A 55,088-nucleotide genomic window follows, 5' to 3' on the forward strand; every position below is an offset into this window, starting at 1 on the left:
TTATTAGTGAATTAAAGCTGTCTACAAATTTGAGCGATCGCGGCCAGATGCGGAAGATACTGAACAAAAGAGATGTCTACATTCATGTGATCAATTTCCAGATGTTTAAACCAGATTCAGTGATGGCCTGTCTACACTTCGAAAAGCCGGCGATTGCAAGCGGCGACTGATCCAGCCGAGAGCTGCGCCGTGGCTGTCTACATGGGCATATCTGTCCCGTGCCACTTGTAACTGCCGTCTTAGGTTATCTTGGTCTTTCATTGATGTTGATTACAGTAATTCAAATTGATTGTGTGGTTGGCATATCCAATGCCGTCGCCAGTAACTCCAATAATGGGCCGATCAAAAGGATCGTCGCCAAGATCAGGCACATGCGGACTACGAACCTGTTCGCCTGGCGTGCGGCCAAAGCAAGAGCGAAGCCTAGCAAGCCGCTGCCTACGACTGTCCTACTATAAAAGAATACGTCATCGGTGAACAGGGACCGGTGTGTGACGCCCGAACCGATCATCAGGACAATGCCCACGCGGAGCACAAACGGAAACAGCGCAATGACGAGTAACCATGCTGCTGTATCTTCCTCGCCTGGCGTCAGCTCCTTCCCGCCGGTGGCGATGACCAGTATTCGGACAAGTGATCTTGAAATGCCGTTCATAGTCGTGATCCGTTAGTCCTGCATCTTGATATATTTGGACTGGCTATATTGCAAGGTATCGTTTCGAATGATCAAAGGCATTGCGCCCAATGCGGTTGCGCCTTCGTAATACTGGCCTTCCTGCTGAAACTTCAAGGGCATGATATCGCCCTGCCAGAACTTGGCAAAAAGCCCGCCGTGCTCTTCATAGATTTCGATACTGGCTTTTCCTCGGGGTGCTTTCCATAGCCCCAGGTACTTGCCCTTCGGATCAGCCTCATGCGTCGCCGGCGCAGCTCCGGTTCCCGTGTTGGCGTGTGTGCTTTGAAGGTAACCGGCCATCACCAGGAAGAATGCCGTAAAACCGCCAAGCACTCTAAAGAGGGTGACCCTGGCCTTGGTGAACGGCTGCCTGCTGGACCAGACCCTGTAAAAGGTCAGCATCAGTACCAAGCCGGTTACCCCACCGACCACAAAAAACAAATCAGCCCATTTCAATCCTGTCATCCTCGTACTTTTTTAAGTTGTATAGATATTTTGATTCCACTCTTGCGTCATGTTTTCGTCTTTAACATAAAATAGATTATTCGACCAATTTTTTAGCCTCCCCGAATAATCCTTTTTCAGTCACCGGTTTTTGGTAGGCAGGTCGTTGGATTTTCATTGTTGGGGCTACACTTTGCTACCCTCCGAAGAAACGCGGTCTTGGAGACCGCACCTTCGCAATCCCCCTAGCATGGACCAACTCGGCCGACTTTTTCCGCCTTCTTTTTAGATTATAGATCGCGTCTTCGTTGATGTCAATGCCAAGTTTATCTTTAACCCGTATAACCATGATCTGCGCGGGGATTTCAAAACGTGCTTCACCATAATATTTATGCAGCACATCAAAGCGACCTTTCAGTTTCAGCTCGAAAGCTTGAATGACATATTGTCTATTCATATATGTATCATCTTTGCAGGTACTCCCGGATCAAGAGTTTCACAACCGGCGCGCTCTCTTCGTGAATCCGGCAATACTTCCAGTCTTTCCCGATCACGATAAGCGGCCTTACAGTGTCTAAAATTTCTTTGAGCCTCGGGATATTCCCTTCAATCCCGGCAGTGTGTACGGTCGTGACTACCAACTGCTCCGACTCGGTCAAATCTTCCCACCGACGGGTTTCTTCTAGTCCTTGCTTTTTCATTTCATATGATTAATCATTAGAAAACGAATCGCCATTCATATAGTTTCAATCGCGTTAATAAAATTAACCACTTCATCAAAAGACTTCGTACCAAAATTACGGAATCTCAGCAAGCTATCGACTCCGTGCTTGTCCTTATATGCAAGTAGTTGCCGAACCGTCCTAATATCCGCGCTTCTCAGGCAAAGGAATGTCCTAGTAGAAAGTGGCGTTGCGCTTATTTCTCTATCAAGGTAATTTTCTACATTGCCGTCTGAAAAACCCTGTAAAGCCGTCCTTGTTTCATAAATAACTTTTCTTTGACTTTCAACAAATTCTGCAATCAATTCTATATCATTCTTAATATTCTTATCAGGTTCGTATGTAACAGCCTTTTGAATAGTCTTTTCCACCCTTCTTACAAAAAGCTCTACGCGATGTGATGCTTTCAAAATTTCATCTGTGATGTTTTTACTTTTACTCATAATAAACTTCAAGGGATGTAACCGCCTAAAAAAGATTGGCCAAAAAATAAAAAAATAAATGTTTGCACCCTAGACCGGAGCACAGGATGGCAGGAATAAAATTACGAACCGTAACTGAATATGTGGGCAGGATTTACGACTTTAAAATAAACGGATTCAGAAATATTAGCCCAGCATTTGAATGGATCAAATGGCATAAGATAGACGCCCCACACAGTTCGTTGAGCATCTTCGTCTATCATCAACCTTGGAAACTGATCTTCCTTCTCGTACCCCTCTGGATCATCGCGCGAATAGCGAAGAATCTTGATTTCACCTTCTGAAACCATTTCAAATTCCAACGTCCAAACACTGCTGATCAGCTTTATTGTAGCTTTCATGACTTCTGCTCATTAACGTATGGGCACCGATTGATTTTGTTCTATAAATATACCCGTTTTTAAAATACTAAGAAACTTTTTTTGGGTATTATTTTAATATTGTTTATTGGCGAAAGCAACCCGTAGAAGACAATTTTTAAGATGTGCGCAAAGCGACATAAGCCGTAACGCGCGTAGTCCTGACGTTAAAATTTTAGAAGCCCTAAAAACCACGCACTGCAAACGCTAAAATTGCTGTGAGAGTCCAAGCAAAAAAATGCAACATAATCGTGTTATTTACTAAGTTCTTCATATTACGCTCAAGTTGTGGCTTCTTTCCTTGAAGGTAGTGTTGTCAAGTTCCAAAAAGATCATCTGGCTACCCTCAATCGAATGTCTAACTCCTCGCACATATGTAAAATCCATATAACTGCCAAGTTCAATATACTCGCCGACGATCTTAGCTTCTTCCGCAGTTAGAAATACGTAAGGGTCGATATATTCTCCAATGCGTGGAATGATAGGGAGGTCAGCTTCTATGGACAAATTAAGTCCTTTGAAGTAACGATGATTTAGAAATATTTTATAAGTCATAGCCTCTCAGGTTTCTTAGTGTTCAAATCTAAAATCTACACCATGTGTCATTAGCTGCTCAAATTCATTTTCCCAACCGTCTGTTTTGTGTACCATTACTAGAAACAGTTCCACGTGCGTAATCGAATGATACCACTTCTGAAACCACTTCTGAAAGACAAAGAAGCAATAAGGGTCTTCTGGTTCGAAGAATGACAATATTGCTTCGCCAACGTGATTTCGAGGGTAAAAACATCTAGGGGAAATCATATCCCCTTTGTGCAAATTCTGAACAAAACTGTAATGCAGTAATGTACTCTGTTCAAAAGCGTTTTTGAGTAAACCCTCCCTATCTTCTCGGCCATTCAAATAATCTTCCAATATTGCAATACGCTTCGAGAATTGTAAATCATTTCTGTTTCCCTCGATTTCCCGATTTATCAGACCGCCAATATTTAGGTAATTTAGATCGATATGATCATTATTATTACACTCAAAAGTAACTGTCATAAGAACATTATTTTACTAGACTGTTATAAATACTTCGATCAACCTACCAGTATGGTTTATATCCAAGGAAATGACCACACAGCAACTGTTAAGAGTGACATCATCATCTGAGAATAAGATTGGTTTCTCCGTTTTGAATACCGTGTCCTGATCTGTTCCCACAGGCCAATATGCTTTTGCACTAACTGTTGCTACTAACGCTGCCAGACCAAAAGAATCGACAAAATCAACAAAGTGCTTAATGTGCTTGGGCTTCTCACTCTCCCACCAGTCCAAATATTCTTCCTCGGTCTCTCCTTTTGGGACATACACATAATTTACAAGCTGTGCTTCCCAGTGAACAGTCAATTTCCAGCCATTGGATAACGTTCCCGCAACAGAATCAATTTTTTGCATCCTGTCTTTGTCTTGGAAATAAATTTCTTCTAAAACTTCCATAGTGTTACCTTCTCTTGGTTTGTCAACAATATAGCAAAATCTTGATGCAGGTCTGCAAACGCATCATGCGTGATTTGACACACCTTTGATTTAAAAATTTCCTAAGATGCGAACACGGGGCGCTCTGTACCGTACCTGTATCCGTGGACGCATAACAGCAACAGGTGCATTATACACTGGCTGTACATTTCTCCTTTGCATCACGTAGATCATTCTGTTCACGATTTTTTCGGGAACTCCTTGGTTCGTCAGCTCGACAATATCCTCAGGTTCCAACCTGAAACAGCAAACCGATTTCTCTATTTTCGTCAGAATGATGCGCTCTGAAACAGCATTCGTATACATATAAACAATGTCAGCATTAACCAAACACGTCTGAGCAAACGCGATAGTAGTAAGCAGAAACAGAAAGGGAGTAAGAAGAATCTTTTTCATAAATGAAGGTTTTAGTTTGTTGTATGAATGTCTACATTCGACAGGTCGATATCATGTCGATAGCGGCTGATCCGCGCCTGAGCTGGGCGGGCTGTGTCTACATTTCAGCGTAGGATATCCAAAACTTTTGACCTGGTTGCTGTCAAGATTGTCTACAAAGAGATTGATCCGGCGACCATCAGTTTAACAGCAACAGCGACCGCCAGCCAGCCAGCAATCAGGTAGACTACCGGCATTAACGCGCGACCATATAATCCTTTATTGCCAGCCTGATAAATGACGATTGACAGATATAGCAGGTTTAAGGCGACCGCTAATTGAAGAATCTTGCCAGTTAAGACCCGATTGGGTAAAATACCCAAAACGCTGAAAATTAGCGTTAGGAGCACCAGCCCAAGGGCATATATTGAAACTTGATATACCCGTTTTGTTTGGCTTTTACTGTCGTTTTTCAACCGTTTGGAGTCCTGATCGTTCTTCATTAGTCGCGGCGGTTAGAAAATGACTTGGGCACTCGTGGGCTTCTTCCTCGTGAACTGGTTCGTTTATGTGATCCCATCTGTGCAATCATCTCATTAATCACTTCGTCGGGGACCTTATTTTTCGAAATCTCGATCAGGTCACTACTTGCCAGATTGAAACAGCATTCCGAGTATTTCATTTTTGTAATGATCACCGAACTACTAACCGAATCGCGGCACATCGCATAAATGTCTTCATTGCTAAGGCATTTTTGAGCATATGCCTTACTAAACAGGAAAAGGGTTAGAATTACGAAGATTGGCTTTTTCATCTGTTGTATGTGTATTAAGTTAAATAACTTGGCAGGTATCATTATTATAAAAAATCCATTGCTGGCCGCTTCCCGGATCAGTCCAGAAAATTGACCTTCCGTCTTTTATACCGATGTACTCACCGCCGATTTCAAACACGGAACCGAACTTTCTTGGCTCTTCAATCTTAGTTACTACAAATGAGACTTCATTTTGCGATTCCATGATATGCTGTATTTGTGATTCAATACACAAATGTACCCATTATTTAAATACAATACAACCTTTTTCGGGTATTGTATTTGACTATTTTGTCTACAATTTGAAATAATCCGGAAGCGCTCGAGCCAGGCCTGGCAAGAAAAAATGTCTACAAAAACTCGGCAGTACATTCAGTGTTGGCAGCCAGAGAGAAAACAGGATGAGAACTTACATCATTATCATGATCTATGATTCAGTAGATCAGTAAGCGAGTTCACAAATACACTATTTTTCGCAGGCGATGAGTGACCTATCAAATTATTAAAGGAACTGACAAATGCCTTATGCTTGGATTCATAAGCCTGATTTTCGTCGGTTAAATTTCTAATCCGGCCTCGCATTTCTCTTAACTGCTCATTGAGCTTGTCAATTTCGGTTTTTGTCCTGATTTCATTACGGTGAAATTCCCGTATCAATTGCTCGACGGCAGTAGAGCCGTTAGTTGTGCGCACGTAATCTCTGCTTAAATAGTCTTCGAGAATTTCCCGTATATCTGCTTTGTTTTCAGCATTCAGGTTCCTAAGCAATATTTCTTTCATTGTCTAAAAATTTAAGCGTGCTTAAATGCTCCAAATAATCACTAATCTTTTTGAGATTGGCTACTCCCCACAGTTCCCGCCCGTTCACCACGTTCATGATGATATTGTAGTTAATGTTACTGTACTTGCTTAATTCGGTGAAGGGTATACCCATACCTTTCAGGCGTTCCGTGGTCAAACGCTCGATCAGCTCGTACTTTTCGGTAAGAATATATTTCATCCTATCCGCTTTCTCTCTACCAATCTGCTCGGCATAAAAATCGACAATAACGGCCATGTCATTCGGCGAAATAGATTTACTCCCCATCCTTCGAACTAGCGTATCCCACTTTACACCAATCAGCTTTGCAACTTTGGTTCTTTCAAATATTGGATACATCAGATCATTAATTTGCTCGATCTCGTCCAAAAAGCTCTTGATAGTCAAGCGGCTATTAAAATCAACGATTAATTTTTTATTAACAGCATCAGCCCATTTTATCAGCGTTTTTAGACCTAATGACCTCTGCCCTTCTTCGATGGCAGAAACTACTTTTGGATTATAGCCGATGATTTCAGCCATTTCTTCCTGGCTAATGTCGGCCTGTTTTCTTAGGCGTTTAATCTTTGTCGCTATTTCCTGCTCTAATGCTTCGTTGTTCATAGATATTATAATAAAACCCCTCCAAAAAGGGGGGCCGTTAATGAATTTTACAAATTCCATATAGCCAGCCCATTAACGTATGAGCACCGATTGTTGCAGCATAAAACTACCCATTTTTTAAATACAAAACAACAAAAAAAGGGGATATTCCAAAGATTTTTAGAAATATCCCCCCACTATTTTGAGCTGTATTTAGCTTGAAATCGGCTCTTTCGAGTAGGTAAAGAACCCTTCAAAACTCAAATCTTCGTCCAGTTCCGGCCAGTGGACGCCGAAAGGCGACAATTCGAAATTATGCCGCTGTCCCTTGGTGGCTTTGTCGAGCCTGGGAAACCATTTTAAGGGATGGCTGCGCCTCTCGCCTTCGACCGTTTCAATGAATATTTCATCGTTCTGAAACCAAACTCTTTTTACCTCAATGTCCATGATATTCGTGCCATTTGGCAATTATGATTTCCTTGTTTTCTTCAATTATAGCTTCTGCTAGGCTAATATCCTTTTTTTTGATTCCCTTATTACTGGTCAGTTTTACCGGATCGACTTCAAAACTTGCTTCCCCGTCCGAATTTCTAACGTGAACATGGATCGGTAGATGTTCGTTTGAATAAAAGTGGAACCGCAGACCGAAAATAATAAATAACGTAGGCATTTGATTTCTCCTGATTAGCGTTAGTTGCCCATATAAATGTACCCGAAAATTAAACACATAGCAAATACTTTCAGGAATTAACTATAAAAGGCCAGTATTAATCCCCAAACTGTCAGTAGAATGAAAGAAACAAACAACACTTGTTTGCCAGTCTCCACATATTTGAAAATGCTTTCCTGATTGATGAATTTGTTAACCTTCATGTTTCCAGCCCATTAACGTATGAGCACCAATTGATTTTTCTATACGAATATACCCAATATTTAAACACAATACAACACAAATCGGGAATATATTTATATAATTATATAAACCGCAAAGCGGCCCGTAGAAGACAAATAAAATGTGCGCGTAGCGACATAAGCCGCAAACGCGCGAAAGGTGTCTACAAAATCGAGCGATCGCTTTGAGCTGCCGAAGATCCTGGACAAAAGAAATGTCTACATTTTTGGTGCGAAATTTCTGGAAATTCTGACTTGGTTTAACCTTGGATTGTCTACATTATGCAAAGCACGAGGCGGCCACCGGTGGCTGATCCAGGCGCGAGCTGAACCGGGACTGTCTACAATAATAATGACAGGATGGGCGGCAAAGCCGCCCCGAATTACGCGTATGAGGACCAGTAAACCGGCTTACCGTCCCATTTGGAAAGCGGGTTTCTCTGATCAACTTTCAAACCGTATTTCCCTATACGTAATACAATTTCCTCGCCTTTGAAACTGTCTTTAATGGCTGACGTGTAGCCGTGGTCGATAGCATTGTGCTGCTTATCTTGGTAAAGCTCCCTAATAATAACCTTTATGCCTTTAACCGCTATAATCTGGTAAAACTCGATGTTGGTTTGATCATGCCCCCATGAAGCGTAAAATATAGCTCCGGGCTGAATGTCTCGCGCATTTCGCTGCTGCTGGCGCTTCTGCCTTTCACTATTGATCTTGTTTGTTTCCATTGCCCTGTTTACCAGTGAGTGATAGCATTTATTGAGCTCGTCCAGGGTATCGAAGTAGCGTTTGACAACGGCCTTGGTAGATCGTCCACGGAAGGCTATAAAGAGCAGGGCTTTTTCATCGATAAAAAAGGTGTATCCGTGGTTTACTACCTTTCTCGCGGATGGGTAGAGCGTCTGAACCGACGCAATGAAGGTTTCAAATTTGGTCATTATAATTGCCCATTAACGTATGGGCACCGATTGGTAAAGACACCAGCGGGAAACCGAAATTTCCCGGCTGGTGGGGAATTAGCCTGCTGTGAAGTTCGATGTGGTCAATTACTCGTCATTCGACTGCTCACCTAAGATGTGAGCTGTTGCCTTTTGAGCGGCAGAAGCAGCTTTAAAAACGAACTTTTTATCGTTTTTGAGGGGTTTGAGCCATCCTTTGATGTAACTCGCAGAATTACTATCTAGCTCCGGCGAACTGATCCCAGAAACGGAATTAAGGTATGCCGCGCCCATTTCTGCGATCAATTCCTCCTGGGAATATCTTTTGGAGCCAAAACGGTCAAATTCTGCAACCCCTTCCCTGTTCAATCGCTTTGGATGGCCGGTTGAATGAATTATTTCATGAAACAGAATGCTATAATATGCCTCTGAACAATTAAAGCTGCTCATTGCGGGCATTTGCACTAAATCGCAATCCTTACGATAATATGCTTTGCTACCGCCATGTTTAAATGTTGGTGCGGACTGGTATCCCCTAAGAATGGATTCGCAAGCTTCAATTTTTTCACTTTTGTGCTCTACGCCAGCCGGTATAGCTACCGCAGGGACTTCTAATGTGGTTTGCTCGATGTTAAAAACATAATAGAGCTTATAGCAAAAGCCCTTTTTATCAACCTCCTTAGATTCTCCGTCTACCTCTTTAGTTTCCCGGAAAGTATATGTCTTGGCAAAAACTACAGGTGTCGCCTTTTCTCCCTTTATTACCTGTCCTCCCTTCTCGTTAACTTGCTTCATAGTCAAAAAGTAAGGGGATGAAAAGCCTGTACAACTAAGCATGAAAAAGTTAATTCCCCGATAGGGTTTCTTACTTACGTAGTTTTTAGGACCAGCAAAATCAGAATTTGGCTCGACAAGCCATGTTTTTCGCCACGGATTCACCCCATCTTCGAGCATTTTAATAATTCTGTCAGTTACAACCTGAAAGACATCGTTTGTAGTAGTGGGGACAAAATTCTTAGCTTTCATGATTTGAGCTCATTAACGTATGAGCACCGATTGATTTTGTTACATAAAGATACCCGTTTTTTAAATATATTACAACTCTTTTCGGGTATTTTTTTAACTTTTTTCGAACGCGAAAGCAACCCATAGAAGACAAATTTTAAAATGTGCGCGTAGCGACATAAGCCGAAAATGCGCGTTAGGTTTGTCTACATTTGATCGTGTGCAGCTCGTGCCGGCTTTGATCCTGGACGCAAATAATGTCTACATTTTACCGCGGGATCTCCGGAACTTATGACCTAGCCAATCGCTGGATTGTCTACAAGCGTACTCCCACTGACGCGGTTTAATCATCAGAGAAAAAGGGGAATAATTCTTTCCCCCAAAACCCAAATCTTAATGTCTTTATAAGGAAGCGGTAAGAATCTGTCAAGGTTTTCAAAAAAATACTCTTCTGACGCAGGAAGAAGGAAGATTTTTTTGAAACGCGCTGCGCTCGACCTTGACAGATACTGTGAGCGACTTATTTTTACATTTAGGTTTGTGTTGCAGGGAGCAGGTACCGTTGACTGCGGGCAAGCCGAAACAGGGATAGAAGCGGCATCCTTTTTGCGGAGAAAAAAGATATAGCGGATAGCCCGCCCCTGCGGGGTTTCCCTACATCAAAAAATAAAAAAAATGACCTGAAAACGATCAGGCCACTTTCAAGATTACTATACTCAACGTTTATACCGCTAATGCCGGTGCCTGTACCTTCGTCTGTTCTTTGGCCGCTTGCTTCTCGATCTGGCGCTCTGAAAACTGACTATTTGCGCTGGTTAGCAGTCCATTTTCTTTACCTTCCATGCTCACTGTTTTATCTTTTTGAACTGTGAATTTTGTATTCTGGTGGTCGCTATAATCCCCAACCAACAGCTTCAATTTATCCTGATTTGTCAGATTATTGCCTTGAATTTTATCTGGTACGGACTCCAACTGCTTGTCGAATTTTTTGAAAAGATTCGTCGCGTGCTTATTGTTTTCCAACTTCCCTTCCTGAAAAGCCTCTTTAACCTCCTTTTTTTCCCTGGCGTTTAAGGGCTCAACCACAATCGGCTTGATTTCGATTTTCTCCTTCTTCTCGAGATCCTTCCTCTCGTCCACAACTTTACTCTCTTCGGACAGCTTATTTTTCTCGGAGATGTAATCTTTATGCGGCTTGACGACTTTAACAGAGCCATCTTTGATGCTTTTTACGAGATCTGAAATCTCGGTTTCAAATTTGTTATCAGTACGCTTCCATGCGCCCGATTCCTTACTTAACTCTATGTAGGATAACTTATTACGGTCTTGCTTGTCGAAACCAAACGTCTTGTCCTCCTTTCCAATAATCGACGGAGCCTTAAAGTTTTCCTCAAACTGCCTACGAGAACTCTCCTGCATGAAAGACTTAGATGGCATAATGATCTTAACAGCCCCTTCTTTAACCCCCTTGGTCAGTTCAGCCGGAGTGGTTTCAAATTTGTTCTCCGTTCTCTTAAACTTATCGTTATCATCTTTTTGAAGCTCAACATAAGAAATCTTACTTTGCTCTTGCCTTTCTAAGCCATAAGTTTTTTGATCTTTGCCGATCATCTGAGGCGCGTCGAATTTATTGCTATTATTTTCCATAGGAAACTGTTAAAATGGTAAAAGGTATGGTACTTTATTAAAAAAATCATCCTTATATAAATGTGCTTCACTATCAGGAAAATGGTTGTAATACTCGCTTACCAACTCAATTGCTTCCGAAAAAGATTTAGGCGCTTCCTTGAATTCAAGAAAAGTCTGAGTAGCCTCTCTAACGTCCGCCATTAGTTCTTCATTAGGTAAAAAATCTGGCAAAAATTGATAAGAATTAAAATGATAGAATACATTTATTCCGTCAATATTCATAATGAAAATTACGTTCCCAACCGGAAACCCATTAAGACGAGCATTATTAATTACTCTGTGCCGGTTCTGCAATAACTCATCCTTATAGCAATCAATCTTTTTCAGAAATGTATCTGTTTCAATCTTCCAGTTTCTATATGAAATCCAAAATACATATGCCAGGATAGAGAGAAAAACAACCAATAAAATAACGTCGAATAGCTTCATAAATCAGGTGTCAAATACTGAAACTAGATGCTTAAATTATTATAAATTCGCTGCTTAAATTCGCGTGTACGCCGATTGTATATATTGGCGTAGTCCCAATAAATTTTGTTCGCCCTAAGCCACCGAATGGCCTTTTCAGTATCATGGACGTATTTTAAATACAAAACCTGTTTATCAACAGGTTTTGACCTAATATCGCTATCCTTTATAAAAAAAGTCATGGAAAAGTCATTCTTTGCCCCTTTCATATCCCTTCCTTTAAATACTTGGAAATGCCGAGTTCGAGATATATTTTACCAGAAATAACGCGGTACGTAATTGCCGCCGACCCGGAGGTAAAAGACGACTTGATGCTAACAAGCGGCTGGAATGTCGGAGACTTGTCCCAAGGAACGAAGTTGATTGGAAGCAAGTCCTGAGCCTCGTATACGTCCTTATCCAGTTCGTAAGCACCTGCTAACATCACATAGTGTTTGAACGTGTAGGCTCCGCTCTGCTTAGTGACAATAATTTTTTTATATGGCTGGTTATCAACCGTATAAATCCACTCTCCGACAAAACTATCAAGAGACGAAGCAGCTCTTTCGGCCTTGGCGTCAGCGGAAATATTATCTGGCTCGGGCGTATCCTTTGAGCACGAAACAAACAGTAGGGCGAAAAAGACAAATAATGGCTTCATTTTCAAATGATTTTAATGATTGTTAAATCTGTAAAGAACCGACCGTTATTTTCCCGACTTTCGATCTTAAATTCAACCTCAATTTCATTTTCTAAAATAAGTTTAGGATCATTTGCCAGATCGTTCCATAGCTTAAAAGCCACATTTTTATCGTTAACGAGCCCAAAAATCCATCGAACTTGTAAGGACTTGCCACCCGATTTTATATCCTCCGGGTCTTTAATTGATAAAATTTTTAACTTGGTTGAGAACATTTTTTATTCAGTTGTGGTGATGCTTAATTTGGTTTCTTTGGTTACAGACCTGATTGTTGTTTCGATGCTAATTTCATGTTGTCCTTTTTTCTCTGACTGATATTTAAATATAAGTAAATAGTTCTTGAAATCAGCATATCTGATATTGATTTTATCATTATTGTAAAGAGTATCACCCTTTATAATATACTGGGCAAAATTATTAGAATCGAATTTCAATGTAACGTTATCCAGATTGGTAACATTTTCAAACGGCCTAAGATAGATCGTAGGATTGGTACTATATTTATTCGATTCCTTATCATATTTAAAGAAACCAGGAGCCTCGGACAGTAGGTTATAGTCTGGTTCAGCTATATCCTGCGGGTCGATGTCCACGGCAATATCTTTGTTGCAGGAAAACAAAAATATTGCAATTAAAGTGTAGAGTAGATATTTCATTTTAGATGAAATTTTAATCCTATGTAAGGATAGGTCGTGAATTTTTGATAATTGGATAGAAAATTATAGGTCACCCTGGTCCCAATGACAATAGGGGAAAATTCATACTCCGCACCAGTTCCTAACCCTAAAATGAAAGCTGATTTGGAGCTTACATAATTAGGACCGGAGTATTCTTTATCCCGATTGATGGATTCATACCCAAAGTCGATAGTGCCGAGTACTTTGAAGGTGCTTCGCAGGTCTGCGCTTGAAAATATGTTCAATTCCTGCTTGAACGAGGCTTGGTACTTTTCAACAGGGATTAGATTACCGCTTAACTTCTTGGCATACAGGAAAGCAAATCCTCTGGTATTAAGCCTCTTGCTGTATTTGCCGTATTCTACTTGCAAAAAGAAGTTATCAAAATCAGGATGAATCAGTTTATCATACCCACCAGCATTAACCTGAACGTAATGTTGGTTTTTGATATGTACCTGTGCGTTGGTGAAGGCCGAGCACAGCAGGATCAGCGAGGCGATTAGTATGTATCTCATTTTTTGAATGATTTAGCTTTTGAAACGATTTTCGAGTTGATGGGAAAGCGCAAATGCCGCCCACCTTTCGCCTCATATACCTCAAAATCAAGTTGTTTATCACTTGAAATGGTGATTCGCGGGATGGCGATCACAAAACTTTTGGAAGTGCTGTGCTCTAAAATATCGATGTTGTCCAGCAAAACAATGCTTAGTTCTTCCTCTTGTATGACTTGGCGTTTAGCCCCTTCCACGTCGCGCAGGTAGATTTTCACGAAATCGACCGGATAAGTAACACCGGAATAGTTGTGAAGGGTTACGGCCATGTATACCAGTGAATTATCCATATAGATGTTGTCCAGGAAAGCGGAAACATTGTGGTTTCGCACACCGATATTTTTGATGGTCTTTTTTGAGTTCAGGATATAGCTGAACTTGTCTTGAATCTCTTTTTCCGAGAGGTTGACCTCCGGTATTAAAAAATCCGATTTATGGAAAGTGGAAGCATTGAACGTGCGTGAAACGATCTTGTCAGATTCGTAGTTTTTTTCTACGTTAATATTCAGAATTTCAGGAGTTTCCTGATAATTGACGATGAACGAATAGAGGTCACCGCCAGACGTTAAAACAGTAAGGTTTGACTCTTTAAAACCTTCGTCTGTGATGGCTTTCACTTTTAACACGTTGTTGAAAGAGGGCGTGATTTCGGTAATGATTTCAGGGATACCCGCGTCAACTTCTTTAATCTGCGACGGGAAGATGATGTGTACCGTTTTGGTTGAGTTGATCCCCACCGGATGGCTCCCTTTTATAGACATTCTAGCGATAGGAAGAATGTAGTTATTGCGCTTTTCAGCGTCTCTTACGTTATCCGGGTTTGCGGGTTGCAGTTGAGCAAACAGGGAAACCGGGATAAGGAAGGCAAGAAAAAAGGCGTACTTTTTCATGATTAGTAGTCTGTTAATAATTTGAAATTGATTCGGTGTCGTCGGTGTTTTCCAGTTCACCGGCCGTTAAAAGGACTTTGTAGTTCGGTTTGATGGTCACGCGTACGATTTGCATTTTTCTCCTGGCAAATTGTGAAGCACCTTGTGTCAGAGTTCGGGCAACATCCGTCGCGACCTGAGTTCCGATCTGGTTTCGCATGGAGCCCTGTGTCCAGACGGAACCTTGTAACGGCCTAGAACCCGCTTCGGCCAATTCGCGGCCTAGTAGATTTTTGTCCATCAGGTTCGGTATATACAACCCTTGAACCCCATCGATGTCAAAGGCGATCATTTTAACGGGGATAACGTTGTTATTGATCCGCACGGAGCCAATGACGATGTTAACACGGTCTTTGGAGATACGAACTGTGCCTACTAAAAGGGAGTTTCTTGGCAGCAGAGTTTTGATGTTACCCATGTTAATATACGTTGCTGCGAGTAGGCGAAGCTTTACGCTGGATCCGTTTTGAACTTTGATGCCATCACCGTTACCATGTATCACCGCGGGTATATAGCTGTACTGGTTCATTGTTTCGGCTTCCAATGAGCGGGATTCACTATAAAATCCGGTACTTGTAGCCTTGGCAATCGTATTTTCATTAATGGCCGGTTGCAAACTGTTGGCCGCTCCTTTCGGTTGCCCAGGATAGCCCTTTTTTTGCGGCTTGCCTGCCATCGGATCATTAATACTAACCGCTGTCGGGATCACGCCGGAAGGTGCATTTTGAGCATTTGAGGCTTTTTCTAAGCCAGCAAGCACAGCTTTTGTCATTTCTGCATTGTTTTGACGTTCCAGCTCCGCAAGTTTTTCCTCCCTGATTTCCTCCTGTGATTTTTTAAACAAGGGAGTTTCAGGATTAGCGTCGTAGGCGATTTGTCTGCGAGCTGCGGCGATTTTCCGCTGGTTCTCTCTGTTCATTTGCTCTTTGGTCTTCATCTTCGGAGTGTGCCTCGGTGCTGTGATTGGGGCACCAGTATTACCGGCTTGACGGACTTCCTCATAATCCTTTTCTGTAAGTCCTTCGTTGGATCTGCGCTTATACTGATCAGGCTCACCGGTGAGATCAGCGGCACCGGTTTCGTAACTCTCGTCGGCTAACTTCCGTTTATAATCCCGTCCATACTTGCTCTTTTCCTCTTTTGCTTTGTTCTTGGCTTCAAGCGGCATGATGTTTTCCAGATCGCTATTTTCATCTGCGCTCTTCTTCTTTCCAAGGCTATTGTTAAAGTAGACGATACCACCAACTAACAGTACAATGGCACAAAGCATGATTAGCAACATTTGACCTTGCTTCTTCTTTTTAGAATCTAGATCAATATCCTGCTGATTGTTATTTTGGCTATTTAAATCGCTCATAGATGTAATGAATAATAATGTTGTATATGATTAAGGCAACAATAATTCCGAGAACGACGTAAGGCTTATTACTTGCCTTATCAAGTCGTTTAGCAATCCGGTGCTCAATTAAAAGGTGATTATTAATCAGGCGAGGCCAAAGCTTTTTAATTCGCATCTTCTAGTGAGTTTTTGGCATCAACAGACGAAAACTTAAAATCGCGTATTATCAGTCCGTTAGGGCTGTTTGTAGTTCTAACCACATCTTCAAGTTTGCAAGTTGAAGTTCCCTTTTTCGTGCCCTTTCCAGTCGCGCGGGTTTGATATATACGGAATTGTGTTTCAGCCGTATACGGATAGGTCGATGTATTTACGAGAATAGTATCGATCTTGACTGTCTGGTTAACATTGCCCTGGATCATGTTTCGGAAAAAGTTCCTCTCAATCAAGTCGTCATAAAGTCTTTTAACACTTTCATCACCTAGGTAGAAGGCTTTTTCCATGTTCAAATCAACCGCCTTTGGATCGGGTGATATTGTAAAAAAAAGTTCATGGAAACGTTCAAGTTGATAACGTATCTCAGCCGATCTGTTTTCATTGACAGTAGATACCATTGCCTCAAATTGCTTGTCCTTGTTTACGACATAAATACGTTTTGTAAAGTCATTGGTGACCTGATTTGAAAAGACAATCGAAGTGATCGAGATTATTACCAAACTGATAATTGTAATTATCGTCAATAATCTCTGGTGCTTGAACTTCTTGTCTATCTCGAAAAGCTTTTCCATGTTATTTTTTTGGTTTTAAGTTTACTTCAATTGAAGCCCCGTTGGAACCGTAGACGTAGGTTCTAGCTATCGTCTTTTCATAGGACTTATAGTTTGTGACAACGACATACAGCGTGATCATTGAAGCGATGGCGACGAGCACGGTACAGGCCATAATCCAAATTCTGTATGCGTAGACCAGATTGTTATTGTAGTATTTCATGGTTATACCTTGGTTGATTTACTATCGCTACCTCCCTTACCAGCTTTGCTAATTCCCTTTACTGCCCCAACCGCTGCACCTCCCATAGCTCCTATTGTGGCTGCTACTGCCCTACCTGCTGTGCTTTCAGTGGAAAGAACTGCGCTTCCCACTGCTGCGCCCTGGGCCGCGCCTCGCGCTGCTCCTGATGTTGCGCTTGATGCGACACGGCCAATTCTATCGGCTGCATTAGTCATTCCTCGGGAAGCGGTGCCGGCGGCTTGATTAACCGCTCTGGTAGAGCCAGCCATTATAGTACCCACGCCCCCGATATTTACAAGCATTGCAGTCATGCTGGGCACGAATAGGTAGCCTACCAATGAAATGCAGAGAATGCCTATGTAAGCGAAGCCCAAAAATTCCGGGTTTTGGGTATCTGAACCTGAAACTACGTCAGCCGGGTCAGAGCTAAGGTATAGGTCAAGCAACCCGAAAGAAATCGTCGAGTACATTGCGGCCACCGCTGGCAGCAACGAGAAATTGACATATTTCCCGAACCAATGGATCATATTGTTTGTGAAGCCGGGGAAAATGGTGAGGGTTATAGCAATCGGAAACCCCATTTTCAAAACCAGTCGGTAACACAAGCTCATGAGTAGTAATGCGGCTTCGGCAACATACATAAGCGTAATCAACAGATTTTGAATCAGCAGGACCAGGGCAATTTTGATTTGATCCGTTGATCTTCCCATCATCAGCTTGATATCGTCCCCCAGGGGAAACATCCCGCTATCATCTTCCGCACGTGTATTACCAAACGTTTGCTCATATAATGCTTCATCGTTGCCGATTTTATCCCATTTTTTGTCGATGGCTTCCTGCATTTTTTCAGAGTTCTTTTCAATGCGTTCCGCAATCTTAGCGTTAGACCCGTTCACCGCTTGCCTGATCTCTGTTGAAACCTTGTCAATCCCCTCAGTAACGGTTGGTGAAAGAGGGATCAGCATCAGGACAAGGAACGGCCTCATGTAAGGGAGGAAGTTAATTTCCTCATTGTAGTAGACCTGTTTGATCAGGTTGCCAAAGCAGTATAGGGTTGCGCCAATTGCAGCAATGATATTGACTTTGCCCACGATCATGGCCGAAATCTGTTCGGTCATTGGGATCATTTCATTATAAATCTGATTGATCAGGCCGATTACCCCTTGTCCTATATCTTCCATGTTAAAGTACTATTGTGGGTTGTTTTTCAAATACTCGGCTTCTGCGGCCTTCATGATCGCGTCGAATGACTGTGCCAGCTCCTTACATTCCTGAATTTTGTATTCTTTCTCGAGCTGCTGGTCAATACCATATTCCAGATATAGCTCCTTAGCGAGAAATTCCACCTGCATTTGAAATATCTCGGGCGAAATCCGCTTTCCTGACGGATCATAAATCGCGAGGATTTCGTTTTCAAGCATATTCTCCAAGTTGATATTACCGGATACAGACACTGAATTAGCGGACGTGAAGCTGGCGCTATCCCCGACTATCGCGTTCATTTGGCTGTTGAAATTTTGCTGCGCACTGGATTTGCTCTGGAAAAATCCATTTTTGGCCTGCATTACATAACCCTGTTCCCAAAGTTTAGCCAGGGCGTGCGCCTGCATTTTTGTTGCTTCATATTCCTGACGCTTGTAAAACATCTGATTTCTAAATTCACATTCGCGCATTTTCTTTTGGAAATCCTTGTAGGCTTGTGTCTCATACAAATAATCCAAAGGAATATTCAGCGAGTCGTTGTATTTATCATCGTAACCTTTCGTCCCTACAATTGCTCCAACACCACCGCCGAAGTAACCCTTAGGAACGACCGCAGCAAATTTGTAGAGATTAGATGTTGCTGTTACATCCGCTTTTGAAGCTGATCTTCTGATAGATGCACCCTTTATTCCCTCGAAGTAACGTGTAATTTTACCTTCAAATGCGCTTACCTTCATGTAGGTATCGTCAAGCCATTTTGCGCGCTCTGCGTCAGTCATTTGTAGCACACCACCGGAAGCGGTTGTAGCTGACTTCATGTCTTTAATCAGCTTCGTTGCTTCCTGTGTAAACATGCCCACGTCTTTTGACATCAATTTATATTCTACCGGATAAATATGCCCGTCTTTGGCAATGGCAGCCGAATAGGTATTAAGTTTTGCTGTAATGTTTGAGACCGAAGTAATGATTTCGGAGCCTCGGTGAAATTGCCTTACAGCGGACGTTACCTTTTTCAATTTTTCGATATTCGAGACGATTGATTTAAAAGATGGGTCTTGAAACATCTTAATCAGCGTGGTAATCGCCGTGTGTATTGGGTCATTTGTAACCATTTGGGCATGTACGTTCAGTGAGGAACCACCCATAAAAAGAATCACGAGGATTGTAAGAATCTTTTTCATGATAATTTGATTTTTATTGTTTGTTATAAAGTTTGATCAGCCCACATTATAGATGCCTCATAAAGGCTTATTTCCTTTTCAGCCGAAAGTCGGCGAATTTCGTCTACTTCGGTTGGCTCCGTTGTAAACAGACTGTAAGCGTGTTTGCTAACCTCTGTTCCATAAACTTTGCAATGCTTACCAAGGATAATAGCTAATTCTTTGTAGCTTCCTCTGTTGTGTGAAGTTGGCAGCTCTTTGTTGATTGAAAATATTTGTGGAATATTCGAGTTTGGTATTTTGAAAAGATTGAATATTGTCTCAGGGTCTTCCTCATATTTATTGATATCCATAATAATTTTGATATCTGTGTTTTGTATGATGGTTTCCTTGATAATTTCAGATTTAAGCAAATCTTCAATTTCCTGAGTAATCACCCCGATTGCTCCGAAGTGCTTACGAGCTGTTTTAAATGCCCAAAGAAGGAAGGTTGCGAAAAAATCAGATGAAATTGCTTTCCATGCTTCTTCAATAAAAAGCACCTTCAAAATACCGCGAACTTCAAAAAGCTTAGTAATAAAGGTGTTGGTAATCATTAAGGTAATGATCGGCAACAAAATCGGGTGATCCTTTATATTGTCTAGCTCGTAAATTACAAAAGGATGGCGGGATAGATCGATTTCTTCTTTACCGTTCAACAGGTAATCATATTGACCACCTTCATAAAATGGCAAAAGAACATAATTGAATTTCTTTAAATCGAACTCTTTATTTTCTCTACCTCCCTGCTTTTCAAAAATTTCAGGAAACACATTCTTGGTATAATCATAGAATGTGTTAAAGCATGGTCTGATATATTCAGGCGACTTCTTGTTAAATTTGGCGTTATTTTTTGCCAGATAATCATAGTAGCCGGTGACCATGTTGTAAAGGGTAACTTCTTCGGCTTTGGTCACTTCCTCGGATTCCTTCTTATAGAGCAAGAAAAGAATTTGAACAATCGTTTGCTTAAACTCTTCTCTTAGCTTTGAAGCGTTTAATTTATCAAGACCACTTGTGTTAACTTCGGTATAGAACGGATTAAGAGAAATCGGGTTGCTGTCAGTGTGTTCTATATACTTCGCACCCAAAATCTCCCCCAGGCGTTTGTAAGAGTGGCCAATGTCGATGATGCTAATATGAGCGCCGGAATGCCGCAGGTAGTAAATTAAGTTATTGTTAGCAAAAGATTTACCAGAGCCGGAAGGCCCAATGATTGTAAAATTCCTATTTGTGATCAATCCCTCTTCGCGAGGCTTAAAGAACAGATCAACAATGCGGGGGGTACCGAATCTGTCGGTTAGCAAAAGACCGTTTGTCTGATATGGAGAGTTGCGGTAATTGGTTTCTAGGCTATACATAGAAATCGCATTCGATAGGAAGCAGGTCACAAAGTTGTCGTGCCCTAGTTCCTGAGCGTTACCCGGAATAGACGACCAATAGATTTGCTCGGCAAACGTTGTAGCAATTTTTGCCGTGAATTGAGCGTTAGAAATGGCTCCCGATGCGATTTCCTTGTATTCTGCTAAGACATCAAGGTCTTCATGGAATATTTGAACGTTGAAGTGAGCCTTTACAGCTATCTCACCATATTTCATTGTATCCATGAAACGGGTCTTCTGCTCAAAGGAAAAAGTATTATCCCTACTCCATTGTGAAAAGCTCAAATGACGCTTCGTTTGCTTGGTTTTCTCAACAATAAGTTCGGCTTGTTTGGTAATATAGAATACCTGGTTGTATACATGGTTGAATGGTAAATTGATGCCAAATGATGAACCAAATGAGATCGGCATTTCGGTTGTACTGCTGAAATCCCTAAAAGCAACAACTGGGGTTAGCTCGGAAGGAAATTGTTCGAGATCATTTATTACGAATGTGTATGTATTCTTATTTCCAATCTTGAAGTTCGAATTTTCCCGGTTGATGTCATAGATATTGGTATCATCGAAAGCTAGGGTAAAATAGTAATTAAGAAGTCCGGGTGTATCGCGGGTTCCTACAATTTGGTCCCTGTTGAGTCTAGTTAAACGAAGTGACTTTGTTTGGTTAACGGCTGCAACGAATGACGCTACTTTTTCCTGAAAGCTGGTTAGCGCTTTCGGGTTATTGAGGCTTCGCGGAACCAAGCTTTTCTTAAATAAAGAACTTGCGGCAGAATTGCGGTCACCTGGGTCTGATGATGGCAGTGTAATATAGATAAAACCTTTGTGGTTAGTAAAAGGACGATCTTTAAAGTGTCGTTCATTCTCGCGGATGATGGTGTCACCATTATCATTGTAAGAAAAGTCAGGCTTATATCTGTCCTCAATAAAGAAATCTTGCTTATGAATAAGAAAGCCCTCACCAAGTGATTTAGACGCACTCATGATTGCGTCGACAACCGATGAATAACTACCTTGACTGGTAATAAAAATTTCAGGGTAATCTATTGCAAAAAAATAACTTATATCAGCATTCTTGCTAATAACTAAGCCATCGTCTGACACCTGCAACAGCGGAAATATATCTTCGATCTTAGTTCTCATTTTTTAATCATTTTAAAGAATTGTTGATTCTGAATAATTGCCTTTGGTGCTTTGTGAGACTTATGGATGTGCCCAAATTTTTTATTCATTTCCATTTCATGTTTGATATAGAAGAAACCACCCGTTCCAATGCCAAACATAATAAAAAAGAAAAGGATAGAATTTAGCCCGAATCCGTAAACAATGAATGTTATAGCTACTAGTATCAAGACCATAGCAATTAGGCGGTTGAAGTACCGGCCTTTGAAACCAATGAATTCGATTTCATCGTCAGCACCTTTTACTACTTCCTTTATCATAGTAGACGATTAGCTTAAAACTGTTTCAATTATTAACCCGAAAGTGAACAGGAAAAAGAGTGAGGCAACCCATCGATAAACAAGCTCCGTAACATCGTCACCGGTGGTATATCTGTGATAGATGTGAATTACGGCAACGATTGCCACTATAAGACCGATCGTAATTGCTGCGCTGTGTGTTTCCTTCGCAAACATTCGCGCGGTACTGATCGGGTTGTAATCACCTGCATTCCCGGCCAAAACTAGGCCGTATATCATATGATTGAGGATTACGGCCAGGATCAAGCCACCAAGCCATGTAAAAATCAGTGGTATAACCGCTTCTCCCCTACCCCACTTCTGATATATTCTGAACCCCGATGCAACTCCGCCGATAGCCACGCCCAGAAAACCTATTTCCTGGATCGTATAGTATAGGTTCATCATAACTATTCAAAGTTAAATTCTACGCCCCCTGTCCCTACCGGGTTCGCAGCCATCCATGCCTTCAGACCGGCTATGAGGAATACACATAGCACCATTCCGAGCATCCACCTGGAAATTTCGGATACGGTGTTTTCGCTCGTACCAGCCTGCCAGTTGATATATATTCTGTAAGCGGTCAGAATCGCGAGTAATGCAAGAATGGCATAGGTCAGGTTCACAAATACATTCATATTACTTGCCAGTGGCTCAATGAGCAAATTCTTGATCCATCCATCAGATTCAGAGCTCCCTGTCAAGTCAACGGCTAATATAGTTTGCATACCAATGAAAATTTTGGGGGTGGCAGCTCGGAACTACTTCGATACTGCCACCCGAATAAAGGAATAGTTTTTAGCCGCCGATAAACATCGCTCGCACAACCGTATTGGCAACAAGCAGGAAGAGCATAGCTCCAAACCAACCCATTGCACCGGACATGACATTGTCCTTGCCTTGCTGCCAGTTGGTGTATACCCGAAATGCACCAATAACCCCAACAATGGCGGCAGCGACATAAACGACAGTCGTAACCGGGTCGAGATATTGTTCCAAATCACCTGTTAAGGCATCCAGTGCCGCAGCCCCTTTGGCGATGCCACCGGTTTGTGCATGCACGGCATTGAATAAAGCCGATGAAACAACCATTGCCAGCGAGGCAAACATTCCTACCAGTAATCGTAACCTTTTCATAATAGTTTTTAATTGTTTAATGTGACGTAGCAAATATAAAAAACTATTTATATTTGGAACAAAAATTTTTTTAATCAAATGACGATGGAAAGCATAAAGGAAAAGGAGTATAGTGTTACAATGCACTACTTAAATTTATCTATAACTATCTTATTATCAGTACTATTAGTGGCTGTGATAGGTATATCAAGAGGGGCCATCAACCTACCTTATATAGGTGAAAAATTATACTACCTATTTCTAAAAAACACCCTTTTTTTCGAAAAAAAATTTTTGGCTTCACTGGTATTCATCAGCCTGATCTTCTTGGCAATGCAAACGCCAGCCAAGCCGAATATCAAGGCCACCCGGAAAAAAGGTGACTTTTACCTGATACTCGGCGGTCTTGCTTATGTAGCGATCCTGATCCTGGATATTCCAGAGAAGAACTACTATCTATATACGTTAGTGATTCTGCTACTTGTGATGTGCATTGCAATGATCAATGGAGGGGTGATTTTCAACAGCATGGTTTACGTCCCGGTGAAAGACATATTCAATAATTACAATGAACAGTTTCCACAAAATGAAAAATTGATAGAAAATGAATTGAGCGTAACCTATTATCACCAGTATCAATATAAGAACAGTTGGAGATTAGGAGTGGTACCGGTGATTGCGCCGGACCGCTCGGTTCTTATCATGGGTAGCCAAGGTTCCGGTAAAACCTACACCCTATTTAATCCTGCAATCTATCAGCAAATAGAAAAAGGGTTTTCGCTGAATGTCTATGACTATGCTTACCCCGATTTAAGTCTGGTTACATTCAACGCCATGATGGCCGCGTTGAAATCCAATAAATACACCTGGGGAAAAACAGAGGACAATGAGCCGGTGATACCGGAATTTAACTGCCTTACATTTGAAGATTTGAGGCGCTCAAACCGATGCAACCCATTTCAGGAACGTTACATGTCAACCATCGACGATTGTAATACGATGGTAAAAACCTTACTCTTCAATCTGAATAAATCGTGGATCAATAAAGAAGGAGATTTCTGGGCGGTGTCAGCCGTCAACCTGTTAACTTGCTATTTGTGGTTCCTGCGGATCATAGAACGGAATAACCCGGATCATGAGGTTTTATCAAAAGTCTGTACGCTTCCTCATGCAATTCAACTACTGACCGTTGACATTAACGAGGTCATCAATGCTATTTCCTGTGAACCGGAATTGGATGCATATAGCAATATGTTTGTCCAGGGTTTGAAAAATCAGGCGGGTTCGCAAATTGCCGGTCAAATCGCGTCTACACAATCGTCCCTGGCTCCCCTCTCGTCGCCAAATGTTACGTGGGTAATGACGGAAAACGACATGGAGCTGGAAATTAATAATCCTGACAGCCCGCGCGTAATCACAATGGGGAACTACACTCTAAAAGATGCAGTGTACGGTGCCGCAATCTCGGTCTACAATTCCGTGATCATGAAACGTTCCTACCGTTACAGAGATCGTAAATTCGCATTTTTCCTCGACGAGCTGCCTACCATTTTTGTGATGGGATTGGACCAGTACATAGCTACAATCCGAAAACACAAAGGTTGTGTCTGGATGGGGATACAGGATATGGAGCAATTGACGAAAAACTACGGCCAAAACTCGGCTAACGTTATTGTAAATACTGCCGGTACTGTGATGGTGGGGCTAGTGAATGGCTCGACCGCGGAGAAAGTCAGCAAGATGTTCGGGAAGACAGAACAGGAAAATTACTCGGCCAGCTTCAATAAGGACACATCAGTAAGTTTCAATACACAGGCCAAAGAGCTGCTTCCAGCCGCCAAGATCAGCAGTCTTACGCAAGGTCAGTTTGTAGGAAAGATAGCTGACCGGTACGAATCACCCATTGACCTGAAATTATTTTCAGGTCAAATGGTGGTGCCTGCAATTGAACCGGTTACCAAAGAGCTGCCGTTAAAGTATAACATCACTGAGCAAGAGATGGAGAAACTTGTGAACGATCACGCGAAAAAGATTAGAAACGACATCAAAGTGATAAAAGACTACTGTATAGAAACTTATGGCGTTAGTTGATCCTCAAAGCGTGGATATTGATGTTTTTATAACTGTATATTAAGACACCATCAGGGGCGGTTTCACTAGGAACCTCCCCTTTCACTTTGTAGAAGCTTGCGACCGACGTTCCTACATCGACGTTATTTTCCTCAAAGTACTTGAACATAGCACGTATGTTCTTAAAAACCAGAATCTTCGATTTATTTGTAAAGTCGTCAGCCCTTAAAGTCCAGTACTGGTAAGCCTCAGGAAATTTTTCGGAAACTTCGACGAGTATTTCAGTATTCGCATCAGGCGAATTAACGGGGTAGAAACGTCTGTTACTGTCGTTTTTCTTTATCGCATATTTCCTAATGTGAACTAGATATATTGTCATAAAATAAGAGAATAAAATACAGGGGGTTCAGGTTTTGATTGTTGCGCTTGACCTCATAATGAATGTGTTCGCCGGTAACTACACCCGTAGCCCCAGACTTTCCAATCAGCGATAACAAGTCAACTTTCTGCCCTACTTCGACAAATATAATAGACAAATGACCATAAAGCGTAGAATAACCATTACCGTGATCAATTTCCACAAAATTACCGTATCCCTGCGAAAATTCTGCCCTTTTGACTAAGCCGGAACCTGTTGCGACCACGTCTGCATTCTTCACAGAAATGTCGATCCCGTCATGGTGTCGGAGTCCACCCCACTTGGGATGTGTTCGGTAACCATACAATGACGAGATTGACAACCGGGAGATTTTTGTAGTCGGAAGAATACAAGGTATATGCAACGCTGCGATCTGATCACGCCGATAAAGCTCCCGAAACTCACGCTTGATAGCAAGTTCCTCATTGGGGTTAAAAGCCAGTGCCAAGAACAATGCTAACTCCCTCATTTCCAGTTAAATTTTTCCTTCAGAAGTTTTTCCGGTATCCCATTGCTCCCGGTAAATAGTTTCAAAGGCTTCACTTTCGGTTTGGGATCAGCTTTCTTAGCCTTCTTCACGTTAATGTTTTGGACAATGAAATACAGCACATATAATAGCGATGCACAAAACATGGCGTAGGTTGCAAGTGTCATAGTTCAAGATTTTTAGATTGTGATTGCTGTTTTGCTCCTTTGTTTTTCAGTAAATAGCTCTTCCCTCTCCGTTTCCGTTTTATTCCGTACTTATCAGTCAACTCCTTGTCGCCGGAGTTGACCGTAACAATGTTGAATGCCTGGCTCTTATCTCCCACTGGTGTTGCATGTTTATCATCGGAACCGATCAGAACATTTACAATATTCTTTGATTCCCTCTTAAAGTCCAAGCCAGCAGTCTTATCGTCACTGGCCTCCCGCCCTTTACCTACTTTGCCCTGGCTCACTCCCTTTTCCCCCGCCTTCTCGTTTCTATTAAGATAAAATACCGCGTGTAAATCTTCGGGCCTGTATATCTTTCTGTCAATTTTTACGCGATCATCCTTCAAAAATTCCGGAGTAATCTTACTAGATTCCAGTAATTTGTTGAAGTGGTGAAAGTTCTTCGCAGATTTTAGAATTTCAGAATCATTCCGTAACTTCTTAATGTCTTCATCCTTCGATCTGATTTCCAACACTCCTTTCGTTAAAGCAACTTCCTTTTGATTTTTAACCAGTGTTAACCTGTTTTTTAATGCCAGTGCAACCCCACGTTCAACAGTCTTATTGTTTAACTTCCAATCGTTCTCCTTCTTGAAATTATTCTGTACCTTATGGTAAATTATATGATAATGCGGATTATTAGTATCCTTATGCTTAATGGCGACAAACTTTGTCTTTTCCAAACCTGCCAACTGTATGTAGTCGTCCAAAACTTTATTCATACCATCCTCTTTAAGCTTCTCAGCATCTTCCTTCGTAAAGCTCAAAATTTGATGGCCGATTAGATTATTCTTGTTGTCAGGATTTTCAAGCAGATATTTAGACGTTCGGTCATTAAACTGTTGCTTTAATTCAAGTATCCCTTCCTTATCATGGGGTGAAAAAGGTACCAACAAATCATCCGAGTAGCGTATCACCTCTGCTCCTTTATCTTTATGGTCTAACTCCCTTCCTTCAAACGCGTAGTTAATAAGCCCGTCAGAAAATTTACCAGATTTTAAATTCCTAGCGATCATTCTTTGAATTTTTTCAGTTCTCTCTTGATCTCTCCTAGTAATTCGGTGGCCGATTGCGCTACACTTTCAATTCCACCTGCATTCGCTCTATATGCGATCTGGTTCAGATTGTTCGCCATACCTATCAAACTGCGCTTTAAATCTAACTCTTCTTCTGTAAACGGCGCTACAATCTCTACTTCAAGAATAATCTTGCTGCAATATTCCGAAACCGTCAAACTAAACTTCCCTGCCCTTTCTTCGATTTCCTTTGCTTTCGCGGGAGTCGTCCAAAAAACTATCCGCTCAGACTTTTTATGCTCCGCTGACTTCTTTGGCCTACCAGCTTTTTGTCTTTCTATACTCATAGATCACCTAGATAGGTTTGCCCTGGATAACGACCACGGAGTGGCAAGGTGGTGCTTGCACCAGTTTTTGAGGCACTCAAAAACCCCCCTTGCTTCCAATCGCCATGAACAAATTTAACATTTCTGACAGGAAAAACGCAATCAATAGATAAAAAAAGGTCTCTTAGAGTCTGCTAAGTTGTAAGTCAGATAAAAGTCAGTATAATGTCAGAAAATAGTCAGATAAAAGTCAGGATAATTTATTGATTCTCAGAACGTCAGGAAAAAGTCAGAAAAAAGTCAGGATAAAGTCAGGATAAATATTTGCTTTTCATTTTTCAAAACTTTTACTTTGAATTAAACATAAACAGCATGGTAACAACAGCTCAGGAAAAAGAAATTATCGATCAAGTCATACAGATGCGAACGGCCAACAAAAAAAAATGGGCGTACTTAATATATGACACCATAGAGGAAAAACTTTCTATGAATATGTCATATGAAAGTATCGCAAAGTGGCTATCCGAAGAAGGCTTAGTTATTAGTATTAACGCGCTGAAAAATTTAATCTGGTACCATCAAAAAAGACTCGAGAAGTTAGAACAAAAAAAGAAAAATCTAAATTTAGGTAAGCAAACGCCAATGAAACGTCCACTGTATAAAAATGAAGAAAACAAATCTTTACTAGACGATAAATCTGACGAAAATTTAGAAGACCTTAATCTAAGGTTGCAACGAGGGGCAGATCAATTAAAGAAAAAAAATTTAGGGTTTGATGGCTTCGACGACTTATAAAAAATAGGTGAAGGCAAAAGCCCCCACCTACCCAAAAGAATATTAGTCCTTTTTTTTCAATAAACATACTAAAAACAATATGAAAAAGCAAGTTGTATTTATTGCGCAGTCAAAAGGTGGTGTTGGCAAGAGCTTCATTACTTGGTTTATAGCAAGAAACAAGAAAGATAGCCAAGCTGCATTTATTGATTTGGATAAATCTACTCGGACCTCCGATAGACTGAAAAGCATAGTTGGGGAGAAGCGAGTATTAGAATTGTCAATAATCGACGGTAATCTGAAATTAGATCGAGAAGGTTTTATAAACATTTTTGAGAAAATTTCTAAGGCAAAAACTGACGAATGGTTTGTTGATCTTGGGGCGCCTGAAAGCGATGAGCTTAGAAGTTTTTTTGCGAATGATGTACCTGCGGAAGAATTGAAGGAAATGTTGGAAGAACTTGGAATTGATCTTAAAATTTTCGTGGTCTTGGCTGGTGAAGATGCTTTTCACGCTTCGGTAAATTTTTACAAAGAACTCACAAAACTTACTGGTGATAACATTAACGTAATAGCGGTCAAAAACGAAGGAACCTTTGGATCGCTCGAAAGTCAAGAGCACGGAGACGCATTATTGTCCGAGCTTGGGATAGATTTTGTAAAGGTCGGCAAAATGCCTGTTGGTAACTCAGCTAACGAAATTATCTCACTGATGTCTGGCACCACGACAGAGGAAAAATTGACACTGGCTGGAAAAAGATCGTTAAGGAAGGTAACAGACGCTGTTAGTGAGGTACTACTATGAAATTCGATGTGAAAGAAATCAGGTTTGCCATCGCGCAAAAGTATGGTATCCCCGAATCGGAAATTGATGAAAGCGTTTTAGCCATTTGCTTGATCATTGACAAGAAGAATGAGGAATCTATCGCTCTGCTGAAAGATCAAAAGGCTGCAATCAGTCAGTCCCTGGACGAGATTAAACAGTTGCAGGCTAAAAAGTTCAAATCAGTCACTTACGAAGATCCCAAAACGGCTTTCTGGGGAAATTTCGGTTCAAAAGGAATCATTGGAGTGTGCTGCGCGCTTGCACTGATCGTTGTCAGCTCAACCATTTCCTCCTGGTACGAAAACCGGGAACTGGTGCAAAACTTGCAAGTACTTAAAGCGCATGTGCAGGTCACAGAAGATGGGTACGTCATCAAGAAAGACAGCTATATCGTTACCAGGGACGGTATTCTTATCAAACCTTAAAGCAGTTGCGGGAGTAATTCCTGCAACTGTACATCTTCATCTCAATAACCTGAAATCATGAAAAAGATTGGACCTACCGTCTAGTATGGGACGGCTCTGTTGTCCTGCGTCCAGGAACTCCACGATATCAACACTACCGAAGACCTTGGGTACCGGTACTATCCAAAGAATAAAACAAAGTTATATGTTCAAAAAGGTACCATCAAATAGGAGTTCAATATTTAACCTGTATGCCTCAAACAAGGTTAAAAACTAATATGTATCTAAAAATGTCTGACATATTGGCATAAAAAATTTCATTACCTTTATGGGCCAACGGGTCGAAAGGTAACCAAGCACATTCATTAAAAAGCACCCATTTTATATTAGATTTTTTTTATTTTTTGATTGAAAAATACTATTTTATGAAAAATCAACATATAAAACCTGTTTTTTGCGCCGCGCCCCGGTTTTATCAAACAAAAAATTTCCATCCCTCTTTTCTATTTTTGACTTGTTTTTTTGAATTATTTTTTTGCCCTAAAAGATTAATATGCGCGTTGGGTACATCACAATGATTGTGAAAATTGAAAATATTGAAGGATATTGTAGTTGACGTAACTATTTGATTATCAATATTTTAATCCGTTTTTAAAACAGGTTTTATATGCCAAAAAACAGGTTTTATACGTCTAAAAACAGGTTTTATATGCCAAAAAACAGGTTTTATACGTCTAAAAAACAGGTTTTATATGCCAAAAAACAGTAAAATAAAAACAGGTGTTTTTTAAATGCTGTTTTTTCTTAAATTGCCTCTTATGATGGAAAAAGCAAAGGAGAAATCAACGAGCTTGCAGGTCAGGCAACACAATGCGATCACCGCAGCCAGGCACGAGCTATCTGCCGCGCAACTTGATTTATATTTCATGGTTCTATCCAAACTGAAAAACGGCGATCAGATCGGGACTAAGTACCGCATCAATGTTGCCGAAATATTCCAACTAACAGGTCGCAACTGGAACTATGTACAGCTTCGCGATGCTACGGAAGGATTGATTGGAAAAGTGTTTGAGATCGAGGAAAATGACGGTCTTTTGCAGGTTGCTTTAATGTCGAGCGCCAAGTATCTTAAAGGACAAGGCACAATTGAAATATCCATAGCGGGAGAACTACTCCCCTACCTGGTTGACCTTAAAAACAACTTCACCAGTTTTCAGCTCTATTGCGTGCTCTCAATGAGTTCGAAGTATGCAAAGTGGCTGTACGTTCAATTCTCACGCTGGAAAGATATTGGATTTATGAGTATCGATGTCGAAGATTTAAGGTATCGTCTCCACTTGAAGGACCCGGAAGGCAAACAACCTGAGCAGTACAAACAGTGGGGGCAGTTCAAGGATAATGTAATTGAACCGGCCATGAGGCAAATCAATGCTTCCTCTGACCTTCGTGTTACTTATAGTACCGAAAAAGCTGGGAAAACTATAACCAAGCTCCACTTTTTAATTAAGTCGGTCTCACAGTTTCAAACTATCATCCCATTTGAAATAGAAGAAGGCGATCAGGAAGCTATCCAGCTTAAAACGAGAATGATGGATATAGGTATTCTAGATCAAAACCTTATTAAACGTGTCTTAGACAGCACAGAACTACGAAAAAAAGCAAACAGGTGCCTCTTCGATATGAAGATAAGACGCGAAAAAATTGACAACCCTGCCGGTTATTTCCGCACAACGCTGGCAATTTAAGCTCTATAAATAATCTGTAACCGTAAAACTCGATAAACATGGAAGACCTTGCAATTCAAGCGATATACTGCATTGCTGCGGTGATCGGCTTATCTGGCGCTTTTAAGGTGTATAAGAACTGGCGACTTTACAGGTAGCCCGGAAGCCTCAAAATGAGGCTTTTTATATAAATATATAATTGAAAGGTACATTACAATTATTCTTTTTGCCTTCGGTATTTTTTCGTATCCCAACACCTTTGCCTCCCGGCCATGCAGACGGCGATAAATCGCTTTTGAGCACATCAAAACCTAAATCCGGCATCTACCCCTACCCCAATTCATCACGACTTGTCGCCGAATACATTCCAAAAATCACTTAGCGAAATTGGTGTCTACAATTTGGATGCAGCCAGGCGCATGGCCAAGATCCTAGCAAGAAAAAAGTGTCTACATTATTTCGCCGGCGTGAGCTGCTGGATGTAATTCCGGAAGGAATTTTTGCCTATACTACAATTGAACATTTCAATCAAAAAATAAAAAAAAAGCAGACTAAAAAACAGGTTTTATATGTTGAATAGTTTTCCTAAAAAGGTATATTTGTAAGGTACATTACAAATAAGTAGTCATGAATGGAATCACACAATTGCAATTCAAAACACTGGAAGAACTTTTTGACTATTACAATGCTGAATTATTCGGCAACCAATTGCAACCGTGTATCGTGAATCTTTCCCGGCACCGTAACGCTGCGGGTTTCTTTATTTTCGAAAACTGGCAATCGGTAAAGAAGGGAGACAAAAAACACGAGATTTCGATAAACCCGGATACCCTGTCGATGGGGTCAGAATATTGGCATAGTACACTTGTACACGAAATGGTGCATCAGTGGCAGTATGAATATGGTAAGCCGTCCCGATATAGCTATCACAATAAGGAATTTGCCCAAAAGATGAAAGAGATTGGTTTGCAGCCATCTTCTACTGGCAAGCCTGGGGGAGCGGAAACCGGACAAAGCATGGATCATTATCAGATTGAAGGAGGAAAGTTTTTGATTGCCTTTCGAAGAATATCAACGGCCAATCTCGAGGCGCTGCAACTCCCCTACCTGAATGCCAAGAAAGTCATTCATGGCTTTGATGATTCAACAGAAGAAGATACTGAACAGGAAGAGACAAGTGAGCCAACGGGAAAAAGTAAATCCGGGAAGAAAATAAAGTATATGTGTCCATGCGGCTGCAAGGTATGGGGAAAATCCGGCCTCGAACTGTTTTGCAAAATCTGTCAAGCCGACTTTACATGTGATCCCGATAACGTATCCATAGGTTTGGATTAACTTTTATTGCCACTAGGGTCGGTTTTGACCCTAGTGACGTGTCAAACTCAACTATCCGCAATACATAATTATATAAATATATATTTATATAATTATGTATTCTTCTTTAAATATGCTTCAAGTGCGTCGATACCTACTTGTTTGATGCTGCTGCCAGTACGTATAGCGTGCATTTTTAACTCATTAAATAGTTCAGTAGGTATCCAGAAATTGAGATGGCTAACATCCTTTTCCTCCTTCGGAACGATTGGTTTCACCTGTTGAATCGGCGCTGTGCTTGGCTTGTTCTTTATCATCCCGGCCAATCTAGACCGGTTTTCATCATATTCTTTGTTCATTGCTTATAAGTTAAGGAAGTAGACTAAAAATCTCCATCGACAAATCGACCATTTCGGTTTTGGCCTTATCATCATCACTGTTAAATACACCAGCAGTCATGGGAGACCGAGCGTAGCTAACTCTCTGGTTAATGGTCGTTTTCAGGATCGGTAAAGTATACTGGTCCAAAATTTCTTTCACTTCGTCATTTAGGTTTGTGCGGGTGAGCATATTTAACACAACACCGGCCTTTAATGACGGCTTTTTTTTCTTCGCCTGATCAAACAGAGCAATCGTCCCTCTCACGGCTAGGGCATCCAAGTAACCGGCCTTTGTTGGGATGAGCACGAAATCGCTCATAAGAAATATCTCTTGTAGCTTGTCGGTCAGATAAGGCGGCGTGTCTATAATAACAATATCATAACTTAGACGCGTGCCATTCTGAATCTTCGATAAGGGTATAAGATCAATGTCTTTAAGGAATGGGCTGATGTCTGAGATTGAACCCTGTAAATCCGTATCAGTGATTGCTACCTTCAAATCCTTACTTAGGCAGTAAGCCAGGTTAAGCGCGAGTGTTGTCTTACCTACACCACCCTTTTGATGTGCTACTGAAATAATAATCATATCGAGTGTATATATTTATATAATTATATACAAAGATAGCAAAAATGACCATCGCAGCATCATTTTAAGGTAAAAAATTTACATATTTATATATTTCTATATTTATATATTTATATAACCTTCGCGAAAGCAACTTCTAGAAGACAAATAAAATGTGCGCACAGCGACATAAGCCGGAAATGTGCCTTGATATCAATCTCAAAATTTCAACTCGACAAGTTCCTATTAGAATTTTCAATATTGGTATCATTTCTATGTTACTGATAACAACAATCGAATGGCGGCGTAGGAATGGTGTGATGATCACCCTCTAATCATCAATCTGGACAATGTGGATGTAATAAAAGTAGGTGGTAGTCAAGGCTACTACTTAATAGAGTTCTTTCGCTCGGAACATAAATCAAAACTGGAGGCCCCAATTTTCGTCGCTGAGTGGAAGTTCCTGACAGAAAGCGAGCGCAACGAATCGCTAAGGTCACTCATTAAGGAACACGGAACAAGAATCAACATCAAACATGAAAAATAAGGATCAACTCCTTCGGTCTCTGAGAAATACAGAGCGTCACTTTGACTATCATTCTGAAATGAGGCCACTTGACTTTGTGGAAAAGAACTCTGAAATAATAAGTGCCGTTGAGAAACAAGGCGAAATCACCGGAATTTTCCTCACAGATATGCTCTACATTGCCAAAAAAGCTACTGACTAGCCTACCAAATGAGCCATATGGTAACTATAACGTATAAACACAACTTAGCGATCCGGTTTGGGATCAATTTGCCGAATGTGGGTCAAAGACGTACAAAAATGGAATCGAGTAGGGCAGGGGATAGTCCTATATAAATATATATTTATATAGGACTCTGTTATACATAAATATGTATTTATATAGTTATATATTTATATAATTACATAACTACATAAATATATATTTATGTACTTGTTATGGTTTTAAGAGTTTGTTTTAATACGCTATTGGATCGCTAGGGCAGTCCAGGCTTAATAAGGTGTCTACATTTTAAGCCACGCAGCGCTCGCCTACAAAGATCCTGGAATAACCAAATGTCTACAAATCTCGCACCAATCTGAGGGTTGGCTCACCTGGTTGACAGTACAATAGTCTACACCACGCAATGCAAAAGGATAGCGCAGCCGACTGATCCAGGCGCGAGCTGCGCCTGGACTGTCTAAATTCTAGTAGAGTAGGAGACATAGCCCAGGCATTTTAGGCGTATGAACACCAGTATACTGCTTTCTTATCCCAATAATTTAGATATTGAACAGCATCGATACGGATGCCGTGTGTTCCTATACGCAGATGAACGGGCGCCTCGATGAATGAATCTTTAATACCTCTGGTCAATCCATGATCTACCGAGTTATAGGTTCTTAACTGTTCTATCTTTTGAATAGTGACAGACCGACCTTTCACGGCGACTATTTGAAAGAATTCAATCTTGATTTGATCACACCCACAAGCAGTGTAAAATATTTTTCCAGGCTGAATTTCCTTTTCGTTCTTCTTTTCTGCCCTAATTCGTCGTAGTCTCTTCGTTTCTACCTCCCTAAGAATCCTGCGGACATATGAATGATAATAGTCATTCAAACACTCGACGCTTTGAAATGACATGGTAACAACTGGATTAGTAGCTCTTCTCCCCTTAAATGCAATAAAAACATACTTTGATTCATCAATTAAAAACGTATGGCCGAAATTCTCCACCAACCTAGCCGAAGGATAGAGGCTTTTAAAGTATAAAACCTTCAACTCAAAATTGGATTTCTTAACTGGCAAAGGCCAGTTGTGTGTTAGTTTTTTGCTAGTTACTGATACCATAGCTTTCTACAATTAGAAAAATCTGAGTTTAAAATAGGCAAAGCGGTAACTGCATTCCAGTAAAACCGGAATGAGGATTTAGATGAAAGTTGAATTATCTGAAGGACTCAGCAAACGGATTACGGCCTAATTATTGAACCATGTTGAGAACAACACAGATTACAAAAAGCGCCTAAGAAATATTAAGTCCGCATTGATTGTAGCGTGGCTGCTGCTAAGTATTTAACAAGGGAAACCAAAGTTGCAAATAGTCAGGGTACTAGATTTTCTTATACCATCTTTCGTCCAGAACGATCGCAAGTTTTAACCAAGGTGGAAATCTACGCTGACCGTTTACACCATTGTCAGGGCGGGTGATCTGAGACCTTACGTTTGATTCTGTGAGTTTGGTGATTTTTGCAACATCATCATTGGTCAAGCCGTGACGGCGCTTCATTTCGTTGTAGCGCGAGTGCCAATTTGTGTCCATGACATTTTTATAAGTTGTCGTTAAGAATGATGCAAACAACCGGTAAGATATTCGTTTTGTCAATACGTATTTCAAGGAATTTTTACGTATTCACCATAAAAAAAAACGCATACGTAGCCTACGTAACTACGTAGACAATGTATGCGCTTTTTGGATATGTACTATTATTTGCTTGTATTATCCAATTTGTAGCCAAACTTCTTCGAAAACTCCTTTCGACCGCTTACCTGGGCCTTTTTATAAATTTTTTCGATATGAGTCCTAACAGTGCCGATACTGATTTCGAGTAAATCTGCGATTTCCTGATTCCTATGCCCTTTCAGAATCAAGATAGCGACTTCTTTTTCTCGTATGGTAAGCTTTATTTCCTCCATCGAGTTACCAATTTCGATGATATCCTGAGACAATTCGCCGGAAGGTTCAACACCCATATTGCTAATATTCCTCAAAACCTCATATTCCTCTCTGGATTGAATAATATGTTTCCTAAGAAACAGGATCGTAATAATAGCAAAGCCCGAATTGGTTAATAACACTTCCTTAACTTGTGATATTCTAAAATATGCACAAAAGGCTAATGACGCGTAAGGTATCACAGCTAGGTATACAGCAATCAATTCGAAATATTCCTTCCTTTCAATCTGATCTTTCAAACGGTACCGAATACCATCTAAAATTAAGTATCCTAACACAAGTCCATAAAGTGATGGAATAGCCAGACCAACATTTATTGCAACGTCAACGCTCTTTGTAAAATAAAATGCCACACCGAACAACAAGAAAAACGGAAAGTGAAGGAATAAAAAAATCCCTCTCGTAGCATGCCATTTTATTTTTTCAATGTTATAAGCTTTATAGAAATAGAATGGAAAGTAGGATGCCATAACGAACCCAGCTCCATAGGTCAGAATATACTGCGTCAGAAGGGGTATCATTGTAATCTTAGGATCAGGAAATAAACCACTCGCAGTGTTCTTCAATATTAATAATATTAGTAATATTAAATAGAATAATCTTGGTTTATCCGTCGGCCTTGAAAGAAAAAGTATCCCTTGAAAAACGAACATTACTGATTCAAAAATGATAAACAGTAATGTAATTAAGTGCATGTCAGTATTACCAATCAACATCAACCTATCCTCTAATTAAATACAGTGTGTAACCAAAATCCAAAGTGCTATACTCTGTTAATCCAGCGTTCTTGTAGAAGGGCAAATTTCTAATTGTAGATGTCTCCAAATAAATCGGGCGGTTCATACCGGCTGCATCCTTACGAATTTCTTGCAGGAACTTTGTACCAATACCTTTTCCTTGTAATTTTGGATTTACTGCAATAAACCACAAATAATAAATTGGTGTTTGCGGATAGTTTTGTGAAATTTTCTTTTCTCTAGCCATCGCCTTTGACACATTTCCAATACCGATTCCATTTATAACAAGATTCACTTCCCAAATTAAGCTTTTAAGGGTTGTTTTCTTGTTTTCAGGGAAACAAATTAATGCAACTGCATCGGAGTCGTCAGAAATTAAAACCTTACCAAAAGCATAACAGGTTTCAAAAGAATAATCCATTAGAGCGCGTACGCGCTCTTTGTGCCTATGGTCATTGGGGATTAAGTAATTAACACTTTTGTTTTCTAAGAACGAATCAGTTAAGATATTCAAAACTAAATCCTTGTCGCTTCTTGTAGCAAGCCTCATTGTAGAACTAATTTATAAATTATAGATGATAAGATTTCAATTTGTCGAATTCTATTTATTATAAGTATCTAACGAGAGGGGCTTTTCAAACTACTTGAAATGAGTAGCACACTATTTGTCAGCAAAGATAAAAATATGTTGGCGTTTACCAACATACCTTTACAATGACCACTCATTATCAATAAGTTACTAACTATTTAATTAAGTGAGGTGTTGCTTTTTCTATAATGCTTCATTGGTTTGAGCGCCTTTTCTCTACTCACTCTATAAAAGTTCAACCCGCCCTCTCTTGCGTATATAATTTCTAGGCTACTTTTGCAATATGACATAGGCGGCTAATTCATTGCAGTACTTTTTGTGTTCGACCACAGGGTCGAAAATTGGTACATTGCAGAATAGGCATTTTTACTAAATCAAAATGAGAAGAAAAATTGAATTGGTTGGGAGGTCGGTCAAGATGCACGAAACTGATCAGACGGCAGAAGACATCCATTTTTGGTTGAGTAAATCTCCCGGTGAGCGATTGGCGGCTGTAACGTATCTTACGGTTCACAGTCTACCTGACAGTCTTCAAGAGTTAAAAAGCCAGGTGATCGAAGGCAAGGAGATATTCTATCCTTTGTTCAAGAGTTTATTTCATTCTCTCAATAATTGTAAAGTTGAATACCTGACGGTAGGAGGGTACGCTATGGCATATTTCGGTTTGCCACGTTACAGCAATGATCTTGACATTTGGGTTAACCCAGCGCGATTGAATATGTCCTTATTATCCTCGGCGCTTATTGGCCTTAATCGTGAACGTCTCTTGGAGGCCATGATGCATGATATTCCGCAAGAAGTCAGTGTAAGATTGGGCACAAAGCCAATGGAGGTGGATATACACCTGAATCTGGGCCAGCTTGATTTTAACTCAGCATTTGCAAACCGGGAGGTTGTTGAAATATCTGGTATTCAAGTACCTTTTATTAGCAAAGCTGATTTTGTTGTCAACAAGTTGGCATCGACGCGAATACAGGATCTGGTTGATGGCAAAATTATCCAGTCAGGCCGCGGCCGAGAAGAATGAGGGCAGACCCGTTTCCTGCTTTTATCCGGCACCTTTTACTAAAGTTACAGTTAATCATACCAATATCACCAAAATCGTGACGGTCATCATTATTTTTTGATGCCGTCAGTGCCATCCGCTTTATTTACAAAATGGTAGCCGTAGATAAACTGGTTGGAGTATTGGCCCGTCGGAAAGACACCTGGCTGTATTTGGGGTTATTCTGTTGGATTTCAATCTCGTTCGAGGTTGGCCGGAACGACTACTGGACCGGATATTTTCAGGCACTTGTCACCTCACTATTGGTATGGTCTCCTGTCCTTATCTTCAATTGGGTGCGAGAGGGGAGGGGCATAGGGCGTTTCACAGGAAAGAGCCGGTGTCTCTGGTTGGGATGCTTTTTAGGATATCTACCAGTACTACTGATAATCTCAGGAGTGCTACTGGAACCAGAGCAACTTTTTTGGCCAGTGGTGTTTACAAGTGGGTTAGGTATAGCAGCGTTGGAAGGCACACTGGTCGTGGAAAGTAAATTTAACAGCCGTATTTACCAGTTGAAATGGGTACGCAAGCTAAACCTCGAAAAGGCGGTACTGGCGAGTATTGTTGGAATCGCATTGCTGTTAGGAGCAATGGCGGTATCGAGTCTGGATAACCCATTGTACCATTCTAAAAAGCAACTGCTCATTGGTTTTGAAATACATCTGCCGAAAATCGCTGCAAGAATTCCTACTTTCATTAGCTACTCGTTGCAACTGCTGGTAATGTACCTGGCAGGGTATTTCTTTTTTTATATCAACAGCCGTTGGCTCGTTCCTGTCGTCCTGAAAGAACAGGGGCTTTTTCATTATATTTTAAGTTCAGCATCGGTCATTGGTGTATTTTATCCGCTTTGGGGGCAGCTGCTCGCCGGTTTGCCATTCAGCAAAATTTTGGGAGGAGTATTTTCCGCTAATCCATTTGTGGCCGAGAATGCATTCGGTGCGGCGCTGGTACTAGCAATGAGCCTCCCGATACTGCTTGCAATAAATTGGGCAAGGCAAAACAGCCTGATTACAGCTTTGAAACATGAGAAGTCCGTTGCAGAGCTTGACCTTTTGAAACAGCAGTTGAACCCGCATTTTTTTTTCAATACACTCAATAATCTCTATGCATTGAGCTTGACACGGTCTGATCAGACACCTGATAGCATTTTGCAACTTTCGGAACTTATGCGTTATGTTGTATATAAGGCGAGCGAACCATTGGTGTGTGTGAAGGATGAAGTCAAATACCTGAACGACTACCTTCAATTACAGAAGATCAGACTAAGAAAGAGTCTGGATCTGCAATTCGAAGCCAAGATTGGAGATCGTAATCTATTAATCCCTCCATTACTCCTAATTGTATTCATTGAGAACGCATTTAAGCATGGGGTTGAAAATGCGGAAGGGCCAACTTTCTTGCATATCTCCCTTAAATCCGACGGACATTCTCTTAATTTCAACTGCAAAAATTCCTATGAGCCTATATCTAATTCTCATGCTGGCATTGGCCTAATCAACTTGCGCAAGCGGCTGCAATTGCTATACCCAGGAAAACACAGGATAGTGACCAGCGCTGAGCATGACATATTCGTGGCAAACCTCGAAATTGACCTTCAATAGGTTAATGGAAATTTACCCTCGACGACAAACCGGCACTCATAGTGATCCCCTGATTTTTTTGTTCCTTTGAAAATTAAACTGTCATTACAAATCGGGCTCATTTTGTATGGATCACATTTTCAAGGTCGTAGATGCGTCATTGGTAGATACTGAAATCGATCAGTACGTGTTGGACAGGCTTAAAAGAAAGGAATTTGGGCGAATGTCCGGAATTAGTGTGCTTTCCCGCATAGAGAAATTTGAAAAATCGTTGCTGGTCATATCGACAAGAATTCAATATATCGGCATGGAAAATGAAATGCCACTACCTGGCGTGACTGGTTACTACCTGACTATCATGGAGTTTATCCAATCCAACTTTTTCGAAACCGCTGATACCGATAAAAAATTTGAGGTGCTTCGCAAATGCTTCCATTTAAGTGAAGCACATGCATACGCAATGATGTGCCAGCAGGCATTAGAATATAGTCTTTCGGTGCCATTGATGGAACCGACTCCGGACCAAAAATTGAAAGATTGGAGTAACCAATTTCTAATCGGGTAAAATCATGGACTTTGTCGTACTATATACCTCAGGCTCTGAGCTAAATATTAATAAACACCTATTGGAGTCTTATTTGAGTAATAAAAACTCGGCCACCGCCGCAATGAAGTACCTGACAAAGATCAGTGAATACAAAGCAGGTCTGCTCACTCTAACAACAGAGCTCCGCCTTGCAGTAGCCATGCTTGACGATGACCAACCAGTAATAATTTCAAAACAAACAACCAGATTCAACTTCCCGGACCGTATGCTGTTGACCCGCGGTGCCTCCAAGCGTGCACAGGGTATTTTAAAAGACTGTATCGATCTGTCCCAAGCACATGCATACGGCGGCTTTCTTTACAAGGCGGCCAATATCGGGTTGCCCCTAGTCCCGTCGGCAGTTGCCCCATTTGAACAATATGAGTCAGTAATTAAGGATTTCTTGAAAAAACACGCTAAACTTTAAAAGTGATTTGGTCAATAGTTCGTCTAGTTTATATTTTGCGTCTAAGTTCCGGGGTAGGGCAAGCATGTTCAACCGTGGTGGGTTATTATGATCCTTACCCCAATTTTTCTCGCGTGCCTTCTACAACTGATCCATTCCACTATTATCGTGCTGGGTACTACCAAGTTTCAAAAATTCATCCTACTCCTTACCTTGGAATGAAATTGCACCTATGGATACCCCTGAATACAAAAATCGCCTTCCGGAAGAATTTACCTCTTGGACCCACTTTTACCACAGCATGAGGCTCTGGACACCTCTCACAATGTCTTCAAAGACCGGGGATAATCTCGAAATGTCGTTCGTAATTTCGGAAAGGAACGAGGGTATTAAGAACAACGGATTGATTAAACTGGACGTTGATTTCCTGAAAGCAAGGCTCTTTGAAGAAATACTGGAAAACTGCGAGTTTGAAGTTGATCTGGCAAAAAGAGTACGGGCTCTTGCCTTTACCCATCCTCGCCATGATGGTTTTCAGGATTGGAAGATCCACAGATTGATAAAAGGCATTATCTATCTGAGCAGTTTAAGGTATGATCATGATAGTCAGAAACTTCCAGATTTCTTAGATATTTAAGCGCTAATAAACGAATGTTCGGGGATCAAAAATAAATGGGTGAACCGCGTCTATAACAACATCCTTGATCATAGGATGCTCAGGGTTAATCAGATAATTATACTCAAAATGAACGATAGCAGACGGCACTCTCATACAGAGATACTTGCCTTCATCAAGCCATTGTCCACCTAACATACGCGTGTAGGACTGATTTACCTTCCAGTCACTTTTCAATTGTTCAACATCGATGATACCAAAATCAGGGATTGTTAAAAAGACAACAGAGTAGAGATCATCACGTGGTAAAATGTTGTTGTGTAAGTGAACACGAACTTCCCAAGCACTTAATGCGATACTACTTCCTGTATAAACCACGGCCCGGCCTACATCATTCCACCTTCCTCCATATGCTGCGGCTCCATAGCCCGATAATTCTCTAATGTGTGAGGTACTTGCGATACGATAAATCTTCATTCGAATGAATTATGCCGTCACACCATGAATAAGCCTACCCAGAAGCTGGGTAACAACCTCGATGTCAGACTTTAAATATGCCATTGGGAGTGAGCCGTTCAAATCAATATTAGGTAGTTGCAACCATTTATGGAAATCCTCTATGCTTCTAAAAATTTGACTCGCTCCTTTTTCATTCCACAAATATTCAATTTGTTTTTGAAGGTCGCTATCCTCTGACAAAAGAAGATCCGGGATATAATGCATCATTCCCGCCGATTTGATGTGTGATCCGCCGGAAACTGTATGAGTAATATGTATACCAGGCCCATCAGCGGCAGGAACTTTTCCAACACCTAAAATAATTGTCGAAGACTCCATCGGCAGAAGGTTTCCTTGATTCGAAGTCCAGATTTCTGGTACCCGCGGCTTAACATTGTCCGGAAAAGTGTGTACGGTAACGTATTCACCAACGGTTGTTTTTACCTCCTTTACCGGATTGCTCTTTACTATTTTACTTTTCCGTTCTTGCTTAGTCCCCATAAAACTTCCTTTTCGCTCTAACTCAAAATCATTACAACTTACCCAAAAAACGTTGAAATCCCAAGGAAAGTGCCTAAATCTCATAGGAAGACACTCTGACTCTCAGACCAATAGGTTCTTCTATTGTGGATAACTGCTCTCATAATTGGAAACCCCTTGGGATCATACATTCTCCCAGTGTTATGGATGATCAAAAAATCACGGCGGTCAGTGATCAGCTCTGCTGAACCTGTCAAAGTTGAAAGGCTTTCAGTAGCCCGATTAAGTACATTTTTTATAGCTGGGAGCAGGTCACGAAGTTTACCTTCAGGAATTTTGCCTACCCGCGATTGCGGGGCTACACCAATCTCCCATAATACTTCATCTATATAAGCACTTCCTAGCCCACATAGCTTTGGGTCCTTCATTAAAATTCCCTTAACTGGCTCATTTTTTCGCAAATAAGCTACTTTCTTCAAGTAGGAGAAAGTAAGCGATGGGTGCAATACATCCCATTCAGTCGCAAGCCTCGGGTTTAGCAGGAGTTGACTTTGCCCTAAGGCGTCTCGTACCCCAAAACCATCCCCAGACGAGAACACAATCTCAAACATGGGAGAGTTCTCTCGCCCCTGCGTACTCAATAAGTAAAATCTCGCTTTTTCAAAAACTCGAATTCCCAAAATCAGGCCATTATCCAAAACCAGGTGAAGCAACCTCCCAACCCGACGCACTTCAAGTAATGAAGAATTGATAGTCGCAGCGAAGATTGTTGCAGCAGGCTCATTAAGCCCATGTTCCCAATGTATATGCAAATCATTAATTTTCTGCCCTGCGAACCGTCGGGCAAGATTCTGTCTCAAAATAATAAGTTCTGGAATCCCAATCATACGCTCGGTTAATACAATACCTGGCTTTCAACATAAAACGTTCTTCCGGAACCTAACTTGCCGACGATGATTTCTTCCCCTTCTGGCGAGTGGGTTTTGGCTGGATTATGGACATACCGATGGTCTTTGTTTTCCATTTCGAAGACACCATCGCATTTTCTTTTCATCAGATCCTCGGTAGCCTCGACAGTAACCGTCCGGATTGCACTGTATAGCTCAGCGACCTTTGAGGAAGGGATGTTTTTGGCGATGGAATACGGGGATATCTTGGCTGACCAAAGAATTTCATCTGCATATGCACTGCCTATACCCCTGATTTTGTCTTGTTTTTGAAGGACCTCTTTGATTTTTCCCCCAGCTTTGGAAAGAACTTTGCCCAAATAATCCTCTGTAAAGTCGTCTGCCATAATATCAGGCACCGGTGGAATTTCCGGATTCAAAATGGGCTTAGCTTGCCCCATACCGTCCAGAACGATAATACCAGCGCCGTTGTCAAACATCAGCTCAAAAATGGGGTTTTTAAGATTCTGATCTGTCGGAAGTAAGATCATTTTCCCTGTAAGCATCATATGGATACCTAATATTTGATCATTATCAAAATGAAGGTGCAACTCTTTACCATTCCGATCAACGGACCTCAGGGCTGCCCCTCTCAGCGCACTGTTAAATTCTTCCTCACTTGCCTTCACCCGCTTTTTCCAAAGGATTTCGATGCGTTTGACCTTCTGGCCTTTAAAGTGCTTCTGTAAAGTGAGTCCGACGACATTGAGCTCTGGTACCTCCGGCATGGTTAACGTTTGTTTAATAAGTGATCTCAATTTTACTTAGATTTCGGCAAATTTCAACGTTCCTCATAATTGGCAGATACTATTACCGCAATCGGGGAGATCATCGATTTTGATCTTCACCTGGTTGAAGGCATTGCCCTGAGTGCAAGCCTGGAAATCAAGGTCGGCGACGACTATATCGAGTTCGGCGGCCCCAACCTATTCGCATCGATCCCCAACGAAGGAGCTGATGTACTTGGACATTTTGTTATGCGCTGCTTTCAGATATGCGAAGTGGGAAAGGGACGCGACCTGGAAGGGCATCTGATCAAAGTTGAAGTGGGTGACGATCGGATCGTTGGGATTTGCTCGCTGCGAAGCGAGGAATTCTTCTATCCGGTATTGGAATTTGAGCGCCTTCGCTGAAATAATACTTGGGTAAGCGACCGCAAACACCAATGTCAATGTAACGGTGGCAATATACGACTCTCCCGACACGGCACAAGCTAGGTTGATGTAAACTTTTGCCATCATAGCCAATAAATTGCATAATGGGCAAGCAATTTATCGCATTTCTATTATTTTTGCAGAAATCAGGCTCGGTTGGCAACAAAAAACCAATCGGTAGCTATGCCTCCGACTGGTTTATAAATTATTTATACAATAAATTCTTTTTAAAATGACAACCGCAACAATTACTGTTGGGCACTGGCTAGGCCATGTCAAAATTCAAACTACCACTCTCGCGGAATCACGCGAACTTATCAAGCTCATTAAAGTTGTGCTTCCTTGGGTAGGTGTTCTCATTGCTATTGGGATAGGCTTCTATTTCCTAACCTATTGCTTTCAATGTGTATGTTCGATGTGTATATGTTCATGCATGTATACATCGAACATGTACACATTGAATATGTACACATGCAAATGTACACACTATACATAGTAGATACCAAAAATCTTTATTAAAAATTTTATATAAAAAGTTTAGTATTAAGATTTTCGTATAAACAGTAACCGCATAATTATCAACCCATTACAACCTATTCACCAGCCCGTTTAGGAGGTAATTCTGATAGTTGATAGCCGTAAGAAATCTTTACCACCTGCCATGAAAGCACCTGTACTACTCCATTTTCGTACTCGACGGGCCTCCCTTTGCTACTGGTCAATCGCTTTTATCGTCCCTATTCTGACCAAATAATGGTAGGTCACCATATCCAGCAGCCTTGGGCTCGTAGGGTAAAAGCACCTCAGGTACATTAGTAGCAGCCCGAGAATTCGTAATCCCATCTATCGTTCGGTAGGTGATCCAGTTGTCGTCGTGTAAGTATGGTTGCATGAGCTGCCCCATTTTTTCCTGCGACATCGACCCGGCCGGAGAAACCCATAGACGGGCCGCCTCACCTTCGAGAACCAAAGGCATTCGCTTACCCTCATTATGTACCTCTGAAAGCAGTGGTGATGCGGCAGTGGTGATTACTGAATAGGTGTTAATACCCTGCCACGGCGCAAAGATTCCGCCAAGTGTTAAGAATTCCCGCTGCTTTGGTTTGATATAGTAGCTATGCGTGGGCCGATCTTGCGAGATGAAGTGGGGTTCAAAGAACCCTGTGCAGATAATCAAACACCGGTTCTCCCAATACGGTTTGTAGGAATTTGCAGTGAAAATAGTTTCTGACCTGGCGTTACGCGTATTGGCCCCGAATGTTTTTTCAGAGGTAACCCCCGATGGTACCAGTCGCCACCGGTACATATCGATTACGCGTGGATTCCGATTGGAAATAACGGGTTGAAACGGATTGTCGAAGGCATTCACGTGAAAAGCCTGTTTGAACAGTTCGATATTATCGACTGGTCTGCGAAATGCTACTTTCAACTGCTCGACGGTTTTCTCCTGTGAAACGTGGTAACACATTGTATTCAATTGGTGATCTGCAATGAAAGTACAAAACCGCCAGCACTAAGCAAACCACTTTTTAATTAACCCAGTCATGCGGTATATGTAATATAGAAAAAAACTTTTTTGCCCAAAAAGTTGCAAACCCACTGAATATGTGACTACTAGCGTAAAATTTAATTTTAATATTTATGAAAAATCAACAACCCACCCCAATTACAGCTCACGATTTCCGCTCCGGCGACGTTGTTCGAGCTTACACAGGTACCGCCAGGGTACCACATGTTTGTATTATCCTGCAAGATTACCCACCATCGGGTGGCGCAATCTCTTGTATGGCCTATCTTAACCTTACGGGGTCTGAGAGCGGAGCTAATCTCCTGGAAGTTACTGGCTACCCTTTCGACGAAAACTGGTTTAAAGAACGAAAACCTCGGACCTGGGTGAGATGTGACGAAACCGATTGCATTTACGAAACCGATATCATCGAGCTGTTAGGAAACGTCCATTTTAAGGATCAGCACCTGTGGGATACCATTTGTGATGGCTACTATGCTTGCGACATCCCTGATGCAATAAAGTGTGGATGCAAAACTGAGCATGAGCTTACAAAGAAGCTGGTGGCTGCGGCCAAGGTTTCAGAACCGTCGTGTAGTTGCAGTCAGCGAACATCGATCCCGATTGTAAAGCAGGTCCATTGACCTGCTTTACTTTTTTAACCTACATTAACCATCATCCCAATCTCTGATCGCCTGCTGTTTGTTCCACATCGGCATTTTCAGCAAATCGATTTCGATGCCACTGATTGTCAACAGCATTATCTCAGCCGCGTCGTAAAAGTCACTTCTGTTACACCGGTAGTTATGGTGTTCGGCAACCTCGGTTCCTATCTTTTCGAAGTGCTTCTGGTTTCGTAAAACGACTTGTGACGGATCCATTTTCAGCTCGATATCGAGCTTATTTCTGATTATCTGCAACCTGCTGTGCAGTGCGTGGACGTAAATTGAATAACGCTTTGTCATGGACGGATACGTTTTTGGGGTTTGATTTTATAGGCATTTTTGCAAAACGACTGACTGTTAAACTGTAACAGCCGAATTCTTCGGAAACCCTTCCTTCTACAAGGTATACACCGGTGCCCTGAAACTTCCAGTTTTTCAGCGAGTCGGGAAAGTGAACAGTATCAAAGAAGTTGCGCGCAACATCCAGGAAGGTGAAAAACATCATAATCTGACCATGCTTGGTGCGGACTGGCTTGTAATTCACATACTCCCCAACCATCCGCACTACCTGTCCGAGGTGCTTATGAAGATCGGTAGCGAGCACCTCACCCCGAAAATCACTTTTTAAAAGGTCGAACATGATTCCAGAAACCGGCAGCGATAGCAGCTCGATCTCATCATACAGGTGTTCAACCAGTTCATATTCAAACGCAGGTAGCTTGGGCATTTTGATTTCAGTCCGGAAGAGCTGCGCAGGCATGGGGCCATCTTGATTCCGTCCTACCCAATGCGCTTCCCACATCATCGTCTTCTTATCCTTACCTGTAAAACCGAAAGCACCTGCGCGGATCAGGATTGTGGTCTGATCGATGGAAATGCCTGTTCTAGTTATGAAGTTTTCCAGACTCGTGTATTGGCCACCATTTTCCCGCTCAATGAGCAAAACCTGGACGGTGTGCTGTTCCAGGTCTTTCATGTAATCAAAGCCCAGGTAGATATCGGTGCCGTAAAGTTTGGTTTGCAAATAGCTCTTGTTAACGCATGGGACATGTACAGTTGCTCCTGCCTTACGCGCCTCGATCAGGTAAGTACGCCGGTCGTAAAAACCTCCATAGTTATTCACGCAGGCAACCATAAATTCAATAGGGTAGTAGGTTTTCAAAAACAAAGATTGGAAACTTTCGACTGCAAAACTGGCAGAGTGTGCCTTTGAAAAGCTGTAGCCAGCAAAGCTCTCCATCTGCCGCCAAACTTCCTTTGCAATTTCCTCCGGATGCCCGACCCGCATACAATGATCGAAAAACTTGTCTTTGATTTCAGCCAGATGTTTCGCGCTGCGGCTCTTTCCCGACATCATGCGCCTGAGCACGTCGGCATCAGCCAGATCCAGGCCTCCGAAATAATGGCCGATCTTGATCACATCTTCCTGATAGACCATTACCCCGTAGGTTTCCCTAAGCTGCTCTTCCATTATTGGATGCAGGTATACCGTTGAAGCCGGGTCACGGTGACGCTCAATGAACGCTTTCATCATCCCTGAGCTGGCTACCCCCGGCCTGATCACCGAGCTGGCAGCTACCAGCGTCCGGTAGTTGTCGCAGTGGAGCTTTGTAAGAAGTTGTCGCATCGCCGGCGACTCGATGTAGAAACAGCCTAACGTGTTCGCCTCCCGGAGCTGTTGCTGGATTTTGGAATCGTGAAATAATTTGCGCGGGTTAGACACATCAGCGATTTCTCCACGGTTGTCCTTCACAATCTGCACACAATCCTTTATGTGGCCCAACCCGCGCTGTGAGAGTATATCGAATTTTTCAAATTTGATATCTTCGGCCACGTACATATCGAACTGCGCGGTCGGGAAGCCTTTCGGTGGTAAATCCAGCGCGGTGTAGTTGGTAATCGGCTCTTCGGAAATCAGTACCCCACATGCATGTATAGTCCGCTGGTTTGGAAAATCTTCAACCAGGTCGAACAAGTCGATGATCATTTTAACTGCCTCCTTCGAATTGTGTACATTTCCTGGGTCACGGATGATCTGGTCTATCTCTTCTTTGGGAAGTCCATACGTTTTGCATAGTTCGCGAATAATGCTTCGGTCTTTAAACGTGCTCATCGCACCCATTAGCGCCGTGTGTTTGGTCTGGTACCGAGTAAATATGTACTGAAACACTTCGTCGCGATCGCGCCATGAAAAGTCGATATCGAAATCAGGTGGAGTTTTGCGTTTCGGGTTCAGAAACCGTTCAAAATATAAGTCCAGATCAATGGGGCACACATCAGTAATCCCCAAGCAATAAGCAACAATGGAATTGGCCCCAGATCCCCGGCCGACGTAATGAAAATCCCTGCTGGCGGCGAACCGGACTATATCGTGGGTAATCAGAAAATAGGAGCTGAAATTCAAATCGTCGATGATGCGAAGCTCCTTCTGGACTCTTGCGGTTGCTTCTTTGTCCTTTTTTCCATACCTACGATCCAGACCCGCAAGCGTGTACCTTTCAAGCAATATCTTGTCATCATAGGCATTGCCAGTAAAGAACTTTTTATTCCGGACCACTGAGAAATCAAAATCAAAAGAGCAACTACATAACAGCTTCCAGGTGGCCTGAATAATTTCAGGAAACATGACAAATGTATCAATCAGCTGCTTCCTGGATGGAATGGTTTCTTGCTTTCCCGCCAGCATGCCGGGCCCAATTTGCGAAAGCAATAGGTTGTGATCTATCGCGCGCAGGCGCTCATGCAAAGCGTAGTCCTGATCATTCTGAAAACTCACTGGCCACAGAATCACATAGCGGTCATAATTTGACCGCGGTTCCATTACAATCCGAGGTATATCCGAGGGCCGGATACCGATCCATTCATTTTCACGGAGTTGTCTGACAGTTCGGGTACCATAAGGGAAAACAAGGTAGGCATTCGAAAAAGTGGGAGGATAATCCGGAAGCACCGTTTTCGATAAATTAGAATTGGTCATCAACTGGTTAAGTTCCCCAAAGCCCTTTTCATTCCTAGCGATTCCAATATACAATAGCTTATCCCCGGTTCTATACTCCATCCCTACCACCGGCGTAATTCCTTTTTCTCGGCAACTGCGAACAAACGGGAATACACCGGAGCTGTTATTGATATCGGTCAAGCAAGCAATTTCGTACCCTTCCTGGGTGAGAAGCGTAGTCAATCGGTCTATCGAGATCGTCCCGAATCGCAGACTATAATAAGAATGCAGGTTGATCAACATTTTTTATTTAATAGTTTGTTTTTGAAGATGTTTTACTAAATTTGGTATTCAAAATACCAAAGCACTGATGTTAAGTGTATCAAAAAGAAAATGGATAGGCAAGCGTGTTTCCGGGAAAATCTTCGATTTCTGCGACAAAGGCGGAAACTGACGCAAGAAGCGCTTTCTGGAACGTTAGGAATTTCACGGGTAAAATTGAAGGCTATCGAAACTGGCCAAACTATGACCATTTCTTTAACCGATGCCGTAGCGATTGCTCAATATTTCAAGCTGCCGATTGACGTGCTTCTAAGTCGCCGGTTGGCAAAGCTGGGAGAGCTGGAAATAAGAGTCATCGAAGCAGACTATAAACCATTAGCCAACTAAGAACATGCAATCAGAACTTGAATTTGAGGATGTCCTGACGGGTATAGGAAATGAAAATCAACCATCCGGTTCATCCACCGCTTGGGTCGTATTGACCCCTGCCGCAGAACTCTTACCAACCGACGATGCCTCACTTGCCAAAGTGATTGAAGAGCTTAACGAAATCGATGCAGACCTGGTTAAACATGGCATTGTCAAGCGGTCAATGACCATTGACGAACTAAGAACGCTCCGAGAGGCGCAAAACAAGACCTCCAAGGTTGTCGAACATGCCGCATTTTCAAGTCGGGAGCTCGCTATCCTTTTTGCCAATTATATCGCTGGTGCAGAAGATCCAGTCGAAATGATGGCAGAACAAATTTCCTGTGAAATTGACCAATACCGGGAGCATCTATATCGTGGAGAACGACCTTTCACAGTATTACTCCAAGATGGTGGCATTTTCGAATATTGGGGATATGCTAGTCCCTGGGAAGTTGAATTGGATTCAATAGACGAGATTGCATATACAGTCAATGGTGAGCATGAACAAATGTCAGGAACCTTCTGGTCCAGACATAGTTCCGGCGCAATCAAACTAGCCGAAGCCTATTGGGACAAACTGTATAAATTAGGGAAGCTGACCAAACCCGTTGCAGCCCAAGATCAACTTTGATCGGCTTGAATGAAACATGAAGTACGCTTTTCATGTACGATGAAGAGTAATTCCAACACCCTGCTAGTGATACTGGCAGGGTGTATTTTTTGACTATTGCCAAGCAACGTTAATAACCCTATTATCACGTTCAGTAGTATTCTGCATCATTCTCATCTGGCCAATGACGAATTTGATGTCTGTACCATCTGAAAGATTAAATTTTCCTGTAATCTCAAAAATGCATTGATCATGCCCATGAGGCATTTTTGTAAAACTAGAATGAAATCTAGGTAATTTATCTTTTGTATAAAGTAAAAGATCACTTTGCATCATTGTCAACGGAATATCTAATGCTTGCCCACCTACCAGAGGGCATGGATCATGCTGACCACCGCGTCTACCTTCAAAAAGTACGGTTTTTTGGTCTTCGGAAGTAAACGTAAATCCAAGTAATGTGGGGCCCTCTTTTCCATCACCGCTTGTTCCGACCCATGCTGGAACTGCTACATTTACTACACAGCTTGTAATATGGACAGGCGCAGGTTTAACATTTACCGTCAAGCTTTTTTGATTTTTTTTACCAAAAGCATCAATTCCAACAAGATTAAATGTATGCTTTGAGGATACTGGCACTTTTTGAGAACCAGAAGAATTGACTTGAGTCCCGTCTAATTTCAAATCCTTGACATTTAACGCCTGCCAAGATAATGAAACTAGCTCCCCTGGAAAAACGTCGGTTTTATCTGAATCAAAACTTTGAATGCTTCCCGGCAAAATCGCAGGATATTTCTTGGTAACAGTATGATTTTTGGTATACAAGCGTACAATAAGAGTTCTACCCGGAACCAACTTTATCAAAACAGACCTGTCTCCCGTTCCTAAGATACCTGAATTCTTAAACGCATTATCCGTTACCTTGGTCAAGATTGTTCCATTGGTGACCTCCAACTTCCCATTTATTGTCGTGTGATCAATTCCACTAACTGGAACAAAAGTTGCTTTGAACTCAACCGTTTCTGTATCTATTGGGATAATTTCTGCAACCACACCCTTTTCCTTAGCCTTGTTAACGTCAAAAACACACTTAGACCAAGCCTTAACAACCTCTATTTCAACCCACTGTCTCGCCCGAGACATTGATTCATCAAGTGAAATATCGTCGGTAACTTTCTTCTGGTATGAACTACGCCACTCGTCATACTTCTTTTTATCAAAGTTCCCAGAGCCGATGAACGGGATATCTACCCCAGGAACTTCTGTCGGTATAATGGCCTGCAAACTGATACCAGCGCTAACGACGTCTTCGCTGCTTTTAAAATTTGCTCGATACAAATAGTCCAAAAAATGACGTCGGTAAGACACATTAGTCTTCATGTCTTCATAGTTATAAATACCTGCAATTATCTCTCCACATTTAACATCTTGAGAGAAAATAGAGAAAGGCAAAAGGCATGCAAAAGCAAGCAGGACAGATTTTCGCAAATGTAGCTTCATGATTACTTTTTTTTATTTGATAGAGAATGTTAACATTCAATGCTACCTAAAAAGAAGTAATTATTAAAACCGTTAAATAATGATGTCAACCAAATAAACATGTATCCAGTAGTAACATTTATACAGATACCGAAAAATAATATTTATGAAATATTAATTGCATTCTTTCTTGATTTTGGTCGCAAGAGTTTTAGCTTGTATAAAAAACTCTTCTATCCAATGAAAAAAATTTCCACTATACTGATTCTGTTCTTAGTTTGCACTGTTTCCTTCGGCCAAACCAAGAATATTACCGATGGATACCATGTGTTCAATATGGCAATTTCCCTTCCAGAGGTCGATCAATTCGGCGTAGCACTTGCGGCCGGAAACAAGGAGATGATGCTACCAAATGAACAGTTTAAAGTATTTGGTGTACACCCCAACCTCCCAGCGGCAACTACGGATTACATAATTACTATCAACAGATACATCAAGGACCCGGGCCTTCGAAACTTGCTCGTTGTTTTCGACAACAACAACAATCAGAGGTATTTTAGGATCACAGTTGCAGAATACCAGGCATATTGTGAGCGCTTAGAGAAAAGAGGCAATTTCCATGTGATCACATCGTCCACGTTAGTGAAAATCCGTCCTGGATCAAAAGAACCTAGGAACGGCATTATGAAATACAGCGAATTTGGCAATGATTTTAACTTGGGTGCACTTGCGGGATGGTCGGTAAAACCGAACAGGAAAAAAACTTTTGTATATAGCTTCATGGGAGGGATTAGCTTTACAACTATTAAAGCCACGCCTGAAACTACTCAATATATGACGGAAGCAACTGACACCAAGCCTAGCGAGCTGGTCAGTTATTTAAAGGATGAAGAAAGCAATCAGTCCTGCTTCACACTGTCGGGGGGGCCGATCTTAGAAATCGATAAATTTCAAATTAGTGCAATTATTGGTTGGGATTTCATGCAAGGTGCTGTCGGCAGAAAGTGGATATATCGCAATCGCCCATGGATAGGTATTGGGTTTGGATACCAAGTTTTCCGAGTAGACGATAAAAAGCCAACACAACAACCTTGAATATTTTCATTCGAGTCAACCACAATCATTAGGAGATATGAACATACGTAATGGCCATATCTAGTGATCTAGCAGTAGTCATTCCTAAGATTTCTTTTTAAATATTGGCAAATAATGGAACCACTTAAAATTCAAAGCAAGGGCGACACACAATTTCAAGTTGAACTTCACAAGAACGGCCTTTGGTCAGAAACCCCTGAAATCTGCATCGCTCATGTCCTCCGAGGGAAACGAAGCAATCCAAACCCAAGCATTCCGATCTCAGAGATCCCGCAATTGATTGAGTACATAGCCAAGGCCTATCAGGAGGCACTCAACTTTGACACGGAAGGTTAGAAGATAGAGTTACGCCCTGGCGTGTAGGACTAACACTAAGCTTCCCAGGTGTGATCATGTGCAGATCCTGTCTAGGAATGTAAGGATGGCCAGTAGATGAACCTGATTTACTTGTCTCAAGTTTTTGAGGCAAAAATCCCAAACCGAAAAGTGCCCAAATGGCTTGAAAAGGCCCATTTGCAAAAATTCTTACAGAAAAAAGGTATAATTTGTTTGTAAACAAAATATCTTTAAGACATCGTTGGAATATTGCTGAGACCCCTTAGCGATATTTCAAAAGAAAAACCCCCCGACCCATAGGGTCAAGGGGCTAATTCGGATTTCAAAACAGCAGCTGTATGATCTCTACCAACTTTCCAAGGGCTTGTAGAGAAACATAGATGAAACCAGCAAACGCTGTTGCAACACCGATCCGATCGATGGGGAGCTTTGGACCACCTGGTGGCTTGAAGCTCCTCATTGCGTTTAGGTGCATGATGTAAAGGTAAAAGATAGCTCCAAACTTTGCATGGGGTGCAACTGTTTTTTTACTGGTTAAAAAGA

General features: G+C 41.5%; 69 protein-coding genes. 19 read left to right on the forward strand and 50 right to left on the reverse strand.

The genetic code is table 11. The features are described from left to right. Window positions 1-280 precede the first annotated feature (280 nt). The 32 genes from IEY24_RS31810 to IEY24_RS31965 form a co-directional block, all read right to left on the reverse strand. Window positions 281-655 (reverse strand): hypothetical protein, encoded by a 375-nt coding sequence (locus IEY24_RS31810; RefSeq protein ID WP_188939337.1) that lies wholly within the window; start codon window positions 653-655, stop codon window positions 281-283. A 12-nt stretch (window positions 656-667) separates the two neighbouring features. Continuing rightward, window positions 668-1,141: a DUF2147 domain-containing protein gene (locus IEY24_RS31815; protein WP_188939338.1), complete on the reverse strand. Its 474-nt coding sequence runs from the start codon at window positions 1,139-1,141 to the stop codon at window positions 668-670. A gap of 175 nt (window positions 1,142-1,316) precedes the next feature. After that, complete coding sequence (locus IEY24_RS31820; RefSeq protein WP_188939339.1) at window positions 1,317-1,577, reverse strand: hypothetical protein; 261 nt, start codon at window positions 1,575-1,577, stop codon at window positions 1,317-1,319. 7 nt (window positions 1,578-1,584) lie between these two features. Then, entirely contained in the window at window positions 1,585-1,821 is a 237-nt protein-coding gene (locus tag IEY24_RS31825; RefSeq protein ID WP_188939340.1) for a hypothetical protein, read from the reverse strand. 35 nt (window positions 1,822-1,856) lie between these two features. Continuing rightward, window positions 1,857-2,285 carry a DNA-directed RNA polymerase subunit alpha C-terminal domain-containing protein gene (locus IEY24_RS31830; protein WP_188939341.1) on the reverse strand — a complete coding sequence of 143 codons (429 nt, stop codon included), beginning with the start codon at window positions 2,283-2,285 and terminating at the stop codon, window positions 1,857-1,859. Between the two features lie 101 nt (window positions 2,286-2,386). After that, window positions 2,387-2,665: a hypothetical protein gene (locus IEY24_RS31835; RefSeq protein ID WP_188939342.1), complete on the reverse strand. Its 279-nt coding sequence runs from the start codon at window positions 2,663-2,665 to the stop codon at window positions 2,387-2,389. Between the two features lie 588 nt (window positions 2,666-3,253). Continuing rightward, a complete protein-coding gene (locus tag IEY24_RS31840; RefSeq protein ID WP_188939343.1) occupies window positions 3,254-3,727 on the reverse strand; it encodes a hypothetical protein in 474 nt (157 codons plus the stop codon). A 15-nt stretch (window positions 3,728-3,742) separates the two neighbouring features. Next, window positions 3,743-4,165, reverse strand: coding sequence for a hypothetical protein (locus IEY24_RS31845; protein WP_188939344.1), 423 nt, complete (start codon window positions 4,163-4,165; stop codon window positions 3,743-3,745). 587 nt (window positions 4,166-4,752) lie between these two features. After that, complete coding sequence (locus IEY24_RS31850) at window positions 4,753-5,082, reverse strand: hypothetical protein (RefSeq protein WP_188939345.1); 330 nt, start codon at window positions 5,080-5,082, stop codon at window positions 4,753-4,755. Between the two features lie 330 nt (window positions 5,083-5,412). Continuing rightward, on the reverse strand, window positions 5,413-5,598 hold the full coding sequence (locus IEY24_RS31855) for a hypothetical protein (protein ID WP_188939346.1): 186 nt from the start codon (window positions 5,596-5,598) through the stop codon (window positions 5,413-5,415). A gap of 215 nt (window positions 5,599-5,813) precedes the next feature. Next, complete coding sequence (locus tag IEY24_RS31860; protein WP_188939347.1) at window positions 5,814-6,173, reverse strand: hypothetical protein; 360 nt, start codon at window positions 6,171-6,173, stop codon at window positions 5,814-5,816. Next, a complete protein-coding gene (locus IEY24_RS31865) occupies window positions 6,154-6,816 on the reverse strand; it encodes a helix-turn-helix domain-containing protein (RefSeq protein WP_188939348.1) in 663 nt (220 codons plus the stop codon). The genes IEY24_RS31860 and IEY24_RS31865 overlap by 20 nt, the downstream gene beginning before the upstream one ends. 192 nt (window positions 6,817-7,008) lie before the next feature. Then, window positions 7,009-7,242: a DUF2442 domain-containing protein gene (locus IEY24_RS31870; protein WP_188939349.1), complete on the reverse strand. Its 234-nt coding sequence runs from the start codon at window positions 7,240-7,242 to the stop codon at window positions 7,009-7,011. Continuing rightward, window positions 7,232-7,465 (reverse strand): DUF4160 domain-containing protein, encoded by a 234-nt coding sequence (locus IEY24_RS31875; protein WP_188939350.1) that lies wholly within the window; start codon window positions 7,463-7,465, stop codon window positions 7,232-7,234. The genes IEY24_RS31870 and IEY24_RS31875 overlap by 11 nt, the downstream gene beginning before the upstream one ends. Window positions 7,466-8,069: 604 nt before the next feature. Then, on the reverse strand, window positions 8,070-8,624 hold the full coding sequence (locus IEY24_RS31880; RefSeq protein ID WP_188939351.1) for a hypothetical protein: 555 nt from the start codon (window positions 8,622-8,624) through the stop codon (window positions 8,070-8,072). Window positions 8,625-8,732: 108 nt separating this feature from the next. Next, complete coding sequence (locus IEY24_RS31885; protein ID WP_188939352.1) at window positions 8,733-9,650, reverse strand: ArdC family protein; 918 nt, start codon at window positions 9,648-9,650, stop codon at window positions 8,733-8,735. A 702-nt stretch (window positions 9,651-10,352) separates the two neighbouring features. Next, complete coding sequence (locus IEY24_RS31890) at window positions 10,353-11,276, reverse strand: hypothetical protein (RefSeq protein ID WP_188939353.1); 924 nt, start codon at window positions 11,274-11,276, stop codon at window positions 10,353-10,355. A gap of 9 nt (window positions 11,277-11,285) precedes the next feature. Further along, on the reverse strand, window positions 11,286-11,747 hold the full coding sequence (locus IEY24_RS31895) for a hypothetical protein (protein ID WP_188939354.1): 462 nt from the start codon (window positions 11,745-11,747) through the stop codon (window positions 11,286-11,288). A gap of 244 nt (window positions 11,748-11,991) precedes the next feature. Continuing rightward, on the reverse strand, window positions 11,992-12,426 hold the full coding sequence (locus tag IEY24_RS31900) for a DUF6705 family protein (RefSeq protein ID WP_188939355.1): 435 nt from the start codon (window positions 12,424-12,426) through the stop codon (window positions 11,992-11,994). A 2-nt stretch (window positions 12,427-12,428) separates the two neighbouring features. Continuing rightward, on the reverse strand, window positions 12,429-12,680 hold the full coding sequence (locus tag IEY24_RS31905) for a DUF3127 domain-containing protein (RefSeq protein WP_188939356.1): 252 nt from the start codon (window positions 12,678-12,680) through the stop codon (window positions 12,429-12,431). A gap of 3 nt (window positions 12,681-12,683) precedes the next feature. Further along, a complete protein-coding gene (locus IEY24_RS31910) occupies window positions 12,684-13,121 on the reverse strand; it encodes a hypothetical protein (RefSeq protein ID WP_188939357.1) in 438 nt (145 codons plus the stop codon). After that, window positions 13,118-13,657, reverse strand: coding sequence for a conjugal transfer protein TraO (locus tag IEY24_RS31915; RefSeq protein WP_188939358.1), 540 nt, complete (start codon window positions 13,655-13,657; stop codon window positions 13,118-13,120). The genes IEY24_RS31910 and IEY24_RS31915 overlap by 4 nt, the downstream gene beginning before the upstream one ends. Then, window positions 13,654-14,583: a conjugative transposon protein TraN gene (gene traN / locus IEY24_RS31920; RefSeq protein WP_188939359.1), complete on the reverse strand. Its 930-nt coding sequence runs from the start codon at window positions 14,581-14,583 to the stop codon at window positions 13,654-13,656. The genes IEY24_RS31915 and traN overlap by 4 nt, the downstream gene beginning before the upstream one ends. 13 nt (window positions 14,584-14,596) lie before the next feature. Further along, on the reverse strand, window positions 14,597-15,979 hold the full coding sequence (traM, locus tag IEY24_RS31925; protein ID WP_188939360.1) for a conjugative transposon protein TraM: 1,383 nt from the start codon (window positions 15,977-15,979) through the stop codon (window positions 14,597-14,599). Window positions 15,980-16,125: 146 nt separating this feature from the next. After that, window positions 16,126-16,746: a conjugative transposon protein TraK gene (locus IEY24_RS31930; RefSeq protein WP_188939361.1), complete on the reverse strand. Its 621-nt coding sequence runs from the start codon at window positions 16,744-16,746 to the stop codon at window positions 16,126-16,128. A gap of 204 nt (window positions 16,747-16,950) precedes the next feature. Next, entirely contained in the window at window positions 16,951-18,150 is a 1,200-nt protein-coding gene (locus tag IEY24_RS31935) for a TraJ family protein (RefSeq protein ID WP_188939362.1), read from the reverse strand. 9 nt (window positions 18,151-18,159) lie between these two features. Further along, window positions 18,160-19,353: a hypothetical protein gene (locus IEY24_RS31940; protein ID WP_188939363.1), complete on the reverse strand. Its 1,194-nt coding sequence runs from the start codon at window positions 19,351-19,353 to the stop codon at window positions 18,160-18,162. Window positions 19,354-19,376: 23 nt separating this feature from the next. Beyond that, window positions 19,377-21,896 (reverse strand): TraG family conjugative transposon ATPase, encoded by a 2,520-nt coding sequence (locus tag IEY24_RS31945; RefSeq protein WP_188939364.1) that lies wholly within the window; start codon window positions 21,894-21,896, stop codon window positions 19,377-19,379. Further along, on the reverse strand, window positions 21,893-22,195 hold the full coding sequence (locus tag IEY24_RS31950) for a DUF4133 domain-containing protein (RefSeq protein ID WP_188939365.1): 303 nt from the start codon (window positions 22,193-22,195) through the stop codon (window positions 21,893-21,895). Before IEY24_RS31950 ends, IEY24_RS31945 begins: the two co-directional genes overlap by 4 nt. Window positions 22,196-22,204: 9 nt before the next feature. After that, window positions 22,205-22,621 (reverse strand): hypothetical protein, encoded by a 417-nt coding sequence (locus IEY24_RS31955; protein WP_188939366.1) that lies wholly within the window; start codon window positions 22,619-22,621, stop codon window positions 22,205-22,207. A gap of 2 nt (window positions 22,622-22,623) precedes the next feature. Continuing rightward, window positions 22,624-22,941, reverse strand: coding sequence for a DUF4134 family protein (locus IEY24_RS31960; protein ID WP_188939367.1), 318 nt, complete (start codon window positions 22,939-22,941; stop codon window positions 22,624-22,626). Window positions 22,942-23,011: 70 nt separating this feature from the next. Next, a complete protein-coding gene (locus IEY24_RS31965; RefSeq protein WP_229223377.1) occupies window positions 23,012-23,350 on the reverse strand; it encodes a DUF4134 family protein in 339 nt (112 codons plus the stop codon). 273 nt (window positions 23,351-23,623) lie between these two features. On the opposite strand from IEY24_RS31965, the gene IEY24_RS31970 reads away from it, so the two are divergent. Beyond that, window positions 23,624-25,420: a type IV secretory system conjugative DNA transfer family protein gene (locus IEY24_RS31970; protein WP_188939368.1), complete on the forward strand. Its 1,797-nt coding sequence runs from the start codon at window positions 23,624-23,626 to the stop codon at window positions 25,418-25,420. Here IEY24_RS31970 and IEY24_RS31975 read toward each other — a convergent pair. The 5 genes from IEY24_RS31975 to IEY24_RS31995 are packed head-to-tail and all read right to left on the reverse strand — an operon-like array spanning window position 25,413 to window position 27,876. Continuing rightward, window positions 25,413-25,778 (reverse strand): hypothetical protein, encoded by a 366-nt coding sequence (locus IEY24_RS31975; RefSeq protein WP_188939369.1) that lies wholly within the window; start codon window positions 25,776-25,778, stop codon window positions 25,413-25,415. The genes IEY24_RS31970 and IEY24_RS31975 overlap by 8 nt on opposite strands. Beyond that, a complete protein-coding gene (locus IEY24_RS31980; RefSeq protein WP_188939370.1) occupies window positions 25,753-26,286 on the reverse strand; it encodes a M23 family metallopeptidase in 534 nt (177 codons plus the stop codon). Before IEY24_RS31980 ends, IEY24_RS31975 begins: the two co-directional genes overlap by 26 nt. Next, window positions 26,283-26,471: a hypothetical protein gene (locus tag IEY24_RS31985; RefSeq protein WP_188939371.1), complete on the reverse strand. Its 189-nt coding sequence runs from the start codon at window positions 26,469-26,471 to the stop codon at window positions 26,283-26,285. Before IEY24_RS31985 ends, IEY24_RS31980 begins: the two co-directional genes overlap by 4 nt. Next, entirely contained in the window at window positions 26,468-27,529 is a 1,062-nt protein-coding gene (locus tag IEY24_RS31990; RefSeq protein ID WP_188939372.1) for a relaxase/mobilization nuclease domain-containing protein, read from the reverse strand. The genes IEY24_RS31985 and IEY24_RS31990 overlap by 4 nt, the downstream gene beginning before the upstream one ends. After that, window positions 27,526-27,876 carry a MobC family plasmid mobilization relaxosome protein gene (locus IEY24_RS31995; protein ID WP_188939373.1) on the reverse strand — a complete coding sequence of 117 codons (351 nt, stop codon included), beginning with the start codon at window positions 27,874-27,876 and terminating at the stop codon, window positions 27,526-27,528. Before IEY24_RS31995 ends, IEY24_RS31990 begins: the two co-directional genes overlap by 4 nt. A 351-nt stretch (window positions 27,877-28,227) precedes the next feature. On the opposite strand from IEY24_RS31995, the gene IEY24_RS32000 reads away from it, so the two are divergent. The 6 genes from IEY24_RS32000 to IEY24_RS32020 all read left to right on the forward strand — a co-directional run bounded on the left by IEY24_RS32000 (window position 28,228) and on the right by IEY24_RS32020 (window position 32,918). After that, window positions 28,228-28,650 carry a hypothetical protein gene (locus tag IEY24_RS32000; RefSeq protein WP_188939374.1) on the forward strand — a complete coding sequence of 141 codons (423 nt, stop codon included), beginning with the start codon at window positions 28,228-28,230 and terminating at the stop codon, window positions 28,648-28,650. A gap of 79 nt (window positions 28,651-28,729) precedes the next feature. Then, on the forward strand, window positions 28,730-29,434 hold the full coding sequence (locus IEY24_RS32005; protein WP_188939375.1) for a P-loop NTPase family protein: 705 nt from the start codon (window positions 28,730-28,732) through the stop codon (window positions 29,432-29,434). Beyond that, window positions 29,431-29,880 carry a hypothetical protein gene (locus IEY24_RS32010; RefSeq protein WP_188939376.1) on the forward strand — a complete coding sequence of 150 codons (450 nt, stop codon included), beginning with the start codon at window positions 29,431-29,433 and terminating at the stop codon, window positions 29,878-29,880. Before IEY24_RS32005 ends, IEY24_RS32010 begins: the two co-directional genes overlap by 4 nt. Window positions 29,881-30,677: 797 nt before the next feature. Beyond that, window positions 30,678-31,604, forward strand: a complete 927-nt coding sequence (locus IEY24_RS32015; protein ID WP_188939377.1) for a replication initiation protein — start codon at window positions 30,678-30,680, stop codon at window positions 31,602-31,604. Window positions 31,605-31,642: 38 nt separating this feature from the next. Then, window positions 31,643-31,741 carry a DUF4134 family protein gene (locus IEY24_RS33265; protein WP_498068486.1) on the forward strand — a complete coding sequence of 33 codons (99 nt, stop codon included), beginning with the start codon at window positions 31,643-31,645 and terminating at the stop codon, window positions 31,739-31,741. 469 nt (window positions 31,742-32,210) lie between these two features. Next, complete coding sequence (locus IEY24_RS32020) at window positions 32,211-32,918, forward strand: SprT-like domain-containing protein (protein WP_188939378.1); 708 nt, start codon at window positions 32,211-32,213, stop codon at window positions 32,916-32,918. A gap of 92 nt (window positions 32,919-33,010) precedes the next feature. Here IEY24_RS32020 and IEY24_RS32025 read toward each other — a convergent pair whose 3' ends face one another. After that, on the reverse strand, window positions 33,011-33,256 hold the full coding sequence (locus tag IEY24_RS32025; protein ID WP_188939379.1) for a hypothetical protein: 246 nt from the start codon (window positions 33,254-33,256) through the stop codon (window positions 33,011-33,013). A 10-nt stretch (window positions 33,257-33,266) separates the two neighbouring features. After that, window positions 33,267-33,863 carry an AAA family ATPase gene (locus IEY24_RS32030; RefSeq protein ID WP_188939380.1) on the reverse strand — a complete coding sequence of 199 codons (597 nt, stop codon included), beginning with the start codon at window positions 33,861-33,863 and terminating at the stop codon, window positions 33,267-33,269. A 515-nt stretch (window positions 33,864-34,378) separates the two neighbouring features. Between IEY24_RS32030 and IEY24_RS32035 the strand changes: the two genes are divergently transcribed. Then, window positions 34,379-34,570, forward strand: a complete 192-nt coding sequence (locus IEY24_RS32035) for a hypothetical protein (RefSeq protein WP_188939381.1) — start codon at window positions 34,379-34,381, stop codon at window positions 34,568-34,570. A gap of 516 nt (window positions 34,571-35,086) precedes the next feature. On the opposite strand, the gene IEY24_RS32040 is transcribed toward IEY24_RS32035, so the two are convergent. The 3 genes from IEY24_RS32040 to IEY24_RS32050 form a co-directional block, all read right to left on the reverse strand. Continuing rightward, the gene (locus tag IEY24_RS32040; RefSeq protein WP_188939382.1) at window positions 35,087-35,698 is read right to left on the reverse strand and encodes a hypothetical protein; all 612 of its coding nucleotides are present in this window, start codon (window positions 35,696-35,698) and stop codon (window positions 35,087-35,089) included. A gap of 633 nt (window positions 35,699-36,331) precedes the next feature. Beyond that, window positions 36,332-37,147 (reverse strand): helix-turn-helix transcriptional regulator, encoded by an 816-nt coding sequence (locus tag IEY24_RS32045; protein ID WP_188939383.1) that lies wholly within the window; start codon window positions 37,145-37,147, stop codon window positions 36,332-36,334. Window positions 37,148-37,301: 154 nt separating this feature from the next. Then, the gene (locus IEY24_RS32050) at window positions 37,302-37,868 is read right to left on the reverse strand and encodes a GNAT family N-acetyltransferase (protein WP_188939384.1); all 567 of its coding nucleotides are present in this window, start codon (window positions 37,866-37,868) and stop codon (window positions 37,302-37,304) included. A gap of 418 nt (window positions 37,869-38,286) precedes the next feature. Here IEY24_RS32050 and IEY24_RS32055 point away from each other — a divergent pair, with 418 nt between their 5' ends. From IEY24_RS32055 to IEY24_RS32075, 5 genes are all read left to right on the forward strand, one after another. Continuing rightward, entirely contained in the window at window positions 38,287-38,934 is a 648-nt protein-coding gene (locus IEY24_RS32055) for a hypothetical protein (protein ID WP_188939385.1), read from the forward strand. Between the two features lie 131 nt (window positions 38,935-39,065). Continuing rightward, window positions 39,066-40,559 (forward strand): sensor histidine kinase, encoded by a 1,494-nt coding sequence (locus IEY24_RS32060; protein WP_188939386.1) that lies wholly within the window; start codon window positions 39,066-39,068, stop codon window positions 40,557-40,559. A gap of 106 nt (window positions 40,560-40,665) precedes the next feature. Then, on the forward strand, window positions 40,666-41,103 hold the full coding sequence (locus tag IEY24_RS32065; RefSeq protein ID WP_188939387.1) for a hypothetical protein: 438 nt from the start codon (window positions 40,666-40,668) through the stop codon (window positions 41,101-41,103). Between the two features lie 4 nt (window positions 41,104-41,107). Next, window positions 41,108-41,551, forward strand: coding sequence for a hypothetical protein (locus IEY24_RS32070; RefSeq protein WP_188939388.1), 444 nt, complete (start codon window positions 41,108-41,110; stop codon window positions 41,549-41,551). 211 nt (window positions 41,552-41,762) lie between these two features. Then, window positions 41,763-42,167: a hypothetical protein gene (locus IEY24_RS32075; protein WP_188939389.1), complete on the forward strand. Its 405-nt coding sequence runs from the start codon at window positions 41,763-41,765 to the stop codon at window positions 42,165-42,167. A 3-nt stretch (window positions 42,168-42,170) separates the two neighbouring features. Here IEY24_RS32075 and IEY24_RS32080 read toward each other — a convergent pair whose 3' ends face one another. Genes IEY24_RS32080 through IEY24_RS32095 form a run of 4 tightly spaced genes read right to left on the reverse strand, consistent with a single transcriptional unit; the run spans window position 42,171 to window position 44,799 of the window. Then, the gene (locus IEY24_RS32080; RefSeq protein ID WP_188939390.1) at window positions 42,171-42,623 is read right to left on the reverse strand and encodes an RES family NAD+ phosphorylase; all 453 of its coding nucleotides are present in this window, start codon (window positions 42,621-42,623) and stop codon (window positions 42,171-42,173) included. 9 nt (window positions 42,624-42,632) lie between these two features. Beyond that, window positions 42,633-43,229, reverse strand: a complete 597-nt coding sequence (locus tag IEY24_RS32085; RefSeq protein WP_229223378.1) for an MbcA/ParS/Xre antitoxin family protein — start codon at window positions 43,227-43,229, stop codon at window positions 42,633-42,635. Beyond that, window positions 43,226-44,011, reverse strand: a complete 786-nt coding sequence (locus IEY24_RS32090; RefSeq protein ID WP_188939392.1) for an Fpg/Nei family DNA glycosylase — start codon at window positions 44,009-44,011, stop codon at window positions 43,226-43,228. Before IEY24_RS32090 ends, IEY24_RS32085 begins: the two co-directional genes overlap by 4 nt. 8 nt (window positions 44,012-44,019) lie before the next feature. Further along, window positions 44,020-44,799 (reverse strand): DNA-formamidopyrimidine glycosylase family protein, encoded by a 780-nt coding sequence (locus tag IEY24_RS32095; RefSeq protein ID WP_188939393.1) that lies wholly within the window; start codon window positions 44,797-44,799, stop codon window positions 44,020-44,022. Between the two features lie 69 nt (window positions 44,800-44,868). Between IEY24_RS32095 and IEY24_RS32100 the strand changes: the two genes are divergently transcribed. Beyond that, a complete protein-coding gene (locus IEY24_RS32100) occupies window positions 44,869-45,204 on the forward strand; it encodes a hypothetical protein (RefSeq protein ID WP_188939394.1) in 336 nt (111 codons plus the stop codon). Window positions 45,205-45,943: 739 nt separating this feature from the next. On the opposite strand, the gene IEY24_RS32105 is transcribed toward IEY24_RS32100, so the two are convergent. Beyond that, window positions 45,944-46,693, reverse strand: coding sequence for an SOS response-associated peptidase (locus tag IEY24_RS32105; RefSeq protein WP_188939395.1), 750 nt, complete (start codon window positions 46,691-46,693; stop codon window positions 45,944-45,946). Between the two features lie 173 nt (window positions 46,694-46,866). On the opposite strand from IEY24_RS32105, the gene IEY24_RS32110 reads away from it, so the two are divergent. Then, entirely contained in the window at window positions 46,867-47,376 is a 510-nt protein-coding gene (locus tag IEY24_RS32110; protein ID WP_188939396.1) for a hypothetical protein, read from the forward strand. A gap of 24 nt (window positions 47,377-47,400) precedes the next feature. Here the strand turns inward: IEY24_RS32110 and IEY24_RS32115 are convergent, their stop codons facing one another. Further along, a complete protein-coding gene (locus tag IEY24_RS32115) occupies window positions 47,401-47,652 on the reverse strand; it encodes a hypothetical protein (RefSeq protein WP_188939397.1) in 252 nt (83 codons plus the stop codon). Beyond that, window positions 47,633-50,638 (reverse strand): DNA polymerase III subunit alpha, encoded by a 3,006-nt coding sequence (gene dnaE, locus IEY24_RS32120; protein WP_188939398.1) that lies wholly within the window; start codon window positions 50,636-50,638, stop codon window positions 47,633-47,635. Before dnaE ends, IEY24_RS32115 begins: the two co-directional genes overlap by 20 nt. A 90-nt stretch (window positions 50,639-50,728) precedes the next feature. Here dnaE and IEY24_RS32125 point away from each other — a divergent pair, with 90 nt between their 5' ends. Together IEY24_RS32125 and IEY24_RS32130 are read left to right on the forward strand one after the other, a co-directional pair. Beyond that, window positions 50,729-51,004 (forward strand): helix-turn-helix transcriptional regulator, encoded by a 276-nt coding sequence (locus IEY24_RS32125; RefSeq protein ID WP_188939399.1) that lies wholly within the window; start codon window positions 50,729-50,731, stop codon window positions 51,002-51,004. Window positions 51,005-51,008: 4 nt separating this feature from the next. Continuing rightward, window positions 51,009-51,659 (forward strand): hypothetical protein, encoded by a 651-nt coding sequence (locus tag IEY24_RS32130; RefSeq protein WP_188939400.1) that lies wholly within the window; start codon window positions 51,009-51,011, stop codon window positions 51,657-51,659. Window positions 51,660-51,752: 93 nt separating this feature from the next. Here the strand turns inward: IEY24_RS32130 and IEY24_RS32135 are convergent, their stop codons facing one another. Continuing rightward, the gene (locus IEY24_RS32135) at window positions 51,753-53,135 is read right to left on the reverse strand and encodes a hypothetical protein (RefSeq protein WP_188939401.1); all 1,383 of its coding nucleotides are present in this window, start codon (window positions 53,133-53,135) and stop codon (window positions 51,753-51,755) included. 99 nt (window positions 53,136-53,234) lie between these two features. On the opposite strand from IEY24_RS32135, the gene IEY24_RS32140 reads away from it, so the two are divergent. Together IEY24_RS32140 and IEY24_RS32145 are read left to right on the forward strand one after the other, a co-directional pair. Next, window positions 53,235-54,209: a hypothetical protein gene (locus IEY24_RS32140; protein ID WP_188939402.1), complete on the forward strand. Its 975-nt coding sequence runs from the start codon at window positions 53,235-53,237 to the stop codon at window positions 54,207-54,209. A gap of 114 nt (window positions 54,210-54,323) precedes the next feature. After that, window positions 54,324-54,545 carry a hypothetical protein gene (locus IEY24_RS32145; RefSeq protein WP_188939403.1) on the forward strand — a complete coding sequence of 74 codons (222 nt, stop codon included), beginning with the start codon at window positions 54,324-54,326 and terminating at the stop codon, window positions 54,543-54,545. The last annotated feature ends 543 nt before the right edge of the window (window positions 54,546-55,088 follow it).

The sequence above is a fragment of the Dyadobacter endophyticus genome (assembly GCF_014641595.1).
GTDB classification, from domain to species: Bacteria; Bacteroidota; Bacteroidia; order Cytophagales; family Spirosomataceae; genus Dyadobacter; species Dyadobacter endophyticus.

Bases quoted from the DNA above. Each gene is read 5' to 3' on its own strand.
- IEY24_RS32035 (WP_188939381.1), top strand. From the start codon at position 34,379: ATGAAAAATAAGGATCAACTCCTTCGGTCTCTGAGAAATACAGAGCGT.
- IEY24_RS31885 (WP_188939352.1), bottom strand. From the start codon at position 9,650: ATGAAAGCTAAGAATTTTGTCCCCACTACTACAAACGATGTCTTTCAG.
- IEY24_RS32015 (WP_188939377.1), top strand. From the start codon at position 30,678: ATGATGGAAAAAGCAAAGGAGAAATCAACGAGCTTGCAGGTCAGGCAA.
- IEY24_RS31965 (WP_229223377.1), bottom strand. From the start codon at position 23,350: ATGAAAAGGTTACGATTACTGGTAGGAATGTTTGCCTCGCTGGCAATG.
- IEY24_RS32140 (WP_188939402.1), top strand. From the start codon at position 53,235: ATGTATCCAGTAGTAACATTTATACAGATACCGAAAAATAATATTTAT.
- IEY24_RS31880 (WP_188939351.1), bottom strand. From the start codon at position 8,624: ATGACCAAATTTGAAACCTTCATTGCGTCGGTTCAGACGCTCTACCCA.
- IEY24_RS31895 (WP_188939354.1), bottom strand. From the start codon at position 11,747: ATGAAGCTATTCGACGTTATTTTATTGGTTGTTTTTCTCTCTATCCTG.
- IEY24_RS32130 (WP_188939400.1), top strand. From the start codon at position 51,009: ATGCAATCAGAACTTGAATTTGAGGATGTCCTGACGGGTATAGGAAAT.
- IEY24_RS33265 (WP_498068486.1), top strand. From the start codon at position 31,643: ATGGAAGACCTTGCAATTCAAGCGATATACTGCATTGCTGCGGTGATC.
- IEY24_RS31855 (WP_188939346.1), bottom strand. From the start codon at position 5,598: ATGGAATCGCAAAATGAAGTCTCATTTGTAGTAACTAAGATTGAAGAG.
- IEY24_RS31910 (WP_188939357.1), bottom strand. From the start codon at position 13,121: ATGAAATATCTACTCTACACTTTAATTGCAATATTTTTGTTTTCCTGC.
- IEY24_RS31950 (WP_188939365.1), bottom strand. From the start codon at position 22,195: ATGATAAAGGAAGTAGTAAAAGGTGCTGACGATGAAATCGAATTCATT.
- traM (WP_188939360.1), bottom strand. From the start codon at position 15,979: ATGAGCGATTTAAATAGCCAAAATAACAATCAGCAGGATATTGATCTA.
- IEY24_RS31865 (WP_188939348.1), bottom strand. From the start codon at position 6,816: ATGAACAACGAAGCATTAGAGCAGGAAATAGCGACAAAGATTAAACGC.
- IEY24_RS31870 (WP_188939349.1), bottom strand. From the start codon at position 7,242: ATGGACATTGAGGTAAAAAGAGTTTGGTTTCAGAACGATGAAATATTC.
- IEY24_RS32125 (WP_188939399.1), top strand. From the start codon at position 50,729: ATGGATAGGCAAGCGTGTTTCCGGGAAAATCTTCGATTTCTGCGACAA.
- IEY24_RS32080 (WP_188939390.1), bottom strand. From the start codon at position 42,623: ATGAAGATTTATCGTATCGCAAGTACCTCACACATTAGAGAATTATCG.
- IEY24_RS31985 (WP_188939371.1), bottom strand. From the start codon at position 26,471: ATGACACTTGCAACCTACGCCATGTTTTGTGCATCGCTATTATATGTG.
- IEY24_RS32010 (WP_188939376.1), top strand. From the start codon at position 29,431: ATGAAATTCGATGTGAAAGAAATCAGGTTTGCCATCGCGCAAAAGTAT.
- IEY24_RS31905 (WP_188939356.1), bottom strand. From the start codon at position 12,680: ATGTTCTCAACCAAGTTAAAAATTTTATCAATTAAAGACCCGGAGGAT.
- IEY24_RS32070 (WP_188939388.1), top strand. From the start codon at position 41,108: ATGGACTTTGTCGTACTATATACCTCAGGCTCTGAGCTAAATATTAAT.
- IEY24_RS32060 (WP_188939386.1), top strand. From the start codon at position 39,066: ATGGTAGCCGTAGATAAACTGGTTGGAGTATTGGCCCGTCGGAAAGAC.
- IEY24_RS32020 (WP_188939378.1), top strand. From the start codon at position 32,211: ATGAATGGAATCACACAATTGCAATTCAAAACACTGGAAGAACTTTTT.
- IEY24_RS32055 (WP_188939385.1), top strand. From the start codon at position 38,287: ATGAGAAGAAAAATTGAATTGGTTGGGAGGTCGGTCAAGATGCACGAA.
- IEY24_RS31820 (WP_188939339.1), bottom strand. From the start codon at position 1,577: ATGAATAGACAATATGTCATTCAAGCTTTCGAGCTGAAACTGAAAGGT.
- IEY24_RS31935 (WP_188939362.1), bottom strand. From the start codon at position 18,150: ATGGAAGATATAGGACAAGGGGTAATCGGCCTGATCAATCAGATTTAT.
- IEY24_RS31890 (WP_188939353.1), bottom strand. From the start codon at position 11,276: ATGGAAAATAATAGCAATAAATTCGACGCGCCTCAGATGATCGGCAAA.
- IEY24_RS32095 (WP_188939393.1), bottom strand. From the start codon at position 44,799: ATGCCGGAGGTACCAGAGCTCAATGTCGTCGGACTCACTTTACAGAAG.
- IEY24_RS31990 (WP_188939372.1), bottom strand. From the start codon at position 27,529: ATGATCGCTAGGAATTTAAAATCTGGTAAATTTTCTGACGGGCTTATT.
- IEY24_RS31945 (WP_188939364.1), bottom strand. From the start codon at position 21,896: ATGAGAACTAAGATCGAAGATATATTTCCGCTGTTGCAGGTGTCAGAC.
- IEY24_RS31980 (WP_188939370.1), bottom strand. From the start codon at position 26,286: ATGAGGGAGTTAGCATTGTTCTTGGCACTGGCTTTTAACCCCAATGAG.
- IEY24_RS31830 (WP_188939341.1), bottom strand. From the start codon at position 2,285: ATGAGTAAAAGTAAAAACATCACAGATGAAATTTTGAAAGCATCACAT.
- IEY24_RS32110 (WP_188939396.1), top strand. From the start codon at position 46,867: ATGAAAAATCAACAACCCACCCCAATTACAGCTCACGATTTCCGCTCC.
- IEY24_RS31815 (WP_188939338.1), bottom strand. From the start codon at position 1,141: ATGACAGGATTGAAATGGGCTGATTTGTTTTTTGTGGTCGGTGGGGTA.
- IEY24_RS31995 (WP_188939373.1), bottom strand. From the start codon at position 27,876: ATGAGTATAGAAAGACAAAAAGCTGGTAGGCCAAAGAAGTCAGCGGAG.
- IEY24_RS32075 (WP_188939389.1), top strand. From the start codon at position 41,763: ATGGATACCCCTGAATACAAAAATCGCCTTCCGGAAGAATTTACCTCT.
- IEY24_RS32040 (WP_188939382.1), bottom strand. From the start codon at position 35,698: ATGGTATCAGTAACTAGCAAAAAACTAACACACAACTGGCCTTTGCCA.
- IEY24_RS31810 (WP_188939337.1), bottom strand. From the start codon at position 655: ATGAACGGCATTTCAAGATCACTTGTCCGAATACTGGTCATCGCCACC.
- IEY24_RS32090 (WP_188939392.1), bottom strand. From the start codon at position 44,011: ATGATTGGGATTCCAGAACTTATTATTTTGAGACAGAATCTTGCCCGA.
- IEY24_RS31860 (WP_188939347.1), bottom strand. From the start codon at position 6,173: ATGAAAGAAATATTGCTTAGGAACCTGAATGCTGAAAACAAAGCAGAT.
- IEY24_RS31940 (WP_188939363.1), bottom strand. From the start codon at position 19,353: ATGAAAAAGATTCTTACAATCCTCGTGATTCTTTTTATGGGTGGTTCC.
- IEY24_RS32145 (WP_188939403.1), top strand. From the start codon at position 54,324: ATGGAACCACTTAAAATTCAAAGCAAGGGCGACACACAATTTCAAGTT.
- IEY24_RS31875 (WP_188939350.1), bottom strand. From the start codon at position 7,465: ATGCCTACGTTATTTATTATTTTCGGTCTGCGGTTCCACTTTTATTCA.
- IEY24_RS31960 (WP_188939367.1), bottom strand. From the start codon at position 22,941: ATGCAAACTATATTAGCCGTTGACTTGACAGGGAGCTCTGAATCTGAT.
- IEY24_RS32000 (WP_188939374.1), top strand. From the start codon at position 28,228: ATGGTAACAACAGCTCAGGAAAAAGAAATTATCGATCAAGTCATACAG.
- IEY24_RS32085 (WP_229223378.1), bottom strand. From the start codon at position 43,229: ATGAGATTTAGGCACTTTCCTTGGGATTTCAACGTTTTTTGGGTAAGT.
- IEY24_RS32050 (WP_188939384.1), bottom strand. From the start codon at position 37,868: ATGAGGCTTGCTACAAGAAGCGACAAGGATTTAGTTTTGAATATCTTA.
- IEY24_RS32135 (WP_188939401.1), bottom strand. From the start codon at position 53,135: ATGAAGCTACATTTGCGAAAATCTGTCCTGCTTGCTTTTGCATGCCTT.
- IEY24_RS31975 (WP_188939369.1), bottom strand. From the start codon at position 25,778: ATGACAATATATCTAGTTCACATTAGGAAATATGCGATAAAGAAAAAC.
- IEY24_RS32025 (WP_188939379.1), bottom strand. From the start codon at position 33,256: ATGAACAAAGAATATGATGAAAACCGGTCTAGATTGGCCGGGATGATA.
- IEY24_RS31835 (WP_188939342.1), bottom strand. From the start codon at position 2,665: ATGAAAGCTACAATAAAGCTGATCAGCAGTGTTTGGACGTTGGAATTT.
- IEY24_RS32105 (WP_188939395.1), bottom strand. From the start codon at position 46,693: ATGTGTTACCACGTTTCACAGGAGAAAACCGTCGAGCAGTTGAAAGTA.
- IEY24_RS32030 (WP_188939380.1), bottom strand. From the start codon at position 33,863: ATGATTATTATTTCAGTAGCACATCAAAAGGGTGGTGTAGGTAAGACA.
- IEY24_RS32005 (WP_188939375.1), top strand. From the start codon at position 28,730: ATGAAAAAGCAAGTTGTATTTATTGCGCAGTCAAAAGGTGGTGTTGGC.
- IEY24_RS31955 (WP_188939366.1), bottom strand. From the start codon at position 22,621: ATGATGAACCTATACTATACGATCCAGGAAATAGGTTTTCTGGGCGTG.
- IEY24_RS31915 (WP_188939358.1), bottom strand. From the start codon at position 13,657: ATGAGATACATACTAATCGCCTCGCTGATCCTGCTGTGCTCGGCCTTC.
- IEY24_RS31930 (WP_188939361.1), bottom strand. From the start codon at position 16,746: ATGGAAAAGCTTTTCGAGATAGACAAGAAGTTCAAGCACCAGAGATTA.
- dnaE (WP_188939398.1), bottom strand. From the start codon at position 50,638: ATGTTGATCAACCTGCATTCTTATTATAGTCTGCGATTCGGGACGATC.
- traN (WP_188939359.1), bottom strand. From the start codon at position 14,583: ATGAAAAAGTACGCCTTTTTTCTTGCCTTCCTTATCCCGGTTTCCCTG.
- IEY24_RS32065 (WP_188939387.1), top strand. From the start codon at position 40,666: ATGGATCACATTTTCAAGGTCGTAGATGCGTCATTGGTAGATACTGAA.
- IEY24_RS31845 (WP_188939344.1), bottom strand. From the start codon at position 4,165: ATGGAAGTTTTAGAAGAAATTTATTTCCAAGACAAAGACAGGATGCAA.
- IEY24_RS31900 (WP_188939355.1), bottom strand. From the start codon at position 12,426: ATGAAGCCATTATTTGTCTTTTTCGCCCTACTGTTTGTTTCGTGCTCA.
- IEY24_RS31850 (WP_188939345.1), bottom strand. From the start codon at position 5,082: ATGAAGAACGATCAGGACTCCAAACGGTTGAAAAACGACAGTAAAAGC.
- IEY24_RS31840 (WP_188939343.1), bottom strand. From the start codon at position 3,727: ATGACAGTTACTTTTGAGTGTAATAATAATGATCATATCGATCTAAAT.
- IEY24_RS31825 (WP_188939340.1), bottom strand. From the start codon at position 1,821: ATGAAAAAGCAAGGACTAGAAGAAACCCGTCGGTGGGAAGATTTGACC.